The sequence below is a fragment of the Providencia sp. UF-183 genome (assembly GCF_058246155.1).
The window spans coordinates 1-57671 of the sequence record NZ_JBSICD010000006.1 but is presented as its reverse complement, the minus strand read 5'-3'; the positions used below and the strand labels follow the sequence as shown (position 1 = coordinate 57671).

Below are 57671 nucleotides of genomic sequence, written 5' to 3'. Positions count from 1 at the left end.
CGATAGGTTCTTCACCATAAATCGGGCTTTCGATTGGGATCACGGCGACTTCATTCACACCCGGGTAATTAGAAATTAGATCTTCCACTTCAATGGAATAAATTTTTTCACCGCCTCGGTTGATCATATCTTTAATTCTATCTTGAATATAAAGAAAACCATCGTCGTCTAGATAACCGATATCGCCGGTAAAAAACCATCCATCCTGAAATGAGGTGGTATTCGCTGGGCTATCAGGCCAATAACGTTGGATCACAACATCTCCTTTAACCCAGATATTTCCCGTTTTATTGGCTGGTTTTTCTTCACCTTTTTCGCTTCTAATCGCTACTTTTAACCCCGGAACAGGTGTCCCTGAACTGGCTTTTTTCGGACTATTTCGGATATCGTCTAAATATACCGTTGCAGGGGATGACGTTTCTGTTAAACCATATATCGAATGAATTGATGTTTTCGAAAAAATATATGAAAGCTCTTTAATAGTCCCTTCATTTAAATGACCTGCACCACAGGCAATCATTTTTAATGAATTAAATCTCTCTAAATTAATACTCTTATTTTCTTTTATTTTTTGAATTAATAAAATAAAGACTGTAGGTGAACCATGTAAAAAAGTAATTTTTTCTTTTGCGATAGTAGAAATCATCTCTTTAGCATTAAATTTTTTATGCAGGAAAATCGTTCCACCAATATGAATAAATAAAGCCAAAATAGCAGACAGCCCAGTAATATGGTAAATCGGAACCGCTAATATTGTTTTATCATTTTCAGTTAGTTTTAACGTTTGTTGGTAAGCGCTAATGGCTGACAATATATTTTTATGCGTAATGACCGCGCCTTTTGGTGCACCCGTTGTGCCTGATGTGAAAATAATGACGGCGGGGTCTTCTTCATTCACCTGATTAACAAACGTCATTTCGTCTGCCAGTGTTAATGTTTTCCACTGGGAAAGGCTCACCCCTTTTGTACTTAATGCGCCCAACCACGGCTGATAGCTATCATCCCAAAAAATAGCATCCGCATTAATTCGTGCAAGGTGTTCTTTGCCCTCAAACTCCTTCATTTTGGTGCTTAATGGAATAACCTGAATTCCCAGCCCTACCGCTGCATAAAATAACTGGCAGAACTCAATGGTGTTTCCCCACCCCAAAATAATACGGTCGCCTTTTTGTAATTGCAGGGTCGATGTTAGCCAAAACATCGTTTGGTTGACCTTCACCAATAACTGGCGATAACTCCAATTTTGCTCTTCAAAAACAATGGCTACAGCATCAGGCTGTGTATTTGCCCTGTTTAGTAGGCTTTGATAAATATTTGAATTTGACGCAAGCATGGGCACACTCCAACCAACGGATATCTCTTATTGGTATTCAATGTATAAAATGCCCCTTATGAAATTAGTGCCAATGTTCACATATTGTTCACATCCTTTTTTGAATTGGGTTAGTTATTTGCACAATCTATTTGTTAAATATTTTTTGCTTAAGTGCCATATAAATGTGCCAATTTAATTGCCACGATAAATATTTACCTTTAGTTACCAGCCTAACGTTTAAGATATAAATACTTAAGGGCAATTCTTTACTTAACGATTGTGCGCATTAACAATCCCCCTAACCACTTCAATCGGATTTTATGCAAAGAGAAAATTTCACGCTGTTTAAGTGTAGGTTTCATGCACTCTGTGCGGTTCACATCCTGAACACAGCAAAAGTCGATAAAAAAGGTGGCGAATTGATGGCAGATTGCTACAGTGGAAGCGTTAATAATGGGATTATTGAAGCAAATCCTTCGACACGATTAAGGAGATAATCAATGGCAGATACACCGTATATTCCACCCAAAGTATGGCAATGGCAGCAAGGTAATGGCGGCAAGTTTGCCAATATCAACCGCCCTGTTTCTGGTGCAACACACGAAAAAGAACTCCCGATTGGTAAGCACCCACTACAGCTCTATTCACTCGGCACGCCTAACGGCCAAAAAGTGACGATTATGCTTGAGGAGCTGTTAGCACTGGGCATTCAAGAAGCGGAATATGATGCTTGGTTGATTAATATTGGCGAAGGTGACCAGTTTGGGTCTGGCTTTGTGGATATCAACCCGAACTCGAAAATCCCGGCATTGGTCGACAGAAGCGGTAAAGACCCCATTCGCGTATTCGAGTCAGGTTCGATTCTCACTTATTTAGCCGAAAAATTTTCTGTCTTTTTACCGACGGCTCAACCTGAACGCGCCGAAACATTATCGTGGTTATTTTGGCAGATGGGCTCAGCCCCTTTTGCAGGCGGCGGCTTCGGGCATTTTTACGCCTACGCCCCTGAAAAATACGAATACCCAATCAATCGGTTTGCCATGGAAACTAAGCGCCAGCTTGATGTGTTGGACAAACGCTTAGCAGACAATAAATACGTAGCAGGTGATAATTACACTATCGCCGATATCGCCATTTGGCCGTGGTATGGCGCCTTAGTTAAAGGCTGGCTGTATGACGCCGCTGAGTTTTTATCGGTGCATGAGTACAAAAATGTCATTCGCTGGGCAGATGAAGTGTATGCACGCCCTGCGGTACAACGCGGTCGCCGCGTCAATCGCCTACAAGGCGACCCCGCACAACAAGTGCGCGAACGCCACGATGCAAGTGATATAAGCTAGTCAATATCATCAAGGTGGCATATTGCCACCTTGAGTTCTTCCGCATTATTCTCTGCTATAACGCCCCTGCACCCATTGTGCGCACAGCATCAAGCTTAAACTGATCAATACGGCAATGCAGGCCATCGCCATGCCACTGCCGATGGAGCCTTGCTCAAACTGCCGCCAGACAAAGATAGATACCGTCTGCATCCCTGCGGGGGCGAGTAACAGTGACGAAACAAGCTCCCTCGATGCCACCGCGAACACTAACATCATCGCTGCAAGTAAACTTGGTAAAACCAATGGGAACAGTATCAAACGTAATGTCGTTATTGCAGATGCGCCGTGTACTCGCGCGGCATCCGCTAAACTGCCACCAATTTGAGTGAGCGCTGCGCTGCAATAGCGAACAGGGTATGGCAATAACAAACAACTGTAAGCGAGCAGTAAAATGCCCCAAGTATGATATGGCGTAACAGGCCAGAAAGACTGGTTCCACGCTAAAATCATCCCTACAGCAATCACGATCCCCGGAATGGAAATAGGTAATAAAGACAAGGCATCAATGATAACGGCTCCACGGATACGTTGAGAAACCACCAGCCACGCAGATAAAAAACCTAACACGCCCGTCAATATTGCTGTTGCACCCGCTAAAGACACACTGGTGAATAACGCCCCTAGCGCTTCAGCTTGGGCGTCAACCAAGCCAGAAAAATGCCTTAGCGTTAAATTATCCCACGCTAAACCGCCTGAAACCGTCGACGAAAATGCCGTACCAAACATGGCCAGTAGCGGCATCCCGACAGCTAAAAAACTCACCACCGCAAATACCCCGACAACAGGCCAACGCCATACCCCTAGGGAACGCATCACCAACGCCGCGGCTTTCCCTGTCGTCGTTGCCACATTTTTCCCCGAAACAATCGAGCGTTGTAAGGTATAAGCAAAAATTGCCACACTCGCCAAAATCAGTGATAACGACGCTGCACCGGGCAAATCAATCGGCCAATCCGCTAAACGCTGTTCAATATCGGTTGTGAGTACGCGGATCCCATTCGGCGCACCGATGGCAGCAGGAATGCCATATTCTTCAATCGCTAAGGTAAACACGAGCAATAACCCAGCCGCTATTGAGGGCAATGATAACGGAAGGGTCACACGGAAAAAGGCCTGCCAAGGTGGCGCGCCATGTACCCGTGCCACGTCAGCAAGGCGGTTACCATTCGCTGCCATACTGCGTGAGACCGCAAAATACAGCACTGGAAATAAATTCAGCGCCATAATTCCCATCATTCCCCCTAAGGAAAATATTGCGCTTCCTGGGCTAACCCCAAATAGCTGTTGGGAATACCCATTTGGCTGTAATGTCAGCATCCATGATAAACCTGCAATATAAGGCGGGATCAAAAATGGGATCAGAAAAAGTAAGTCCCAAACCTTGGCAAATGGGAGGTTAAATAAGCCACGTAAAGCCCCCAAAGGGATCGCTATCACAGCACTGATGAGAGCAACGCCGACACCGAGCAATAACGTATTTTGTAATAGTTCAGGGAGTTCTGGCTCATTGAGCAGATGAATAATCGGTTCAAACGGTTGGGAAAACAGCCCTTGCCCTAATTGTGGAAACAGCGCCTGTAACACAATAAAACACAGTGGGATAACCACTAAAATAGTTAGCGCAATTACCACCATTAAAGGGAGAAAACGAATTTTTATCATTAGAAACAACACTCCTGCTGGGTAAGAGACCTACCCAGCGGTTTGCTAATTATTATCGAGAAAACTAACGGAACAAGGCGCTTAAACGCGAGAGAACATCGCTACGCTCAGCGCTGTCTGTTGTGGCTTCTGGCAATAATGTCAGTGTTGAGAAATCAGGGCGTTTCCCCGCAATATCTGCGCGGGCAGGCATCAGCCATGCATTGGCAACAATTTCCTGACCTTCAGGTGATAATACATAGTCAATAAACGCTTTCGCTTCATCAGGCTGTTTACTGCTTTTTAAAATCATCATTGGGCGCGGAGCTATTGCGGTGCCACTACTTGGGAAAATGACCTCAATGGATTCACCATTGGCGATGCTGCCATAAGCCACGTAATCCACCGCGCCAAATACGGCGGCTTTAGCCCCTTGTAAGACTGGGGTTAATGCTTGAGCATTTGGCCCCGATATCACCATACCGTTGGCTTTTAAATCAGCAAAAAGCGCCCACACCGCCTCTTTTTTGGCATTCTGTAATCCTAAAACTAAATCCAACGATGCCCCTGATAATGCAGGGTCTGGCATCGTCACCTTATCTTTAAATGCAGGCTGCGCTAAATCTTGCCAATCTGTTGGTTTTGGCGTGCCGCTTTTGCTGTTCCACACAATACCGAGGGCTGAAATCCCTTGGGCGACATAATAAGGCGTTTTAAAACGCGCAGGAACTTGTTGTGCATTTGGGCTTTCATAAGGCAACAACCAGCCTTTTTGTTGTAAATCAACCGCGGTATCCCATGAGGCGGAAATCAACACATCCGCTCGTGGATTAGCCTGTTCAGCCTCAAGCCTTGCCATCACTTTACCCGTTGTGGCTTGGAATACATCCACTTTCGTGCCCGTTTGTTTTTCAAACCCTGCGGCCAGTTGCTTAGCCATCGCGCCAGGCCCTGCGGTATATACCGTAATGGCTTGAGTTGAAACAGAAAACAATGCACAGGAAAGGCCTAGGCTCATGGTAATACCCTTTAATGAAAAAACGTGTTTTGCGGTTAACTTTTGCATGGAATTTTCTCTCTTCATAAGGTCGTCAAACGGTCAATTTTGCCATTTCGCATATGGGCGATTTGGTGTGCTAACGTATTGGCTTCAGCGGGATCGTGAGTGACATACACCGCAGTAATTTCCAGTGTTCTCAGTAATTGCGCCATTTCCTCACAAAGGGATTGGCGCAGTGCGATATCGAGGTTGGAAAGGGGTTCATCGAATAACAAAATTTCAGGTTCAGCGATAATGGCCCGAGCGAGTGCGACCCGCTGTTGCTGCCCACCGGATAAGTCCGCAGGTTTTCGTTTGGCAAAATCTATTAACCCAACACGCTCAAGTGCTTGAATCACGCGAGCTTCAATCTGTTGCCCTGCAACGCCCCGCATTCTCAAGGGAAACGCGACATTCTGCGCAACAGTCATGTGCGGCCATAAAGCATAATCTTGGAATACCATGCCGAGGTTGCGTTTCTCTGGAGGAACGAGGTGGTGAGGACTTGCGACGATATTGCCCGCCAATTGGATAGTGCCATCAGTGGGTTGCAATAAGCCCGCTAACAGTTTGAGCAAGGTACTTTTACCGCAGCCAGATGGCCCCAGCAGCGCTAAAACCGTGCCTTTTTCTACCGTTAAGTCGATGCCATTAAGGACATACTGTTGTGAAAAAGCCTGTGATAAATTTTGTATTTCGATCATGGGTAAGTCACCCGCCGTTTGCCTGAAAGGCAAAATAGCCGAGCACTCACTCGATGAAGAGAGAGCATGTTGCATCATCTTGGTATCCTCTTTGGGACTTAATCGTTGCCGATGATGCTACGGGGGTAATACGTCAGTTTGATGAAGATTTTATTACTAAATAATTTCAATTAAAATATTTATTATAAATAACTATTCAATGAAAAACATATCCATATGTAATATTAAGCTGAGTTTAATATACTGAAATAGTGTTTTTTCTCATCAACCAATATGTTAATTTAAATTAAACCTTTATGAAAAATGAGAGAGCCCATGTTAAGAATAAAACAAATCATTAAATTACTATCTGAAATGTCATCATTTAAACCTTATAACTACAAAACCAAATCAGATAGAAAAATAAATAAAATCAACACATTACTCATAAAATCATTAATTACTCTGTTTATATTTCTCATTGCATCCATTATTTTATATAAAAACTTTAATATTTTTAATTCTAAATCAGTATTATACTTCATCTATAGTACATACGTAATATTCAATATATTTGGTATCATTATTTTATTTATACCAACAATACAGCTTTATTTATTTTTACGCAGCTGGAAAAAAGAAACGGCCAATGAGTTCATTTGTGAAATTGACCATGATGAAGAAAATGCAAAAAAACTTATGATTTATCAGAAAGAAGAACTCCTATATACAACTTATTGGCTTCAACAAAAAATTGATAGGTTGAACTCAAGAGTTAGCCAATTTTTTGGTGAAAAAACCGCTATTTTGTCCTTTTTAGCGCTATGTTATTCTGCTGTAAATGCATCAATTGGTTTTGGTAAGCTCAGCGAAATAATGACGAACGGCCAACTTACTACTGATAAATCCAATATTGTTATCTTATTTGGTCTAGCTTTTTTATTGGGTCTCTCACTAGGGGCTATTATGTTAAAAAAAGTCGCGGATCATCACTTATACCTAAAAGAGGTTGTTGAACTAGCAATTCGTCTAAAAAAAGAAAGTAGTAACCTCGCGTCAAAATAAGCTCAATACCTCGCTACCCAGAGTATGAAATAGGCTTTATTTATTCGGTTTATTTCATACTAGCCCCTATCCTTTATTTACTTCCTTGACTAAAAATAAAATAAGTCATTAATAATCAATGCATTAAATAAAATTTAATCCGTTAGTTTTTTTTCATCTAACTCATCCCTATCTTTTATTTGACATTCATCACATTTCTAATTACTTTGGCGGTATAGACGTCTAGATATCCATTTTTGGATCTATGATATAACCAATTCATCCAAGGGGATCAGCGTGATAACACTCAAGAATGTCAGCAAGATCTACAGCCGCAATAAAAAGCAGACCGTGGCGGTTGATAACATCAACCTCAATATTGCCGCTGGGGACATTTTTGGCATCATCGGTTATAGCGGTGCGGGCAAAAGTAGCCTCATCCGTTTGCTAAATCGGTTAGAAGACACCACCAGTGGTGAAGTGATTGTTGGGCAACATAATATTACTCACAGTGACGAGAAAGCAGTTTTAAAAATACGCCAATCTATTGGCATGATTTTTCAACACTTTAATTTACTGTGGTCTCGAACAGTGCGGGAAAACATTGAATTTCCATTACAAATTTCAGGGTTCGATAAAAAGAAACGCAAGGCACGCGTTGATGAGTTAATGGCATTGGTTGAGCTAACCGATAAAGCTGATGAATACCCATCCATGCTCAGTGGTGGGCAAAAACAACGGGTGGGTATTGCACGCGCCCTTGCCAACAACCCTGATGTTTTATTGTGTGACGAAGCAACGTCTGCGTTAGACCCAAAAACGACGCAAACTATTTTGCAATTACTAGCGCGTATTAACCGCGAGTTGAACATCACCATCGTGTTAATTACTCACGAAATGCAGGTCGTCAAGAGTATCTGCAATAAAGTGGCGGTCATTGATAAAGGCCGTATTGTTGAAGAAGGATTGGTTAGCCAAGTATTTCATAACCCACAACATGCAATTACACGGCAGTTTTTATCACAAAGTGAGATTGCCACGGATAACCAAGAAGACTTAAAGGCAATATTGGCTGATGGCCCGATTATTCGCGTCGTTTTAGATGAAGAAAAGCAAAGTCACTATTTACTGTATGACTTAATTTCGCAATTTAATGAGCCGATAAAATTGGTAAAAGGCGCATTTAACCAAGGAGCTGGCTTTTTATATCTGCAATTTCTGCCTGAAACTGAAAAATTAACGGATGCCGTTGCGTATCTTAAAAATAAAAGAAATATCGTTGTTGAGGTGATTTAGTCATGGATGAAATACAGCGTTGGGTTAGTGGCTATTTACCCTATTTAAAATTACATGTTTTGGGCATTGAAACCCTCAATACGTTATATATGACATTAGTCTCTGGTGCGTTATCTGGCATCTTTGGGATTTTAATTGGTACCTTTTTATTTTTAACTGCGCAAGAGGGTAAAAAAGAAAATATCGCGGTTTACCGTACGCTTTCTTTTATTGTGAATATCTTCCGTGCTGTGCCGTTTATTATTTTAATCATTTTATTATTCCCTGTGACCAAATGGATCGTCGGCACTATTTTAGGGGTTAATGCTGCGCTTCCCGCCTTGGTGATTTCAGCAAGCGCTTTCTATGCAAGGTTAGTGGAAATTGCCTTACGAGAGGTAGATAAAGGAGTTATCGAAGCCAGCCAATCCATGGGGGCAAAACTACACACTTTGATTTTTAATGTGTTGATACCCGAATCGTCCCCTGCCTTGATTTCCGGTCTAACCGTTACGCTGATTTCATTAGTGGGTGGTACTGCTGTTGCTGGCGCGATTGGTGCAGGTGGGTTAGGAAATCTGGCCTATTTAGAAGGTTTCCAACGCAGCCATATGGATGTCGTTTGGGTCGCTACATTAGTGATTTTAGCCATTGTTTTATGTATTCAAGTTATAGGAGACACCCTAGTTCGGTGGATTGATAAACGTTAATAACATCAACCTAGGCCAACAAATTATTAATTTTATCTACACTCAGCTAATTAGGAATAACAATATGAAATTATCATTACTAACGCGTTTCGGGGCATTATTAATTACCAGTTTAGCACTCACTGCTTGCCAACCAGACCAACAAGAAAAAAGTAATAAACTAACGATTGGCGCGTCTTCAACACCCCATGCGGAAATATTAGAATTCGTCAAACCACAGCTCGAAAAAGACGGGATTAATTTAGATATCCGTGTGTTTAATGATTACATTATTCCGAACCAAGCACTGGCAGACAAAGAACTGGATGCAAACTTTTTCCAGCATGTGCCATATTTAAATAAAACATTAGCAGACCACCCGGATTGGAAACTCGTGTCTGTTGGGGCTGTGCATATGCACCCGTACCGCTTTTTCTCGCAAAAACACAAAAGCCTGCAAGATTTACCCAATGGAGCAAAAGTACTGAGCAGTAATAATATTTCCCAACATGGTCACATACTAAAACTGTACCAAGATGAAGGTTTAATTAAATTACGCAGTGGTATTGACCCTGATGATGCAACCATTGACGATATTGTTGAAAACCCACGTAATTTACAGTTTTTATTTACCTATGATGCGCCATTAATGCCGCAAATTTATAAAAATGGCGAGGCTGATGTCGCCTCAATTGATAGCCATTTTGCGATTAATGCAGGTTTGGATTTAACGAAAGACGTCATTTACAGTGAACCTGCGGCTAACAGCAAATTTGCTAACGTGGTGGTGACACGTGAAGAGAACCAAAATGACCCGCGAATTACAAAACTGATGGCTGCACTGAAAAGTGATGAAACGAAGAAATTTATTTTAGATAATTATAAGGGTGAGGCAGTACCCGTTCCTTAAGCCATTTATCAAATAACTGCTTGAATTTAGGTGTTGAATGGAAATATCGATTCAACACCTTTTTTGTTCTGACTAAGTTCGGTAGTGGTGCTTATCCAAGCCGTATTTTTTCATGCGCAAATACAATTTTTTCCGTGGCATTTGCAGGTATTCCGACACGTCATTAATTCGCCCCTGATGAATGTTGAGCGCTTCGGTAATAATTTGTCGTTCATAATTTTCAATTTGCTGATCTAATGCAGTAGGTACAACGGATGCCAAAAGTGGATTCGCAGTTTCCCCCATTGGCATAATACCAACCGCATATAGTTCAGCGGCATTTGCCAACTCACCCACATTACCAGGCCAATGACGGCGCGTTAGTTTTTTAATAAAGGCGTCATCAAGTACAGGGAAATGTAAATTCAACCGAGTACACGCCAGTTCAAGGTAATGCTCAAATAGCGGCGCAATATCGGCTTTTCTTTGTAATAATGGTAGGCAATTAATTTGTGTCATTGAAAAACAATAATAGAGCTCAGCTATCAGTTTTTGCTGTTTGGTTAACTGGATTAATGGCGTTTCTGAAATACCAATTAAGCGAAATTGACGATGCTCTTGCTGAAGATGCTGAGCTAAAAAACGTTGTTGAGTCAATGGCATCAATTCAATGTTTTTAATAACCAAAGTGCCATCTGCAACTTCACCCAACCACATATCTAAAGGTGTTTCTTGCTCATTCAATAAGGTTTTGATCACCAAAGGTGAGCTTCGATTAGTACTTATCTGGTGCAGATAACGGGACAAATAAACCCGTCCAGTTCCTAATTCCCCATGAAAGAACACCGCGGCGTGCGTTTCGGCTAACCCTTGTAATTGTTGATGAGTTTGCTGCGTCCACTCACTTTGTCCCACAAAATTGAGAGTCAGTTGTTTTTGCCCCCAACGCCGTTGAGTAACCCGTTGTTTACGTGCCATCAGGGCATTTTCGACTTCCAACAACAAATATTCAGGGTTAATCGGCTTTTGAATGAAATCCCATGCGCCTAATTTAACCGCTTCAACCGCCATCGGTACATCACCGTGGCCTGTGATCAGTAAAACAGGTAAATGTTTATCTTTTTCAAGGAATAGGCTCATTAGCTCAATCCCTGAACAATTGGGCATACAGACATCGCTCAAAACGATGCCACACCAGTCTCGATGAACAAGGTCTTTTGCCGCTAATGGATCATCACAACTGAATACGCGATAACCAGCCTGCTCAAGCAACAGGCAATAAGCTTCAAGCACATCTTTGTCGTCATCTATGAGTAAAATATCGTTATTATCATCAAGCATGTTCTTGTACCTTCTTAAAACTTAAAATGACACACCCATTACGGCTAAGCGTCGAAGCAATTCGCATTTCTCCGCCTAATTGCTGCATAATCGAATAACTGATGGATAACCCCATTCCTAGGCCAATTTCTTTGCTGGTGGTAAATGGCTTCATTAATGAATCGGCCAACGCGAGAGGCCATCCCTCACCGTTATCACTGATATACAAGACTAAATCATCATCCAATTCGCTGTAATCAATCGTAATTGCAGCATGATTTGGACTGGCATCCAATGCATTCACTAACAAGTTCACTAAAACTTGTGAAATACCAATTTCATCCCCCAGCACCAATGGAATTTTTTCAGGGAGATATAATGCCGCCTCACGGGTTTTGCGCTGCAATAATAAAATATCCCACGCACTTTTTAGGCTTATAATTAAATCAATAGGTTGTAAGACCTCTTGCCGATCTCGTTTACGAGCAAATTGACGCAATGAACGAATAATCCCGTCCATTCTCGTAATTAATGACTCCGACTTATTAAGCGAAGCAATAACACCGGCATTATCTTCCCGTTGCAGCGCTTTTTTCGCCATATACACATGCATGGATAGTGCATTTAACGGTTGATTAATTTCGTGTGCCAATGAGGTCATGGTCTGCCCAACGACGGCTAATTTTGCAGTTTGGATCAGCTCATCTTGCGTGGTTCTTAAGTTCTGCTCAATGACTTTTCTATCGCTAATCTCTTGCTCTAGTTGGTATTTTTGCTGATTGATTTGATCGAGCGTCCGTTGCAGCAACATCGCAATACGCCCTAATTCATCACGCCCTTCCACTGGAATTTGCGTGGTTAGATCCCCAAGGCTAATTTTCACAACAGCTTGGTTTAGCAAATTAAAACGTTTAACGAGGCGCGAACGGATCACAAAGTAGTTAAATAATACCGCCAGTAATAAAGCTAATGAGGCGGTAATAATAATCACCGTCCCACTAAGTGACATAATGTCCGATAAATGATGGTTTAAAGTCTGTAGCTGCGAATGGCTGTTACCTAATTGCAAATCAAGTTGGCTACGAAAGCGCCCCAGAATTCGGTCTTTTTCTGTTGTCATCTCGGCTAACGCAGCTTTTGCACTTTGGTAATTTTGCAACGCTGACGCCATTTTGCTTTCAGATAAGCCAATATCGAGAAGTTCATCGATAGTTTGGTAGAGTGTTACAGTGCTTGGATACTGGTTTAATGCTCCTTCACTCCCTGCAATATTGCTTTTTAAGTAGTGTAAATACCTAATATAGCTATCATTTTCTTCTTTTGTACCTTGCGGAGTATTATCTTGTGTGCTTTTGAGTCGGTTGACCAATACGTTGACAATCTGATCTTCTAAGCGTGCCAAGGTATAAATTAATTGCAGCTCGCTTTGTACACTACGCAACCGGCTCTGCAAGGCTTTCGCTTGGTTTGGTTCTTGCTCAAACTTATCTAATAAAGACCCTTGCTGTAAGCTAATATCTTGCGATAACGATGTCAGTTCCGTATTGAAGTCATCATGCAGCCAACTAATACGCGCTGATAACGTATTCACTTTTTCATTGGCTAAAAATAGCGTGTAGAGCGCTTTATCAAGTTGAGAAAGTAAGTTTTGGCTTTCAGAAATGATTTCTGCAATCTGCTGATGATCACGCCCAGTTAAATTTTGATTGATTCCATCAATTTTACTCAAATGGTCGGTAATTTGATTGCGCAGTTGCAGCCGAGTGCCAGTATTGGGCGCTTTTAGAAATTCATTGAGTTCTTCAACTAACGTATTTAATTGCCCATCAATTAAAAATGAAGATTGAATACGTGGAAAATAATCACCCAAAGCATAACGAATTTGCTGGTTTTGCTCGTGCCATGCATACAAACTTGCTCCGCTGACAACTAATGTCATAAAGGTAACCGCAATAAATGCACTGCGCAAAATTCCGCTTAAGCTAAATAGGCCTAAATAATGAATAATCCAGCGCTTCATTTGACCGTTTCCAAATAGGCAATTGCACGACGTTGCTGTTCCTGAAAGAAGCGCTGCCAGCGCATATACTCCACTTCAGCCTTGCTGCTATCCTCAAAGCGAGAGTAATATTCTGGATCACGGCTTTCTGCCTCAGAGACTGGCACCGCAGTCAATAACGCACGCGCTTCAGGTAATGGCTTTTTCAACTGAGATTCCGCCATATACACCGCACGCCATGCATCTTTAGATTCCATCAAACGATAAGTAATCGCATAATCAAATAATTGCTGAACTAAGCGTTGACGTTTTAAGACTAAATGTTCATCTAACAGTTTTGGTTGATTTAACAGCTGACTCTGCTGCGCCTTACGTGGGTCACTGTCTGGCAATGGTGTTACTGGGTATTTTCCTGTATTGCTATCCGCCAAGATTTTTTGCCCCTGCTCACTGAGCAAAAAGTTGATAAATTGCTGGGCTTTTTCCTGATGCAAACTATAGCGAGTGATGGCAATAAAAGTCGGTAATGTCACTGAGTCAGGCAAATAATGAAACTCAAGGTCAGGTTCCCCGAGCAGTAAGTTAGCATAGTTATCGATAATAGGTGCCGCTCCCCCTAATCCCGTTTTAATTTTATCTGCTACGCCAAAACTGCGCGATGACACGGTCGCTAAATTCCCCGAGACATTGAGTAAGATCCGCCACCCTTCATCCCATCCCCGCTGTTGTAACAACGATTCAATCATAAGGTGGTAAGTATCTGAGCGCGATGGGCTACTTATCAATAACATGCCTTGATAACGGCTATCGGTTAGCTCATTCCATGTTTTCGGGATCGGTAATTGGTTTTCTGCCATCCAATGGCGGTTAGCAAAAATGCCATAGCCAGAAAATGCCACCGCAGCCACGGTGCCTTTTAATGATGCGGGTACTAGGCTCTGTGAAATATTTGGAGGATCTTGCAATGTCGCTAGACGGTCATGTTGTTGTAAATGCTGCATTAACATTGGGGAAGAGGTCAAAACCAAATCCACATTTTCCATTACCTGAGTATCAAGTAAGCGTTCTAAAGAGGCACTTGTTCGGTTAATGGTGCGAATGGGTATTGAATCTGGTAAGGCATTCCAGCTCTCCATAATATGGATAGTGGCTTCAGGGGAGAGCGTTGTAGCAATCACCAGTTCGTCATTTTGCAGAGCAGCTAAACGACTCGAGAAAGTTAACCCTATGATAGGTATTAGCAATATTAAAAACATCACCTTAAGTCGAATTATTTTTTTCTGCATACGATGATCCTAAGCCCTGTGAGTAGATGTGATTTACATCAAGAAAGTAACAATCTTTTTATTTTGGCGAAAAAAGTGTTTGAGGCATTTTTCACTCTTTTATCTTTATTTTTTATTTCTTTGAAATAATTAAAAAAAATCAAATATCATTTATGTGAATTATTGGGATGCTTAAATATCCTGAAATACGACTGAAAGAGGAATAGAAACCAATAATTAAATAAAACAATAGTGATAAGTTTATCGCGTTTTCTTTCATTGTCCCCCTAATTAGCTCATTAATGTAACCGCCACCACATTCTGAATAAAAATAAAGTAAGTCAATTATATTCATGGGTCAAATTGACCCTTACCTTTCTAAAATTGAGTCAAATTTGACTCAAATACATGATATTGAGATATTTTTTAAAGAAGAACATGATGAGCAGGTCAACAATAAAAAACGACAAAAATTCAAAAAAATAATTTTTTAATATTATTAACACAGGTGAATTTATGCTGTCATTTTTAAAACCCGCTACGGCAAAAAATAGTGTTGCATCCAAAGACGTGTCCGCAACATATAAACGTTATCGTGTTCAAGCACTACTCAGTGTATTTCTAGGTTATTTAGCTTATTATATTGTTCGTAATAATTTCACTCTATCCACCCCCTATTTAAAAGAAAATTTAGATTTAACCACAACGCAAATTGGTATGTTAAGCAGCTGCATGTTAATTGCTTATGGTATCAGTAAAGGCGTTATGAGCAGTTTAGCTGATAAAGCTAGCCCAAAAGCCTTTATGGCATTTGGTTTGATCCTCTGTGCCATCGTTAACTTTGGCATGGGTTTTAGTAACGCTTTTTGGTTATTTGCTGGCTTTGTTGTTCTCAATGGTTTATTCCAAGGAATGGGAGTAGGCCCTTCATTCATTACCATTGCCAATTGGTTCCCGCGCAAAGAACGAGGTCGTATCGGTGCTTTTTGGAATATTTCCCATAATGTCGGTGGTGGTATCGTCGCACCGATAGTTGGTGCTGCCTTTGCTGTACTAGGTACAGAGCATTGGCAAAGTGCCAGTTATATGGTGCCTGCTGTTATCGCTATCCTATTTGCTGCCGTAGTCTTAATCTTAGGCAAAGGAACCCCAGTTCAAGAAGGTTTGCCTGCCCTTGATAAAATGATGCCTGAAGAGCAAGTCCTCCTCACCAGCGAACAGAAAGACAAATCACCAGAGAATATGAGTGCCTTCCAAATTTTCTGTACTTATGTACTGAAAAATAAAAATGCATGGTATATCTCGTTCGTGGATGTGTTCGTTTATATGGTGCGCTTTGGGGTGATCAGCTGGTTACCAATTTACTTGCTCACAGAGAAAAACTTCTCTAAAGACCAAATGAGTGTGGCTTTCTTATTCTTCGAATGGGCCGCAATTCCTTCCACCTTATTAGCGGGTTGGTTAACAGATAAACTGTTTAAAGGCCGCAGAATGCCATTAGCTATTATGTGTATGGTATTGATTTTCTTCTGCTTGATTGGTTATTGGCAAAGCCAATCCCTTGCGCTAGTGACTTTCTTCGCGGCAATTGTTGGTTGCTTAATTTACGTGCCTCAGTTCTTAGCTTCAGTACAAACGATGGAAATTGTACCGAGTTTTGCGGTTGGTTCAGCGGTAGGTTTACGCGGGTTCCTAAGCTATATTTTAGGCGCAACGTTAGGAACAAGTTTGTTCGGTTTCATTGTTGACCGTATGGGCTGGCACGCAGGCTTCTATTTACTGTTAGGTGGTATTGTTTGCTGCATCATCTTCTGTATCCTGTCCCACTTTGGTGCATTAGAATTAGAGCGCAATCGCCAAGATGCTCTACGTCCTACTCAGTTAGCAAATGCATAAACCTTAGCCTATTCATCGTGCGTCATAAATAAGTACGCACGATGAATGCCTCAAATTTACAGATGTACCCCAACATACCGTTGATAACGTGTTGGTTTTAGCTTGGTTAAATCCACCAGCACCAAACCATCGATACAATCATTGAATGATGGGTCTGTACCAAAATCCATAAATTGCACGCCACCGGGCTCACACAGCTCGGTGTATTGCTTATAAAGCGTCGGAATAGAACATCCAATGTTATTTAATAAACTTTTGAGTTTCACCAAGTCTTCTTGGTAATTATCACCGGCGAATTGCGCCAACACCTGCGGTAGAGAGGCTGGATAGGGTTTGTGGGATTGCACCATTGACTGTTCAGCAGAAAAATATAAGCGGTAAAACGTGATCAATAAATCACGCGCCGCAATCGGCATCGCGCCTGAAATGGAGACGGGGCCAAATAAATAACGGTATTGGGGGTATTTCGCTAAATAGGCCCCAATGCCTAACCACAGATAATCCAGCCCGCGTTTTCCCCAATATTTCGGTTGAATAAAACTGCGACCTAACTCAATACCTTGAGCAAGAATGGGAAGCATCCCTTCGTCATAGTGGAATAAACTCGCGCTGTAGATCCCCGCTAACCCTTTGGTTTCAATTTGCTTTTCTGTAGGAATAAAACGATAAGCACCAACGATATCGAGCTCATCTTCATCCCACAACACTAAGTGATAATAATCGTCATCATAGCTATCTAAATCACGGCGCTTGCCTGAACCTTCCCCTACCGCACGAAACGAAATCTCACGTAGCCGTCCTAATTCACGCAATATGGGCGAGCGGACTTCTTGATGGCGTTGATAAAGGTAAATGGCTTTGCCATCTGGTGATGTGCCCAAACGCTCACAAGCTGCCAAGGCTTTTTTCAGTTCAAGTCGGTCTTCAGGTAAAGCAATTGCCGCTTCACTGGTAAACAGCCCCTCTTTGCCCTTTCCTAATAAATAAACGTGGCGGCGAAAACGTTCTGCTAACTCGTGGGCTTTGGTGTGGCCATCATACCAATGACTAAAAGGAATGCGCCCCCCAATACAAATTTTGAGTTTTTTGCCCCGCTGTTTGAACATTTCCCTGACCAACATCAACGTGGACAATGGCTTGTAAATCAATGAGGCAAAATAGAATAAATGGCTATTTCGCCCCTGAATATGGATAGGCACAATCGCGGCGCGTGCTTTTGCTGCTAGGCGTAAAAAACCCGTGCGCCAGTGATTATCGCGAATGCCTTTACTACTGAGCCGCGAAACTTCCCCCGCAGGAAATACGATCAATGCCCCGCGGTTGTCCAAGTGCTGTTGCATGGCTTCCACTTGCTGGCGATTGGTGCGGTTGCTGATATTATCGACGGCAATAAACAGGCTTTTTAATGGTTCAATATAGTTAAGAAACTGGTTTGCAACGATTTTCACATCAGGGCGTACGGTTGCCACGGTGCGTAATAACGCTAGCCCATCTAACGAGCCTATTGGGTGATTTGCCACCAAAACAACAGGGCCTTCTGCGGGGATATTTTCTAAATCACCATCAATTAATTCACAGCGAATATTGAAATGCTCAATAACTTGTTCGATAAGATCCAACCCTTTCAAATGGGGGTAATCTTGGGCAAATTGGCTAAATTCTTTTTCGAAAAGAAGGCGTTTTAATACACTGCGCTTCCATGCAGGTGGGGCTTGATGTGGGTATATATCGTGGAGTAAGGCATCGACACTAAACATCATGTTATCTCCATCCGAACTGAGTTACTGCGAACTTAAGTCAGATGCGTGACAACATGATGGTAGTTTTGTGACAAAATGATGAAGCGATAGAAAACTAAGCCTGTTGGCGAGTCGCCGCTAAGACAATTTCACGGATACACACCGATTGTGGCTGTTGATAAGCGAAACGAATAGTATTGGCAACATCCTCCGCTGACAGCACAAGGCCCCCCATCTCTTTTTTCCACTCTTGGTAGCCTGATTTAATCCCTTCATCCGTCGTGTGACTAAGTAATTCTGTTTCAACTGCCCCTGGTGCAATGGTGATCACACGAACATTATGCGGGGCAAGCTCTTCGCGTAAATTTTCAGAAATGCCGTGAACAGCAAATTTAGTGCCCACATACGCCACATGGTTTGGAAAGGTTTTTCGCCCTGCGACTGAACTGATATTAATGATAGTGCCACTTTTACGTGCCACCATGCCATCTGCAACCGCATGAACGCCATTCAACACGCCTTTAATATTCACATCCACCATAGTATCCCATTGGTTAGGGTCTTGATTTGTGATGTCACCTAAAAGCATAACGCCCGCGTTATTTATTAGGCCATCAACCGGGCCAAACTGCGCCTCTGCTTCTTTAATGGCATTCACAAAGGCGGTTCTATCCGTAACATCTATAGACTTACATAACGTGTTAGGTAAATTTAATGCCAACATTGGTTCAATGCGCCGTGCCAGCAATAAAAGTGCATGCCCTTCATTAGACAGAATTTTTGCCGTGGCAAGGCCAATGCCTGAACTCGCACCAGTAATGACCACTAATGATTTTACGTTTTGCATATTGCATCCCATATAAATTTAATTGATATCTAAAACCATGGGCAGACTATATTTCATCCGAAAGTTACATTAAAATGGTTTATTCTTCTCACAGACATCAAAAAAATCTATGGATTATCGTCAGCTTCACGCCTTTATCGCCGTTTTCGAAGAACGCAATATCACCACGGCTGCGCGGCGGTTATTTCTCACACAACCTGCGCTCTCTGCGACGATCAAAACGCTGGAAGATAGCTTAGGCACCCAGCTGTTTAAGCGCCTACCAAGAGGTGTTGATGTCACTGAAGATGCACGAATTTTATACCCGCACGCACAACGCATGGTAGCTGAACTAGACACTCTAGCAAGCAGCTTTAAACGCGAAAAAAATCGCCAGCCTCTACAAATTGGCATTGAAGAGGATATCGCTAACCAGCATGTTTGTGCTTTCTTAAAACAGATTCAAGACCCTGATTTTCATTTATTAATTGCCTTGGAGTCGGGCTGTAAAGGAGATATCCGCCTTGCTTGCGAAGAAATGCGCTGTGAGGATGAGCTGTTTATTCCACTCGCGAGTGAGCCATTTGTTTTAGCGATGTCACCAGAGCACCCGCTCACCAGTAAAAAGACCATGACATCCGCTGATTTACACGGATTGTGTTGGGTTATGTGCCCTGAGCTTGCTTGGCACCAGCGTTTTTTACCGATTTACGGCGCGACAGCAAATTCCCCCTCCGCCCATGCCAGCACCTTTTCCCTCGCGCTTGGTCTGGTAGCGCTCAACTTAGGCGTGGCAATCGTGCCGCAATCCCTTGCCAGTGAACACGCAAACATCGTTTCCCGCCCTTTACCTGTCCATGCACTGTCACGGCGTATCGGCGTGTGTTATGCCATCCAATCATTGTCGTCCCCTGCGGTAGAGCAGCTTATCAACCATTTAACTCGTCAATAGCCGTCGACATTTTTGACGATCACGCTGTTTGCCAAACGGCACAACACAGCTTTGGTCACATCAAAAACAATAAATTCAATCAGTTAGATATCGATAAATTTACCTTAAAAATTGGCATAAACCCTGCATTAGCTTAAGTGTTAAGGCGGCAATGACCGCTACATAAAAACACAGGAGCAATGTTGATGGAAAAAGTCATCACCGTCTGCCCGTATTGCGCCTCAGGCTGTAAAATATACCTGAAGGTGGAGAACGGGAAGATCATCGGCGCAGAGGGCGCAAATGGTCACACCAATGAAGGGGAGCTCTGCCTAAAAGGTTATTATGGCTGGGACTTCATTCACGATACGAAAATATTAACGCCTCGCTTAAAAAATCCAATGATCCGTCGTGAGCGTGGTGGCAAACTCGAAGTGGTTTCATGGGAAGAAGCGATTGAATTTGCCAGTTCTCGGTTACTGGCAATTAAAGAAAAATATGGCCCTAAAGCCATCATGACGACCGGCTCATCCCGTGGCCCGGGTAATGAAGCCAACTTTGTGATGCAAAAATTTGTTCGTGCGGCAGTCGGTAGCAATAATATCGACTGCTGCGCGCGTGTCTGACACGGCCCTTCGGTTGCAGGTCTGCAGCGTTCGGTCGGTAATGGCGCCATGAGCAACTCAATTGTCGAAATTGAGGATACCAAATGCATTTTTGTCTTCGGTTACAATGCCGCAGACTCACACCCTATTGTCGCTCGCCGAATTTTAAAAGCGAAAGAAAAAGGGGCTCAAATTATTGTTTGCGATCCGCGTTATATTGAAACTGCGCGCATTGCAGATATTCACTTACCTTTGAAAAATGGGTCAAACATTGCGTTACTGAATGCATTTGCCCACGTGATCATCGAAGAAAACTTGTATGACAAAGCGTTTATTGATGCACATACTGAGAAATTCGAAGAGTATCGCACCTTAGTCGCGCCTTATACCCCTGAATCAGTGGAAGAAACCACGGGTATCAAAGCAGAAGACATTCGCAAAACGGCCCGCATGTATGCCAAAGCAGAAAGCGCGACGATTTTGTGGGGCATGGGTGTCACTCAGTTCTATCAAGGTGTTGAAACCGTTCAATCCCTCACTAGCCTTGCGCTACTCACAGGGAATTTAGGTAAGCCGCATGTTGGCGTTGGCCCTGTTCGGGGTCAAAACAACGTACAAGGCGCCTGCGATATGGGCGCACTGCCAAATACCCTGCCCGGCTACCAGTATGTGTCGGATACCGCTGCACTGGAAAAATTTGCTCAATTCTGGGGCATTGAAAGTATGCCAGCAGAGAACGGTATTCCCCTGAGCGAAGTACCACACTTTATTGATGAAGGTGTGTTAAAAGCTCACTATGTGATGGGGGAAGACCCGCTACAAACGGAGCCTGATCTTGCCACTATCCGCCGTACTTTCGATAAGCTCGAGTTGTTGATTGTCCAAGATATCTTTATGACCAAAACCGCGTCCATTGCCGACGTGATTTTCCCTGCCACGTCTTGGGGGGAACATGAAGGTGTGTACACCGCCGCTGACCGTGGTTTCCAACGCTTCTATAAAGCGGTCGAGCCTGTCGGTGACGTGAAAACAGACTGGGAAATCATTAGCTTAATGTCAACGGCCATGGGTTACCCAATGCACTACAATAACACCAAAGAAATTTGGGATGAGTTACGTGAATTGTGCCCGATTTACTATGGCGCGACCTATGAAAAAATGGCGGACTTAGCCTATATTCAATGGCCGTGTAAGACATTAGACAGCCCCGGTACAGAGTATTTGTACGAAGGTGGTCAATTCGACACGCCAAATGGCAAAGGGCAATTCTTTACCTGCGATTGGCGCCCACCGATTGACCAAGTTAGCGCGGATTATCCGATGGTGTTAGCAACAGTACGCGAAGTGGGTCACTACTCTTGCCGTTCAATGACGGGTAACTGCAAAGCCTTGGCAGCATTAGCGGATGAGCCTGGTTTTGTGCAAATCAATACCGCAGATGCAAAAGCGTTGGGGATTAAAGACCAAGAGCTGGTTTGGGTAGCATCACGGCAAGGTAAAGTCATTACCCGAGCCAATATCAGTGACAGACCGAATAAAGGCGCGGTATACATGACTTATCAGTGGTGGATTGGTGCCTGTAATGAGCTCGTGGCAGAAAACCTCAGCCCAATCACCAAAACCCCTGAATATAAGTACTGTGCAGTACGGGTTGAGCCTATTGCGGACCAACAAAAAGCCGAGTATTTCGTTGTTCAGGAATACACAGGGATTAAACGTCGGTTACGTGAGGCGGCAGAAGGCCTTTAATTTGCGTTAAATAACCAATTAAGCCAATGGTTTCAATCAAACCATTGGCTTTTTTATTTGATTAACTAATAATGTGTATATTAATAAAATATTGATAATTTGTTATTCAGTCTGATTTCAAAAAAATTAAATGATATTTGAATAAATTTAATCTTAGTCGTGTTCTTCAAATATAAATAATAATTAATTTCATTAAGGCAATTATTATTCATTTTTATCTGACTATCAATTATACGTAAATAACGATAATCAAACCGATAAATATAATCAAAAAATAAAGAATTAAAATAAATCCTGAACCGAGATCCCTAGCCGCTGCATACGTGATAATAATGTGGTGCGTTTTAACCCTAAGCGGGTTGCAGCCCCCCTCACCCCTGCCACCACGCCGTTTGTCGCCCGTAGCGCCGCAATAATGCGATCCCGTTCTTCATCATCACTTTCAGGGGCAGCGGTTTGCATACGTTTTTCTATGGCGCTGGGCTTTTCAAAGGCATTTTTAAGGCGTGAGGGCTTTGGAATATTGAGTTCATGCAGTTGTAAATTCAAGGTATTTCCACGGGTTAAAATCACCGCTCGCTCAATCACATTTTCCAACTCACGGACATTACCCGGCCATGGGTACAATGATAGCTGCGCCAGTGCCTCACGGGGAATACACTCAATTTTACGGTTCATACGCTGTGCAATTTTTTGCGTAAAATGGGTGGCAAGTAGCGGAATATCTTCAGGCCTTTCACGTAGCGGCGGGATAATAATCGGGAACACATTCAGCCGATAATACAGATCTTCGCGAAACTCACGCTCATCCGTCATACCCTTTAAGTCACGGTTCGTTGCCGCAATCAGCCGTACATCAACTGGAATAACTTTGTTGCCACCGATACGTTCTATTTCACGCTCTTGCAGCACACGGAGTAATTTTGGTTGCAATTCCAAAGGCATATCGCCGATTTCATCTAAAAACAGCGTGCTTTTATCCGCCATTTCAAAGCGGCCAATGTGCGTGGTGGTTGCTCCCGTAAACGCGCCTTTATCGTGACCAAATAAGTCACTCTCCAACAAACCAGACGGAATAGCCGCACAGTTCATCTTAATAATTGCGCGGCGATGTCTGTCACTTAACCGGTGAATAGCACGGGCGATTAACTCTTTACCTGTTCCCGTTTCCCCTAAAATCAATACGGTACTGTCGCTGCGCGCCACCAAATCCACTTGGTCGAGCACATTACGCATAGCTGCACTTTGAAAAATGATTTCGCTAAAACTTTCATTGCCGTGAATTTGCTCATTGAGCCAGAGGTTTTCATTTTTCAAACTGTCTTTTAAGCGAGTAATTTCACCGTACGCCGCCGCATTATCCACCGCAATAGCAAAACGCGCCGCAATCTGTTTGAGTAAATTGCAGTTATCATCGGTGAAAATGCGGGTATCTTCGTGGGATAAGACTAAAACGCCAAGGGGTTTGTGGTTAAATGCCAACGGTAATAAAAACGTCTCTGTCATTCCTTGGGCACATAGGTGCTGGTATAGCGGGTCTTGGGTTGATTGGTCAAGGGTCAAGCGCATAGACTGATTACTTTCAAGCACTTGCGTTAAATCAGGGTGTAATTCATTTAAGTGGTATTGGCTCTTTTCAACGGGTTTTCCGCGGCGGTGATGACTTGAATAACAAAGGTATACCGCCGAGCTATAATTATCACACAGGGCAATACTAATTTGGCTAATACCAAAAAAGCGGTAAATTTCTCGGGAAACTTCGGCAACTAATCCATCCATTTCTAAATGTGATAAAACGGAATTAGTAATATCTACCAGTATTCGATATTGGTCGCGTTCATGGCGTATACGTTCATTACTTTCAGTGATCCCCACAAATACCCCATTCTTTTTAATCATTTCCTTGAGATGTTATAAACACTCAAACTAATGGCCATTGATATAATTAAACATCAATACGACACCAAATAAGATTATTGTAATGACTCTAAAGAAAAATAATATCATTGTCTGATTTAACTTTGATCCAATCCCCTATTTTTACCCTGTAAATTAAATTGTAATATATATAATTATATAACGAATCAATATTAAGCTTCGTCATTATTGTCGAAAGCGTGTCGAATATATTTTCCGTCTATGAATAAAGCCCTCCACTATTTATTAATTTACTGATTTAACTGAATTTAATTATTCCATCAATTTGGCACGATCCATGCTTATACCTGAGTATCTAAATTGAAAACAAGTACATCGGAACGTTGAATGTATTGTCATCATCTATTATTCAGGAGAGTAGGATGAACCGTTTCATCATTGCAGATCCCAAAAAATGCATTGGCTGCCATACTTGCGAAGTCGCGTGTGTGGTATCCCACCAAGAACAAGAAACGGGGATCGCCACTGTCGTCAAAGATGAATTTTTCCCACGAATTCATGTATTAAAAGGTTATACCGTCAGTACGGCCGTAGTGTGCCGCCAATGTGAAGATGCCCCGTGTGCCAATGTGTGCCCGAATGGTGCGATCAGCCGTAAAGATGATTTTGTCTATGTTGACCAATCAAAATGTATTGGTTGTAAAACCTGCGTTATCGCCTGCCCTTACGGCACCATGGAAGTCATCAGCCGACAAGTCGACCAGCAAGTCACTGCTCTCAATACCATCCCACAATATCGCGCTGAAGCCCATAAATGCGACTTATGCCATACCCGCGAAGGAGGCCCTGCTTGTGTGGAAGTGTGCCCAACGGAGGCGTTGATGGTTGTCGATAGAAACCGTATGGATGAAATCATTAAAGAGCGCCGACGCCGTGCTGCCTTTGAAATTCCGCCGGATATCCTGCTGTAAGGAGCGTGCTATGCATGAAGTTGCATTATGCCAAAATGCCTTTGAAATCATTGAGCAACACGCCAAGCAAAACCATGCCCAGCGTGTCACAGGGGTGTGGCTCGAATTAAGTGCGGTCTCCTGTGTCGAAGAGTCAGCGGTGCATTTTTGCTTCGACATTATTTGTCGCAATACCCTTGCGCAAGGCGCTACGCTCCATGTGTCTACCGTACCCGCTCAGGCACAATGCCGCGATTGCCAACGTACCGTGCAAATCACCCAATTTGAAGCGGGCTGCCCACACTGTGGCAGCCGAAATTTGCACGTGGATAGCAGCAGTAGCATGCAGGTCAAACAGATTGAAGTTGAATAATATTCTATGTAGGAGTTTGTTATGTGTTTAGGCATCCCCGGAAAAGTGGTCAGCGTAGGCGAGTCCCCGATGGATACCGCCCAAGTTGAAGTTTGTGGCGTCAAACGCGATGTGAATATTGCGCTAGTATGTGAAGGGGAAACCGCAGCAATGATTGGCAAATGGGTGCTTGTCCATGTGGGCTTTGCGATGAGCATCATTGATGAACAAGAAGCACACGATACCCTTGCCGCACTCATGGCGATGGAAGAAGTCGAGGAAGATGTTGGCTACTTTTTGCGAGGTAATGCTTAAGTCGAGGACAAATCGCAGCGCCTCACCGCACTGCGATCTTCCCCCTAGGCGTTTATTCCCCCTCAAATAGGGTAAAGCCGCCTAACCCTTGCCACTGAGGTAATGCAGCATACACTTGTTGCACTGCCGAAATCACCTTCTCATTCATTGGCATATAAAAACCCACTAAGTCTGGCTGAATACCTAAGAAAATAATCTCTTCAATATCCTCTTTTAATTGGTCGATTAAAAAATTTAACGGCAAATTATGGGTGCTCATGATAAACATTTCAGCGATATCATCGGGATCAATAATTCGTATTTCACCCGGCGCTAAACCAATATCGGCGGCATCCACAATCAATAAGCGCTGGGGTTTTAATGCACGCACTTGGTGAGATACACTTTCAGGGCTGCTCCCGCCGTTAATCGCCAGCCAGCCATCAATCGGGTTGGCTTCCATTAAATCGAATAACATCGGCCCGGCACCGTCATCCCCCATCATGCTGTTTCCGACGGCCAACATCAGGTTTTGCACAGAGGGTTGGTTTGGTTCGGCTAATACCTTGTTTTCAGCAAATTCATCATCTAATAATAGAGAGCCTTGTCGGGTTGTATGCCCCACGCCCTGCCGCTTCACAATCAAATAAATCGCGGGTTCCCGCTCAATTTCGCCGAGAAGCTGGATCAGCGTTTCGCTCCACGCTTGATAAGGGGACTGCGGGTCTTTAGCAAAACCATCTAATGCCAGCGCCAACATATTGGTGTGGGTCGAGTCGATATTAATTTCACCAAAGGTGATTAAGCCTTGTAACTTACGACGAGCCTCCCCCTCAGGTAAGGCTTGAACCCAAGACTGATAGCCCGCTAGCGGGCAGACTAGCTCGGTTTTTAGGCAATCAATCATCCCAACGTGGTGACCTATCGCCAACGAGTAATACATCACTTGCTGGGCATCTTCTGGAATGTCATCGTCACTGTCGACAAACTTTTGGCGCAAAGACCAAAAAAAGACTTCGCCTTCCGTTGGCGAAGGGCTAGCCGAAGCTGGACTAGTCATGAATGCCTCCTTGCTTCAACACAGCGACTAAACGGTTAACAATGTCACGCAAACGAGGGTCTTGCTCTTCGTTGAGCCACGTTTGTAATGTGCTTTGAACTTGGACTGGGCTCGCGCCATCTAATAAGGATAAAAACCGGTCGCTAATTTCGCGGCCTTGGTAATAACCCGCTTGGCGGCGCGCTTCACGTTCGATCATCACCCGAGTGGCAAGCGGAATAGATGGCAATATAAGCTCAACACGCTCGTCATCGGCTTCATGATGGTCTTGCGCTGACAATTTTTGTTTCAGTAAACCCAGTGCCACGGCAAAGCCATAAATGGTCGCCGCAGGGGTTGGCGGGCAACCTGGGATCCACACATCGATAGGCACGATGTGCTCGCTACCACCCCACACGCAATACAGATCATGGAAAATACCGCCACCACAACCACAAGCCCCATAGGAGATACAAATTTTGGGATCAGGTGCGGACTCATAAGCCCGTAATGCAGGCATGCGCATAGCGCGAGTGACCGCTCCAGTGAACAGCAAAATATCTGCGTGGCGAGGGGAGGCAACCACTTTGATCCCGAAGCGTTCTGCGTCAAAAACGGGGGTAATTGCTGAGAAAATTTCGATTTCGCAGCCATTACAGCCACCGCAGTCAACACGGTACACATAGGCGGAGCGCTTGATGTCTTTGAGCAGCGTGCTTTTCAGCTTAGCCACTTGCTCATCCAATTGAATAGGCTGGCTAACGTGATGATTAATAGGAATATCTGGCAGACTCATTATTTATCTCCCTCAATGTGCAAGCGGAAATTTTGGCGGCCATTGTTCAGCAAATTGTTTTTTTGTTTACAGGATGGGCAGGTTTCATACATCGGGCGTAGCGCTTCAATACCGCTTTCTTCAATACCTGACGCCACCATTAACGCCATCGCGTAATCCACCGATTTTTTAGGGGCGAATGCTTCGCCACATTGGCGGCAATGTTGTAAGCGGAAGGTGCCTTTCATGTACAAGTCAGCCTTATTCATGACCGCCGTTTCGAATTCTTCCGTTAAATGAATGGCGCGAGTTGGGCACACTTCTTCACAACGAGCACAATAGATGCAGCGCCCGAGGAATAACTGCCAACGACGCTCACCGCTTGCCAAGTCAGTTTCCATGGTTAACGCATTGGCAGGGCACGCGGAAATACAGGCGCCGCAGGCAATGCATTGTTGCGGGTCATATTCAGGTTTACCACGAAATCCGTGAGCCACTTCAAGGGGCTTGAACGGGTATTTCACCGTCGCCGTTCCTGCATTTTGAAGGGTTTTAAACAGTTTAAACATAATATGCCCTCCGCCTATTTCATTATCGACGTTTTACGGTCGATACTGTGCTGCTCAAGTTCTTTGTATGCCACGGTTTTGGCTTTGCGTTTTTTCACGTCCACCAGCGTCACACGGTCAGTACAAGAGTAACAAGGGTCAAGGCTACCAATGATCAGCGGCGCATCGGAAACCGTATTGCCTTGCAGCATATAGCGCAACACTGGCCAGTTGGCATAGGTCGCCGCACGGCAACGCCAGCGGTACAGTTTTTGGTTATCCCCTAACATGCTCCAGTGAACATCCTCCCCGCGCGGCGCTTCCGTATAACCCAGCGCAAATTTATGTGGCTGATAAGTAAAGCCTTCCGTGAGGATTGGCCCTTCTGGCATGTTATCTAGCGCGTATTCAATCATCGACAAGGAATCCAGCGTTTCTTTAATACGCACCATCACCCTTGAATACACATCGCAGCCATCAAGGCTGAATAAGGTTTTTGGTAAGTTGCCATAATCGGCAAATGGGTGGTCAAAGCGCACATCGCGTTTAAAGCCGCTCGCGCGGATCATCGGCCCCACAGGGCTGTAATCACGGGCAATTTGTGGTTCTAAACGCCCTACGCCAACAGTACGTTGTTCCATATTTGGCGTGCTCAGTAACATGTCCACCAATTGGGTTACATCACGGCGCATCTCCTGCACCAACTGAATGGTTTTCACACGCTGTTCTTTGAGGAAATCACGGCGAACGCCGCCAATCAGGTTCGTGCCGTACGTTTTACGTGCGCCTGTTAGCAATTCCGCCATGGTCATGGATTTTTCACGCACGCGGAAAAACTGCATAAACCCCGTGTCGAACCCGGTAAAGTGGCTTGCGAGGCCAATATTCAGTAAGTGGCTGTGAAGACGCTCGACTTCTAAAAGCACACTGCGAATGGTGTGTGCACGTTGAGGTACATAAATACCAAGGGCATTTTCCACCGAAGAGGTATACGCCACGCTATGGGTAAAACCACAAATTCCGCAAACACGGTCAGATAAAAACGTGACTTCGTTATAGCCCATGCGGGTTTCTGCCAGTTTTTCCATCCCACGGTGGACATAAAACATACGGTAATCCGCATCGACAATACGCTCGCCATCAACGAATAAGCGAAAATGCCCAGGTTCATCGGAGGTGATATGCAGCGGGCCAATAGGTACAACGCGGCTTTGGGTTTTGCTGTCGTTAATAAACTCGTAGGTTTCGGTGTCGGTGGTTGGCGCAGGGCGCTGGCGATAATCCATGGTGTCTTTACGCAGCGGGTATAAATCTTCTGGCCAATCATCAGGCAGTACTAAGCGGCGTTCATCGGGCAAGCCAACGGGGCGCAGGCCGTACATATCGCGGATTTCTCGCTCCCCCCAAACGGCAGCAGGAACACGCGGCGTCACAGACGGGAACTCTTGGGTGATTGGGCTAACAAAGGCTTTCACTGTCACCCAACATTTTTCCCCTTCTTCCATGGAAAGCGCGTAATACACGGCAAATTGGCCATTGAGTGGGCGTTCATCATTGCCCCATAAAACAGGTAACCAACCGCCACAGCCGTAGTAAAGAAACTCCACCACCTCAGGTAGCATATCCGTTTTCACGGTAATGGTGAGCTGATTAGCGGTCTGCCACTCTTCATCCAGCACCGCATGGGGAAATTTCTCGCGCACTTGAGTCAGATAGCCAACGCCTTTGCGAACGCCTTGAAGGGTATCTGTATAGTTCTGATAGCTCACGTTATTTCTCCTGCACTGATGCGGTAGAGGCGCTAACACCCCACGGCCATTGGTAATGTAATTGAGTTGATTCTGTTGAAGTTGCCGCGCTATCGGTTAATACAATAGTGGCGGCATTTTCGAGTAAGCGGCTAACCGGTTGTGGAATGTGGGTTCCCATCACTAACATCAATACGATGAGAATTGCCATTGGCAACGTCGTTAAAATACCCAGTTCACCACGAGACACACAGTCGGGTTGCTCACCAAATAAGGTTTTCGAGATCATGCGCACCAACCCGCCTAACACGATAGTGATCAACACCAAAACCAGCAGGGTTAACCAGAAATGGTTAGCGGCGATCCCCGCGACCACAATCATGAATTCGCTGAGGAAAATATTGAATGGCGGCATGCCGCCCAGAGCCAATGCGCCGCCGGCAAACACCACTGCCGTAAATGGCATAGTACGCAGTAAGCCTTTCACCACGGTGATATCTCGCGTGCCGTATTTCAGTAAAACGTTCCCTGAACCGCAGAACAGCAAGGTTTTACCCAAGCTATGGTTCAAGGTGTGCAGCAAGGCCGCTAACACCCCTAATGGGCCACCAATACCCAATGCCACTGCAATCAGCCCCATGTTTTCCACACTGGAATAGGCCAGCAGGCGTTTCATGTCTTTTTGCACTAAGATGAAAAATGCGGCAACGGCCACTGAGAGCAAGCCGAATACCAGCAATAGCGTTTGAGTGAATTCACCGCCAATCGCGGAGGTCACGATAATGTAGTAGCGAATGATGATCAGCAGCGCGCAGTTAAGCAGTACTGCGGAAAGTAACGCAGAGGTTGGGCTTGGTGCTTCACTGTGTGCATCGGGTAACCAAGCGTGCATTGGGAACAGACCCGTTTTGGTACCAAAACCAATCAGCACGAAGACAAACGCTAAATGCATCAAGGTTGGGTCAAGTAACTCGGTGTATTTCAGCACTTCGGTCCAGAAAATGGCGAGCTCAGGGTTTGGCATCACATTGACCGCATTGGCGTACACCAAAATTGTCCCAAACAGGCCAAATGCCACGCCCACGCTACAAATAATGATGTATTTCCACGCCGCTTCCAGTGACGAACGCTGCCCATAAATCCCCACTAAGAACGCCGAGCTCAGTGTGGTCGCTTCCACCGCTGCCCACATTAAAATTAGGTTATTACTGGTGATCACCAACAGCATGGTAAATAAGAACAGGTGGAAGAAACCATAGTAATTACATAAGGTTCCTACACTGATCTCGCCATCTGCCACTTCGTGATTCATGTAGCCGATGGAATATAACCCCGTTAAGAAGCCGACAATACCTAAAATAGCGAGAAATAACCCTGCGAGGCTATCGAGGTGGATCCAGTTCCCCGCCATCAGCAAATCACCGACCTCACTGATGGTATTGACCATCCACAGTGACAAAACCAACAACGCCACAATGCCGATGGTATGCACCAGTGTAACCGCGGGTTTTGCGCCGCTACCGAGTAATCGGCACGCAAAGGCCAGCAGTGAAATCACCAGCGGCGTTGCCATTAATAACGTTAACAACATACTTTGACTCATCTCATCACCCCTTCAGCGCGGTCAGTTGATCCACGTTCAGTGTGTTGAGCGTGCGATAAATTTTACGCGCCAGTACCGCCATGATAATCACGGCGAAAATCGCATCGGTGGCGATACCAATTTCCACCAGCTCAGGCGCTTTATAAGCCAGTAAAGCCAAGGTCAAGTGAGAGCCGTTTTCCATCAAGCAGTAACCAAACGCCTGTTTGAGGATATTGCGCTGCGTGACAATGCACAGCAGGCCTAACATAAAGTGACCGAGGGAAACCGCCAGCGCAGGTTTTAGCTCCGTGGCAATCGGCAATTTGATAGGCTCGACCACAAACCAGCACAGCACCACTATCACTGCCGCAGCTAGCATCAACCATGCAGGGCTGATCACCCCGCCATTGGCTGACGGGTCTGACAGCTTGCGAAATGCATAACCTAAAATCACAGGGACTAAAATCACCTTGGTGATAAATGCCGAACCCGCCCACATCGCGAGTTCAGGGGCATGGAGGGTCTGGGACAAGGTGCCAAAAATCGCCACTAACACCAGCGATTGCAAGGCATAGAACCAGCACGAGGTCACAGGACGCTTCGCCCCGATAACCAACAGCGAGGTGATCATCATCAATCCCGCTAAATTATTCACAATCATGGAACCAGTCATACTTTCTCTCCCTTAATTGAGCCAGATGACGGCTATCACGCTCGAACCGAAGGACATCACGATCAGCAAACCAATCACCCACTGCATTGCCCATGGCACAGCACTGCCGTTTGCCACGTCTTCACTTGGCTCACCGGGCACCACTTTGCCGAACCAGTACAGTAGCCACGCAAAGCTAGCGACCGATTCAATCAACACCAGCACCATAATTGGTGTGAGGATCCAGAAGTGTTCAGAAAGGGCGAAGCCTGCCGCGAAGATAGGGAATTTGCTGAAGAAGCCGTTAAGCGGTGGTACCCCTGCAATTGCCAGTGCGGCAACGCAGAAACCAACACCCAACAGCGGGTAACGTTTTGCTAAGCCGCGTAAACGTGGCAGCATCCGTGTTCCACAGCTATAACTCAGCGCACCCGCAACAAGGAAGAACAAGCTTTTGGCAAATGCGTGGTTGAAGATATAGGCGATACCGCCTTGGAACGCTTCTTTCGACCCAAAGACAGATAACGACAGGGCAAGGAAGATGTAAGCCAGCTGAGTGATAGTTGACCATGCCAGCAGACGTTTCATGTCTTTTTGTGGCAGGTACATCATAAAACCATACACCAGAGTGATAACTGCCATCACCACACCGACCCAACCAATGATTTCAGGCACATGATCCGAGGACATCAAGCTACGGGCGAAGATATATACCCCGACTTTCACCATTGATGCCGCATGTAAGTAAGCACTCACTGGGGTAGGTGCTTCCATGGCATCAGGCAACCACGCTTGCAGAGGCAGTTGAGCTGATTTCCCCCACGCAGCGAATAAAATCCCACCAAACACAATCAAACTTGCAGACTCATTGAGCTGGCCAATGGCGCTCAGCGCGAATGTCCCTGTGTTGATAAATAAAGTGGCAGCAGCTAAATACAGCCCTAACGAACCAATGTGAGTGATAAGCAGCGCTTTCATCGCACTGCGTTGGGATTTTTCAGTTTGGTAATAACCAATCAATGCCCAAGAACATCCCCCCGTAATTTCGAAGAAGACTAACTGGCCTAAAATGGTGGAAGATAACACCACACCAGCCATTGCCCCGATAAATATCAGCAAGAATGCATAATAACGACGAGTTGGCCCATGGGCGTGCTCGCGGTTCCCCTCAGTTAAATAACCCGTTGAATATAAACAGATTAAGAAACCTAAGAACACGACTGCAAATGCAATCAATGTGCTAACGCCGTCAATAGTGAAGCCGAATAGCTCGACATCCCCTGCTTGGATCAGGGTCAGCGTCGTGGCCACTTTGCCACCGGATAAATACAGCCAGCCGAGTATCCCCGTACCGATTGAAGCAATCAGTGCAACAACGGTGCTCAGCCACGGTGCCATACGAGTGGGCAAGCTACTCACCAGTAATGCGCCAATAAAGGGAATAAGTAGCGTGGCGAGTGCAATATTTTCTAACATGCTGTGTCGCTCCTTATAGGCCAGTGAGGTAAAAAACGAATCCGAGTGCCGCAACACCGAACCCTAACCACGTCACATGGTGCGTCAGTAAAAAACGCCCACGCGCCAGACTGTTTTCCACCAGCGACGCCAGCACAAAAATCACCAGTAATTTCACCAGCAACAGCACTAACGCAATCAGCAAGCTACCCACCGTCAACACACTGGCATTACCAAATGGGAAGAAGATGGATAAAAACAGTACCGCCACAATCACTTGTTTGAGACCAATGCCCCATTTTACCAACGCTAAGCCTGAACCTGAGTACTCCGTTAATGGCCCTTCTTGAAGCTCTTGCTCTGCTTCTGCCACGTCAAACGGGATTTTCCCCATTTCAATAAAGGTGGCAAAACCACACGCTAACAAGGCTAAAAAAGTGGCGGTGGGCGAAATCCAGCCTTCACTCATCACCGAGCTAATGGTCCCGATATTGGTTGAGCCGGCAATCAGCGCCACCACCAATAGGCCAAGGAATAAAATCGGTTCGACTAATACCCCAAGCGTGAGCTCACGGCTTGCGCCAATTCCTGCGAATGGGCTACCCGTGTCCAAACCTGAGAGTGAAAAGAAAAAACGGAACAGCGCAAAAATGTACAGCACGATAATTAAGTCGCCCGCCCCGCTAAACAGCGAGTTCAACGTGAAAACGGGCAAAGCTATCGCCAACAGCAGCATGCTGCCAAGCAGCACATACGGCATGATGCGAAAGATAGCACCTGAGTCACGAGGTGCAACGGATTGGCGTTTTAGCAGTTTGGTAATATCGCGATAATCCTGCCAAATACCGGGGCCTTGGCGCGAGTGCATTTTGGCGCGAATTTGCCGTGAAATACCGGTGAATAACGGGGTTAACAGCAGCAAAATAACGGCTTGAATTACGGCAAAGAGCCCCATCATCAATGTCGGTGTTTCTTGAATTGTCATGGTTTCTCCCCTTACGCCGCGATCACGACGAGCAGCACCACTAACGCAGCAACGACATACAGGCAATACAACCTGAAGTCCCCACCTTGTAAGCACTGCATGCGCTTCGCAATTCGATTAATACAACGGACGAACGGGTAAATAATTTTTTCATCCCAGAAAGGCTCAACTTTCCCCGCTCCTACTTTCGTGACTTCTAAGGTTTGCGCCAACCGCGCCGATGGGTCGAGTTGCTCACGCATACGGTATAGTGGTGCAAACATTGAACGCAGCGGTTGAGTAAAGCCCCCCGCAGATACTGACATGTCTTTTTCCCACGCGTAGCCACATGCCCACGCATCGCCTTTACGGCGAAAGCCCATTTGTTTGCCTTTGAATGCCAAGTAAATAATGAACGGAATAAGCGGTAAGGCGAGCAACAGAACGAAGGTCATCGCTGGGGAGATCATCGCTTGTGCCGCGCTATCTGGCATGAGCATCGCCCCTTGGGCAACGGTAATATCCGTGGCGCTGGTTAATGACATCGCCACATTCGCCAATACGGGGGCAATCACGCTGGCACCCACACCTAGAACCACACAGATAGCTGCTAAAATCAGCATCGCCGCGGTCATTGTCCAAGGCACTTCCCGCGCTTTGGTGGCTTGTTCGCTACGCGCTCCGCCACAGAAACTGACCCCGTACACTTTCACAAAGCACATCGCCGCCAATGCCCCTGTGATGGCTAACATCACAATAGCGATAGGGCCACTGATACGCATGATGAATGTGCCTTCGTGGCTCATTGAGAAAAGGGATTGATAGGTGTACCACTCACTGACAAAACCGTTTAAAGGCGGTAATGCTGAAATCGCCATACAGCCGATTAAAAAGGCGGTTGCCGTCAATGGCATCAGTTTCGCTAACCCGCCCATTTTCTCCATATCGCGGGTATGAATACGGTAAATCACCGCTCCAGCTCCAAGGAATAACAACCCTTTAAATACCGCGTGGTTGAGCAAGTGGTAAACCGCACCGAGCAAGCCAATAGTCGCCAGTACTGGCATGTTATTTGCCATACCGACCATGCCAACACCGACGCCCATCAAGATGATCCCGATGTTTTCGACGGTATGCCAAGCGAGTAAGCGCTTAATATCGTGCTCTGCCAGTGCGTACATCACCCCAAGGACAGAAGACACCGCGCCGAAGGCCAACACCACAATGCCCCACCAGCCTTGGGTAGCACCTAACAGGTCGATACCCACTTTGATGATCCCAAAGATACCGATTTTCACCATCACCCCTGACATCAAGGCAGAAGCATGTGACGGTGCGGCGGGGTGAGCTTGCGGTAACCAGCTGTGCAATGGGAGCATCCCTGCCTTGGCGCCAAAGCCAAAAAATCCCAATAAGAACACAACCGATGCCATGGTTGGCGAAAGAGTGAGTTGACGGAAGGAATCGAAATCTAAGCTGCCACTTTGCCGCCACATTAAGAAGAAGGCTATCATGATAAGAATCGACCCTGCGTGGGCGATAAAGAAATACAGCAGGCCAGCGCGAATCGATTTGTCGTCTTGGTCCGCAATAACCAGGAACCAAGATGCGAGTGACATCATTTCGAATAAGATAATGAAATAGAACGCATTATCCATCACCACCAAGGCCACCATCGAGGCGATAAACAGATTAAGGAAAAAACCCATGCTCCACGCCCCGCGTCCGTAATATTCTTGAACGTAGTTTAGTGAATACAGGGCGCTGACGGTGACCAACAACGAAATCACCATCACCATAAAGGCGGCTAAGCTATCCATTCGCACCACAAAATGGGCGAAGGGGAATGGCCCTTGTGCCATATACGTCAGTACTTCGCCGTTCATTAAAACGGGAATGGCGCTGCATAACCCCAATAAGCCACCGATAATCGCCGAAATTCCCGCCACATAAATGGCGATTTTTTCTTGGCGCTTAAACAGCAGCGAGGCAAACCCGCCGACGGTATATAAGGCAATTGACCACAAAAGTAATTGAAGCGCTGTCATGTTAGAGGTTCTCCTGCCGTGAGACAAAAATGTCGAACTCTGGCGGCATCGCATCGACAGAGGCATTGCGGCGTTTCGCACTTTCGTTTTCCAATTGGTTTTCCTCAACCAGATGGAGGGCATCGGTTGGGCAAACCTTCACACATGCAGGGCCATCTTCGCTAAAATCACATAAATCACATTTCACGGCGATATTGCGAATACCCGCATTCCACGCTAAGAATGGGTTCATGGTCGGCAAGCTGTCTGGCACATCGAGTAGCATTTCTTTTGGCACATATTGCTCAAAGAAATCAGGCATATCGACAGGTTTACTGCCCGATGGCGTAATCGCCCCAAACGGGCACACTAGGCCACAAAGCTTACAGCCAATGCACAGGCTCTCATTCAACACGATCATGTCATTTTCATGTGTAATCGCATTCACTGGGCACACCCGCGCACACGGTGCATCGTCACACTGACGGCACAGCATCGGGGCGGTTAGCTCTCCTACTTTCACCACACTTAGTCTCGGATGTGATTGTAATCCCTGTGCTTTATGTGTTTCTGAGCATGCAGCCATACAGGTATTACATCCGATACAGAGTTGCGGGTCGGCAATCACAAAGCGATTCATTCGCCTTACCCTCCAATCAAATTGGTCGAATTATTCATATTGATGGAGTTGTATTAGCATATTTCATGCCATGATTATTTTTGTTATTTATCAATAGATTAAATAAAGACCATGGAAGGTTCGACACTAATGACGATGAAGTGAGGGCGGCAAATGGCCATTATCGACACGCATCTACATCAAAAAAGATTTTTGGAGGGAATGAATTTAGGTGAGAATTTACTGGCTGAATTATTTTTAACGATTTCACGGTAATAAAATAAAAATAATTCGCTATTTTTACATCATTATTTTTAATTTACGCTTTATTTATTTCTTTATTTGATTCATTTTAAATATGCATTTAATTTGCAATAAATATAAAACCTGACTTAACTTATATTAAAACTGGTTAAATTTACTTAATTTATTTGAATTAGCAACAAAGTCATCATTAATGACCAGTCAGCAATAAATGATAATTTCAAATAAAAACAAAATCACGAAATAAATATAATTCAATAAAATCATCAAGTTAAGATAAATAAAAAACGGTAAAAATATATTTTATTCTTATTGATAGGTAAATCTTATTTCAGCAATCGATTAAACCAATGGTTATCATTGATAAAAATCAAGAACCATTGCGCTTTATTTATCCATCATAGGCCGGCTGTAGAATTATATTAACTAAAAATATTTAATTATATTTGACCGCAATCTTCCAAGGATAGTGTAATGAAAAAACTTACTCGCATTACGGTCGCTGTCATATTTTTGCTTTTACTCGGTTATTTTGGGTTATCGGGATATGTGTGGTACCACGATGATCAACGAAGACAAAATAATGACATTCAGACATCTAAAATTGCAGAAAATAATCAAGTCCTCCAATTCTTTGCTGAAAAAGGATGCGATTACTGTCACACGCCGTCAACTGACTTACCTGCTTATGCCTCATTTCCAATTGCTAAACAACTGATGGAGTACGATATTCAGCTGGGTTATAAGTCCTTTAACCTTGAAGCTGCTCGCGCTGCACTAATTGCTGGAGAACCGGTTCCTCAGAGCGAATTGAATAAAATTGAGTGGGTGATGCAGAACCACACCATGCCACCAACACGCTATGTCGCACTGCACTGGGCCAGTAGCGTAAGTGACGAAGAACGCGATAAATTACTCGGTTGGATTGCGAAGCAACGCGCAGAGCATTATGCCACCGAGGACACCGCGGCAGAACACCGCAATGAGCCAATCCAACCCATTCCAAAATCACTGGAAGTGGATGATAAGAAAGTGGCATTAGGCTTCCGTCTGTACCATGACGCTCGCTTATCTGGGGATAGCACCATCTCTTGTGCTCACTGCCACGCGCTAAACGCGGGTGGTGTTGATGGTCGAAAAACCTCTATCGGTGTTGGCGGTGCCGTTGGCCCAATCAATGCACCCACTGTGTTCAACTCTGTGTTTAACGTCGAGCAATTCTGGGATGGTCGAGCTCCTGACTTACAAGCACAAGCCGGTGGCCCACCATTAAACCCAATCGAAATGGCGTCCAAATCATGGGATGAAATCATTGTAAAACTGGATAAAGACCCGGTATTAAAACAGGATTTCAACGCGGTTTACCCTGAAGGGTTTACGGGCGACAGCATCACGGATGCCATCGCGGAATTCGAAAAAACCTTAATTACCCCAGATTCACCCTTCGATAATTGGTTACGTGGCGATAGCACTGCACTGACAGCGCAACAGTTGCATGGTTACCAATTATTTAAAGAGAATAAATGTGCGACCTGCCACGGCGGCGTGATCCTCGGTGGTCGTTCTTTCGAACCGTTAGGTTTGAAGAAAGACTATGAATTTGGTGAAGTCACTGCACAAGACATTGGCCGCATGAATGTCACCTCTGAGGAGCGCGACAAACTGCGCCAGAAAGTGCCAACTCTGCGCAATGTTGAGTTAACCGCACCGTATTTCCACCGTGGTGATGTGGCAACCTTAGATGAAGCAGTCAAACTGATGCTGCGTTACCAAGTGGGCAAAGAGTTACCACAAAAAGATGTCGACGATATTGTCGCCTTCCTGAAGAGCTTAACGGGTGTTTACACACCGTATGTCTCACAAAGCGAAGCGCAACAATGATTGATTGAATAATCGTTGCATAGCACCGCTGGCTTAGGCTACGGTGCTATTTTATTTGCCTCCATCCGCGGAAAGAGCCCTGCTCAGGCTAACTCACTTATTCATTTATCTTACGGCCCTACCTGAATGCGGGACAAGCTTCAGAGCAACGTGTATCGCTTGAACAAACCAATCCTAACGCTGATATCACTTTAGCCTCTGCACAGTAGTTGGTTGCCAATGAACTTGGCTTTTCAAGTTGGTCAAAGCTAAAAGCCCATGTCAATAAAGTGCCCCATAAAGTTCGGGCCTAAGTGGAGTGCTACATTTCAAATTTCTTCACTGTCTTCGGGTCTTTGCTTCCATAAATATCTGTTTGGATGGTAATCAGTAGTTCATGAAGTGTTGCTTGTAAAAAGGCAAGAAAATCAGGTTGAAGGAAGGTTCTCTCTACCACAGATACAGGTAAGAATCGCTTCATCTCACCCTTAAATTTTTCACTCGCCACCAATGAGGGTAAGGTTTCAATTCTTGCTTGCAGCCACCCTTCGAACTGATCATTGAGCTTATAATCGGCGACCTTTTTCATTACCAATTCAGCGTCTGGTTTTACCCCTTGTTGGTGCAGCCATACTAAATCCCACATATCTCTGTATCGAATATGACTGGTCGTGGCTGGGAATGAAACCAATTTATCAGCCATGATCTCAGTGAGCTCTTCCACTCGAATAATCAGGTCAGAATAGCCACTAGGAAGCTGCTCATAGTTCTTGGTGAGCATTCTTGGAGTGTGGGTATATGCAGGAATGTTGGCAATTTCCACTTTTATCCGCTGTTTGGGCAGGTCGCTTTTGCCTGGATTAGTGGTTACAGATATTTGCCATTTATCGACTTTAACATCCACATAGTCAGGTTCTTTTCTTAGATCTTTTGGTTCTTTAACCACAACATCCAGACCATAACGATCACCAACATACTTCTCAATACAAGCTTTGATCTCAAGCATTTGTTTTGAACAGAAGTCATGGCCACCAGCAAAATCCAGATCTTCACTAAACCTGTTGGACCCATAGCAAAGCCTGAGTGACGTACCGCCCTGAAATGTGATGTGCTTTAAAAGCCCTGCGGCGAAAAGCGCATAAAGAATGTCATAATGCAGTAATTCCTTTTCTACGACAGGTCTATTCGCTGCGTAGTCATTTTCAGTAACGATGCTGTCAACCAATTCATTAAAATCAACAAAATCAGGCATAGTTTAATTCCTCACGTTGGATGAGGTGTGTATTTCTGCCGACCTTCAATAGGTCCTTAATAGCAGCCTCCTTTGTTGCAATTCTTAATGGTCCCCTTCCCTTCGCCGTAGTATTGAGGATTTCAGACGGTTTCTTGGCTGTATGGGTAACTTCAATAACCCCCCAGGGTGTAACAAATTCTCCAGACCGGCCTGTGGACATAATCGTAAGTCTGTCGATAGGGATCTGTGAAATGACACCGTACTGAGATAAAGCGGATTCCAAACTGATGTAGTTGTAATGACCTCGTCGAATATTTTCGGCCAGACGTTCCAAAGGGTAAGGGCCCAATGAACCTTGGGAATAGGTATATACTCCTTTTGAAGCTCGGCGTAGCACACCACTTGCGATTAGCCGGTCAACCGATTTCTGCAATGTTTTCGAAGACTCATCAGGAAAAAGCATTTCTAAATCTTTGGTGAGGAAAATATTTTTACCTTTCTTACTGAACTTGTTAAAAACATTGGCCGCTGTCATTAATTCCATATTGCCCTCCACTAAATCACCCCATCAAAGGGGGTATTTTGTATACCTAAATATAATACACTGCATTTACTCTACAAAACAACCCCATGAAAGGGGGTGTTTTGTAGAGTAAATGTCTAATAAGTGAAGTGACACCGTAAAGTTGGGTTCTTTTAGTGAATCAGCTTGTAAGGCTTGATGCCGGTACTCAACCGGAGTCAGCCCTTTTAATCAGACTGTGATCCGCTTGGTATGTTTGGCGATTGGTTTAACGGTACAAAAGAGAGAAAGCCAAAAACTTGGCTTTCTTTTCAGGTATTACTCAGGCGCATTCCCTTTGTAATACACCGTTTTTTGCATAACGGGTAAAGATAATTGTTTTTGAATTCCCGCTAGCGTTTCTTGCGTTAGCATGGCGAGCCCACGGTAAAAATTGCTATTGGCTTACGTGGCGAAAACATCAAGAAAATGTGCCGACCAAGGTAGCAAGTGCCACGCTAGCAATTCCTCAAAGTCATTGCGCCTATCTTGCTCTGCCAGCCATGCGGCTAACATCAAAATCAAACCGATATGGTCTTCTGGCTCTTTTTGCGTTGTGGCAGGTTCAATACCTTTTGAACGCATCCATTGGCGCAACTCAACAGTAGAATCCCCAAAAATAATATTTTCTTTATCTAACCACACTGAACCCCAAGGTGGTGCAGGTAAGGCATAGGGGCCGATAAATAACCGCTGCCACGCTTCATCAAGTGGCTCATTTTGTTTTGTTGAATCTGCAAATAACGTGTTAATTTCATTGAGTGATGCCAACGAAAATGGCCACTCTTCATGCCATGTTGGCTCTCGCAAAATCGCGATAAGCTCCGCGTTATTTTCACTGTCTGGAGCAAAATAAAATAAAGAACCCAAAACCCGCCCCGTTACAGCAACGTGTTCAAGAAATTGCGCATCATGCATATTAGTTGTCTCTGCGTTTTCAACGTAGGGAAACTGGCTCCCTACGTTGAGATGTTTTACTGATTAGGCGACTGCCATTCCTACTGTCATATGTAGACCATAGAACAGCCCGCGTCCAATTAATTCACCGAACAACACCAATAATGTGCCGATGAACAAACTGATAACGGATGGCTGGTTTTGCTTCATTAGCGGTATAATCCATAACATCAAACCAAGGCTTGTTGCTACTAAACGAACCATTTGCAGCGTACCAAAATCGGGAACTAACGCACTCGCGCTTTGTACTGATGTTGCTATCAGCGCAATTTCACCACTTTGTACCAACACAGACGCAATCGTAACCACATACGCCACGATGCTAATCAGTGCGAGTCGCCCACTGTGACACGGGAACTTGGCAATACGTAATAACAGCGTGCCGAGTATCGGCCCCACCACAAAGGCCGTCATAAAGAAGCCAATCGTAGTGTGTGGCGTGTTCCATGTCGGTACGGTGCTTATCATATAAACACGAGTCATTGCCCAGACAAATAGCAGCCCCATCGCCATCGTAACCAGCAACCAAATTTTGCCGAGCCCTTCAGGCATTTTTTTCAGCGCCGCCAGCAGCCACCATAAGCCCCCTAATGCAAAAAAGAGGGAGCCAAATAGCACTTCATTACTGAGTGACGATGAAAAAACACGGTTCATTGAGTTGAACGCACGTAGCGGCGAGCCCATATGCATCATGGAAGCCAAGAATCCTAAGCCCATCAGCACCCACAAAGCCAGCATCGCATTCACAATACGTTGCTTTTGTGTTTTATCATCTGTCGATAACCACGCAAGTCCTGTGACAATCAGTGCACCCGCAATACTTTGTCCTAATACCGTAAACAGGATCAGCGGCCATTCGTGTAATCCGTTGCCCATCTTATACCTCCCTTGGGTTAGCTAAGTGGCCCGTGGTATCGTTCACTGGGCGGCTATTAGCATTCGGCTTAATGACAATATTCGGTTTGGTGTAATGCGCTTCTGGCAATGGCGCGATTTCTGCCAATGTGCCATAGGTTTTACGCAGCTCTTCGATTGGGCCAAAATCCAACGCACGCAGCGGGCAAGATTCGGCACAAATCGGTTTTTTTCCTTCCGCGACACGCTCATAACAGCCATCACATTTTGTCATGTGCCCTTTTTCGGCATTAAACTGCGGCGCACCATATGGGCATGCCATGTGGCAGTAACGGCAACCGATGCAAACACTTTCATCCACCACCACAAAGCCGTCTTCGCGCTTATGCATTGCGCCACTTGGGCACACTTTGACGCACGCAGGGTCTTCACAGTGGTTGCACGAAATTGACAGATAATAACTGAACACATTTTGGTGCCAGACGCCGTTATCTTCTTGCCAGTCACCGCCCGTGTACTCGTAAATACGCCTAAAATTCACTTCAGGAGATAAATTTTTGTAGTCTTTGCACGCTAATTCGCACGTTTTACACCCCGTACAACGGGCTGAATCAATATAAAAACCATATTGTGTTGTCATGATTTATCCCCTCCCTATACCCGAGCTACTTCAACAAGATTACTGTGCTGCGGGTTACCTTTTGCCAGCGGCGACGGGCGCTGCGTGGTCAGAACGTTAAGGCTTCCCCCATGGTCTATCTTGTTTTCATCTGGCGCATACCACGCCCCTTCCCCCATTGCGACAACACCTGGAATGATCCGCGGCGTCACTTTGGCATTGATGTGCACTTCACCACGGTCATTGAAAATACGCACCATATCGCCATTTTTGATATTGCGACGCGCAGCATCAATCGGGTTGATCCACATTTCTTGCAAACAAGCAGCTTTGATCACGTCGACATTGCCATATGTAGAGTGAACGCGGGATTTATAATGGAAGCCACTCAATTGCAGTGGGTATTGCTCGGTCAGTTTGTCCTCATGGCTTTCAAAGCCCGGGGAATACATCGGGATTGCCGAAATCAAGTCACCTTCTTCAAGGGTCCACGTTTTGGCGATATCCGCTAAGCGGTCAGAGTAAATCTCAATTTTACCGGACGGGGTATTTAATGGGTTCGCTATTGGGTCTTCGCGGAACGCTTTGTGTGCCACGACGTGCCCTTGCGGGTTCATTTTTTTGTAAATCCCTTGCTGCTGGAAAGTTTCAAAATCAGGCAGCTCAGGTAATTTTTCTCTTGAAATTTCATATAGATGACGTAACCATTCTTCTTGTGTACGCCCTTCAGTAAACTTATCTTCAACCCCCATACGGCGGGCGATTTGCGTACACATCTCATACACGGTTTTGCTTTCAAAACGTGGTTCAATGGCTTGGCTGGCAAAAATCACATAACCCATGTTACTGGCAGCACCATCAAGGCAAAAATCCATTTGTTCCGATGCAGTGCAATCTGGCAGAAGAATATCCGCATATTTTGCCGATGCAGTCATGTGGTTATCAATCACCACAATCATTTCGCATTTTTTATCGTCCTGAAGAATGTCATGGGTCTTATTGATATCAGAGTGCTGGTTAATCAAGCTGTTACTGGCGTAGTTCCAAATAAACTTAATTGGCACATCCAGTTTGTCTTTACCACGAACACCATCGTGGGTTGCTGTCATTTCAGGGCCGCGTTCAATGGCATCAGTCCATAAGAATACGGAAATGCTGGTTTTTACTGGGTTCTCAAGGGTTGGCATACGCTCAAAGGGAATATCGTAATTTCCTTCACGCGCTCCTGTGTTACCTCCGCTAATCCCCACGTTTCCTGTTAAAATCGGTAACATGGCAATCGCACGAGCAGTTTGCTCGCCGTTTGAATGGCGCTGTGGCCCCCAGCCTTGGCTAATATAAGCTGGCTTCGCACTACCGATTTCTCGCGCGAGTTTGATAATTTTATCAGCTGGAATACCGGTAATTTTTGCTGCCCATTGAGGCGTTTTTTCAATGCCATCATCCCCTTGCCCTAAAATATAGGCTTTGTAATGGCTATTTTTTGGTGCATTCGCAGGGAGCGTTTTTTCGTCATATCCAACGCAATATTTGTCTAAGAACGGTTGATCAACCAAATCCTCCGTGATCAACACATGGGCAAGCCCCGCCACTAATGCGGCATCAGTCCCCGGACGAATTGGGATCCACTCATCCTCGCGCCCCGCGGCGGTGTCAGTATAACGAGGGTCGATAACAATCATTCGTGCATTGGAACGCTCACGCGCTTGCTCTAATTGGAAAGTGATCCCCCCGCCGCTCATTCGAGTCTCCGCAGGGTTATTTCCGAACAAGACTACCAATTTAGAATTTTCGATATCAGAAACGCTGTTACCCGCGCCACTGCCGTAGGTATACGGCATTGCGCAGCTAATTTGTGCTGTGCTGTATGTACCATAATGGTTTAAATAACCACCGGTGCAGTTCATTAAACGTGCAATTGGCGAGTTCGCAGGCGGCCATGAACGCGCAACTGTACCGCCCAATGTCCCTGTCCCATAATTTAAATAGACCGCTTCATTGCCGTAATCTTTAATAATACGTTTAAGGTTACCGCTAATGAGGTCGTAAGCTTCTTCCCAGCTGATTTGCTTAAATTTCCCTTCACCACGCGCACCAACACGCAGCATTGGGTATTTCAAACGGTCAGGGTTGTACACGCGACGGCGCATGGAACGACCACGCAAGCAGGCTTTGACTTGGTGCTTATCACCATACACGTCATCCCCCGTATTATCGGTTTCAACGTATTTGATTTCGCCATCCACCACATGCATACGCAGCGGGCAACGGCTTCCGCAGTTAACGGTACACGCGCTCCAGACAATTTTTTCTTCGGGGGTTGGCGCCGCTACAGTGGCATTGGCGACATTGCTAAAAGGTAAACTTAATGCACCGCTAGCAAGCGCAAGCCCGCCCACAGTACTGGTTTGCATTAGTTTTCGACGGCTGATCTCCGATTGGAGTAACCCATCAGATAATGCTTTATCCATATCTGCCTCACTTAACATTGCTTCTTAAAGTTATAAAATAATTTTTGAAATTTATTTTTGGTATTTTCACTTCTCTGATTTCAATCGTTATTTTATAGCGGGCATATAGATGGGTATTGTGCGTGATCAATAATGTACGACAAAAGTAAGAAAGATAAACTTGAATTAAAAATTAACATTAATTTGTTGTTTTTCAAAACGTTAAATATAAACTGAATTTTTTAAATTTAGTGCATTACAAATCAGAGTTTATCACTAGATAAACAATCACATTATTCCAATATAGCCAATTTATTCGATATATTATTCCTGTGCCTTAAAATTAAAATAACTACCAAGAGTTGTTTTTCTAATATAGTTTTTTATTGAGAGAATGGTCTTAAGCTATTTAATCTAGCTAACTTAGAAGGGCAAAAAAAGAAAAAATTGTAAATTAAAATTTATACTCCGCATGTTAGAATTTAAAAAAATCGGAACGTTAATTCAATTACCTTTTTAAATAAATCATCATAATACTCTATTTATTTTAGATATTAATATTATATAAAAATAATTTCTAGCCCCCCTTATTTTTGTAACCGTCAAAAAATGGTTAAAAATAATTTATTAATTCTAATCAGTACACTAGTGTTGGTTCAACGACTGGATTTGTTAATTTTATGGGCATCACCTATGCGAGTTTAGCAAGCAAATAGTCTATTTCCCCTCACATTTAAAGGCAGGCTAAAAAATCATTTTACAGAGACAAAATTTTAGTTAATTAGGCTTTGATTGTTGAGTTAGTAGACAATAAATGAACTTTTATTCTAACCATAGAATAAAGTCATTATATTTATCTAAAAACTAATGTGTTAGGTTGTGTAATTTAGATATGATTGGCTTTTTCTGACTAAAATGGGAAACGCTCATGTCCACTCGTAAGTATTTAACTCCCCAAGAAATATCTCGACTTTTAGCTGCTTGCCGTTTGTCTCGACACCCCGAACGTAATTCTTGCTTAATTTATATGAGCTTTATACATGGCTTGAGAGCAAGCGAAGCCCTATCGCTAAAACTATCTGATCTTAACTTAGAAAGTAAAGAGCTATATGTACATCGTTTAAAGAATGGCTTTTCAGTGAATCATCCACTCATTGATGAAGAAATCCCACTTATTAAAGCTTGGTTAAATGTAAGACGTACATGGAAAGGAGAAGAAAGTCAGTGGCTATTTTTATCAGAAAGAGGAACAGCCATGACTCGTCAGCGCTTTTACCAACTGTTTTCACGACTCGGCGAGTTAGCTAAGCTGACTTTAGGTATTCATCCTCATATGTTAAGGCATGCATGCGGTTATGCATTAGCGGATAAAGGTGCAGATACGCGTTTAATTCAGGATTATTTAGGACATACCAATATACAACACACTGTGCGATATACGGCGAGTAATCCAGCAAGATTCCGAGGGGTATGGTGAACAAAAACCGACTAAAAGAGTTGTCAAAATGCACCAAATTGACAAACGTAATGAATTAGGTGCATCTTAAGTTAAATGAAAATACTCGTCAAATACGTAGCGTGTAAATAACGCTATGTATATATTACTAAAAGCAAGTACACCTCATTATGAAAAATCATTGAATTCATTAATTTTTTCATCTATTCAAACTCTTCGTAACACTCCAAGCTTACACGCCGTAATATTTTGAAATGATTTTTATGAATTATTCAACCAATAATTCATAAAATAAAAAATTAAATACAAAATAATAATCAGTATTGAAAATATTACTCTAGTAAAGCATTACTATTGTCAATTTGGTGCATTTTGACAATAGTTAAACAACCGTTAATAGATAACCTATTTATTTCACGGAGAGAATTTTATGCCATCTAACTTATCTCCTAAGGAAATTGTTGGGAGCAATATACTTAGAGCCCGTAGAGCAAAAGGCTTAAGTGGTTCTGATCTAGCTGATTTACTTTTATGCTCACAACAACATGTGTCACGTATTGAGCGTGGAGTTATTCGGCTGCATTTAGAACAAATTCAGCAAATTGCTAGCTCGCTTGATGTCGATATCAATTATTTATTAGATGGCGTTGGATTTCAAAATAGCTCAATAAATTATATCCATAATATGGAGTGTTATTTTAAATCTGAAGGATTATTTTCCCTATCTAGTCAATGTCTGAAATAGGATTGACATTATGTTAATAATCACAAAAACACAAAAATTTAATATTATTGTCGGAAGGAAAGTAAAAAAATACAGAAAGGAAATGAAATTAACCGCCGAGGAGTTAGGGCAATATATTGGCGTAAGCCAGCAACAAATTTCTCGTTATGAATCAGGCGCAAACCATATAAATATTGATTTTCTAGCTCAGTTTTCAGAGTTATTTAAGGTGCCAATTCAAGTTTTTTTAACAGACGACTAAATATATTTTTTGATTTTAATTTTTAATTAATAACTCAATTTTATTTTTTAGGATTTGATTTTTTGAATCAAGTCCTCGGGCTTTGCTTTTTCCAGTTCATTGCAAATAGAGTGTCTGCAATGAGCAATGAAAACTGACACTCATACTTTATTTAACTTAACAAAAACATAGGACTTTATATTCATGAAAATGAAATCTATTGCAATGGCAACTTTTATGGCTCTAGGATTAGCTTCTGCAGCAAATGCTGCTGATCAAGGCCACGGTAAAGTAACGTTTAAAGGCGCTATTATCGATGCTCCATGCTCAATCTCTCCTAGCTCAATCGACCAAACTGTTGAATTAGGCCAAATTTCTAACATGGCATTAGTTGATGGTGGTAAATCAACTCCACGTACGTTTGAAATCACTTTAGAAAACTGTGATATCACTAAACTGACTAAAGGCGTTCAATTAACCTTTAGTGGTGCAGCTGCATCTTTCGATAATACAAATAAAACATTAGGTATTGTTGGTACTGGTGCTGGTGCTGGTGTTCAGATCACTAATGGTAGCGGTAATGTGGTGACTTTAGGAACAGCTGCACCATTCCAACAAATTCAAAATGGTGATAACACCCTGAATTTCGCAGCTTACTTAAAAGGTAATGGCGGCGATATCAGCACGATCACTGCTGGTGACTTTAGCTCAGTAGCGGATTTCACTCTGTCTTACGAGTAATTCATCCTGAGCCAACAAAATTTATTTGTTGGCTCATTTCGACTGAATTGAGTGTAAGAGAGGAAGCAATGAATAATTCGATAACCTTTGGAATGTTTTCATTGATCTTAAGTTTAAGCCTGTTAACCGCGGCATCGACTGCAAAGGCTCAAGGCTCAGTGAATATGAATGGAAGCATTATTGAAACAGCATGTGCTATTGATGTCGGCAGCCGTGATCAAACTATTGATATGGGAAGTATTGCACTGACTCAAATTCGCCGTGATGGGCAAGGACCAGCTCGACCTTTTGTTATCCGATTAGTGAATTGTGTTCTTGAACGCCAAAATCCTGATAAGCCGAATTGGCAATACTTTCGTATAACATTTGATGGCTCCCATGATAGGGGATTATTTGGTGTTAGCGGACAAGCTCAAGGTGTTGGATTACAAATTCAACGTGAGGGGGATGGCGAAATTGCCATACCAGGCCAAGGAATGTCCGTAAATTCACTTACGGCCGGAGCAAAAGATCTCACCTATCGGCTGCGATTGGTGGCAAATAATCGCCCATTAGCATCAGGTCAATACCACAGTCAACTACGTTTCAAACTGGATTATGAATAGTCGGTTCCTCTCATGAATGAAGATCGCCTTTAACAGGTGAGCTTCATGAGCGAAATGACATTACGGATAAAAGAACGCAAAAGAAGGTCGAGATGATGACCCTGAATTTCATTCACACGCCTGTGTTACGGATAACTCGGCCTTGCAGATTAGGGCTTTTAGTCGCATTGGCTATTAGCTTTGGTGGTCACGCATCCGATATTAAATTTAATATGGATATGCTAGACGTCAATGATCGTAGCAATATTGATTTAAGCCAATTTTCGCGCCCAGGTTACCTCATGCCTGGTGAATACAGTTTTACGCTTTTCTTAAACAAACAAAGCATGCCGGAAGAAACTGTCTTTTATTATGCACCTAAAGATGAATCGGATGAGAGCCTCCCTTGCCTGAGTCCCACTTTAGTTGAAAAGTTCGGTATCAAGCCTGAACTGATGTCAACATTAAAGTGGTGGCATGATGGACAGTGTTTATCTCTTGAAAGCTTACCAGGAACTGAGGTTAAAGCCGATCTTGCGACTTCGGCTATGTATATCAGTCTGCCGCAAGCCTACCTCGAATACACCGCTGAGAATTGGGATCCTCCAGCTCGCTGGGAAGAAGGGTTACCTGGCGCACTATTTGATTACAACCTCAATGCCCAAGTCGGACAACAAACTCGTTCAGGACAACAAACCAACTACAGTACCAGCGGTAATGGTGTTGCTGGTGTTAACTTGGGAGCTTGGCGTGCTCGTGCAGACTGGCAAATGCGTATTGATAAGCAACAAGGACAAAGCACGACTACGTCCTTAGATTGGACTCGCTATTATGTCTACCGAGCCATCAAATCATTAGGTGCAAAACTCACCTTAGGTGAAGATTATCTAACCTCTGATATTTTTGATAGCTTCAGATTTACAGGGCTTAGCTTGGTTACGGACACCAATATGCTACCGCCTAATCTACGTGGGTATGCTCCAGAAATTACTGGGGTAGCAAAAAGCAATGCAACCGTCATCGTAAGCCAACAAGGACGAATTATTTATCAAACTCAAGTTGCTGCGGGTCCATTTCGTATCCAAGACCTGAACGATGCATTAGCTGGGCAAATCGATGTTGAAGTTAAAGAACAAGATGGCTCAACACAGCGCTTTACGGTAAATACTGCAAGTGTTCCGTATTTAACACGACCAGGACAACTGCGCTACAAATTAGCCGCTGGACGCCCAACAAATTGGCGTCACCATGTGAGCGGCGATACGTTTTCAAGCGGTGAGTTCTCTTGGGGAGTTAACAACGGCTGGTCACTCTATGGTGGTGGAATTGGCGCGAAAAACTATGCATCAGCGGCTATTGGGGTTGGTCGCGACTTAATGGTATTTGGCGCATTATCATTCGATATCACCCATGCTCGAGCGCATTTAGCTAATTTAAGTGATGTGGGAAATAAAACGTATCGCGGTAGTTCATACCGCTTAAGTTACTCAAAACGTTTTGATACTTATAACAGCCAAGTGACATTTGCGGGATATCGATTCTCAGAACAAGGCTTTATGAGTATGTCTGAGTATTTGGATGCTCAGGAAACGGGTGCTCGTCAATACAATAGCAAAGAAATGTATACCATTTCTTATAACCAGCAATTTTCAGAGTTAGGGCTCAGCGCATTTATCAACTATTACCACCAAACCTATTGGGATCAGCCCGATAATGACCGCTACAGCATTTCATTAGCGCGTTATTTTGATATTGGTAAATGGAAAAACCTTAGCCTCAACTTGACTGCGTATCGAAATCGTTATCGTGAAAGTAATGATGATGGCGTATATGCCTCGCTCACAGTGCCTTGGGGAGAAAAAAGCTCTGTTAGTTACAACAGTAGCTGGGATAAAAATGATAACTCACAGCGTGTGAATTACTACAGCACTATCGATGAAAGAAATAATTACCAACTAAGTACGGGGTGGGCACGCTCAGGTGCACTCGTGAGTGGCTATTACACCCATCAAGGAGATTTAGCACAGCTCAATGCAAATGCAACTTACCAACAAGATCGTTATCGGTCAGCAGGATTCTCTTTACAAGGTGGCTTCACTGCAACGGAAAAAGGTGCCGTACTACATCGTAGCAGCCAAATTGGCGGTACTCGCATATTTGTTGATACCGATGGTGTACCTAATATCCCATTACGTGGTTATGGATCTATTGTACGTACCAACCGCTTTGGACAGGCAGTTATTAGTGATGTGAATAGCTATTACCGTAATCAAGTTAGTGTTGATTTGAATGCATTGCCAGATGAAGCGCAAGTCTCCCAATCGATAAAGCAAGGTACTTTAACCGAAGGAGCGATTGGCTACCGTCAATTTGATGTTGTCGCTGGAAGCAGTGCAATGGCGTTGTTAAGGCTGTCGGACAATAGCACACCGCCTTTCGGAGCAATTATCTTAAACGGTCGTGGCCAGCAGGTCGGTATGGTGGGTGATGATGGAAATGCCTATCTCACGGGTTTAAACGCAAAAGATACCTTGCAAGTCCGCTGGGATGACCAAGTGCAGTGTGAAATAACACTCCCTGATACCTTGCCAGAAGATGAATATTTGCAAGCAAACTGGTTATTACCGTGCCACAACCCAGGAACAAAAGCAGCATCGTCAGCAACCATAAAGACGCAATCAGCCAGCCGTGCATTAGAGGCTGTACCGAAGGCATCAGAACTCGTTGTGCCCGTTGTTGAAAAAACAGTTCCAAAGGAATCAAGTCGTTGGTTACAAAAATAATAAAAATGATGGTATGCAAAAACGGTGAGTTCTCCTTAACCCTAGAAGATAACAATATGATGAATAACATGATGAAAAATAAAATGATGAATAAAAAAAATGCCCATAGAGCAGCATTTGCATTGGTTGGAGTTGTATTAACTTCAGCAACGCTATCTTCTGCTCAAGCGGCGGTTGCATTAGACAGAACTCGAGCGATTATTACGGGAGATGAAAAATCGATCAGTTTAAATATTAGCAATGAAAACAAACAATTACCTTATCTCGCTCAAGGTTGGGTGGAGAATGAAAAAGGTGAAAAAATAAGTGACCCATTTACGGTGTTACCACCAGTACAGCGTATTGAGCCTGGTGCAAAAAGCCAAATAAAAATTCAAGCTCTGCCAAGTGCCGCTTCGCTGCCACAAGACAGAGAATCAGTGTATTACTTTAATTTGCGAGAGATCCCACCGAAAAGTGATAAGCCCAATACACTGCAATTGGCATTACAGACACGTATCAAATTGTTTTATCGGCCGAAATCAATTATTCCAACACGTGAACAAATGGATAACCCATGGCAAGAAAAAGTGACTCTTACGCGCCAAGGCAACCAATATACGATTAACAACCCAACCGCATATTACGTTTCTTTTGTCGATGCAGTACCAAGTAAAAATGGACAAACAGTCACCGGTTTTGAGCCTGTAATGGTGGAACCAAAGAGCAGTAAAGCACTAAACGTTAGTGCAGATGCATTAGGCAATAAACCTGTGCTGACCTATATCAATGATTATGGTGGTCGCCCAACGCTGTCGTTTACATGTCAGGGAAATAACTGCCATGTGGTACCTGAAAAAAAATAGACTGATTTGAAATGTGTGATGAAATAGCAGGAGAATATCATGGCAAACACAAGCAGGATGCTCCGTTATGTGGGCTTAGGAAGTTTAGCGCTGAGTTTATTCAGCAATGTGGCAGCGGGAACAGCCCTAAATAAAGTTGATAACTGGGATGTCGACGGTTCACATGGCACGCTATATGTTCATGGTGCCTTGACGGAGAGTGCTTGTCGCTTAGCAATGTCATCAGCATACCAAACGGTTAATTTGGGGACTGTAGGAACAGGGCAGCTTCAGCATATAGGGCAAACAGGTAACCCAGTTGCGATTGAACTACGTTTAGAAGATTGTCTAAGCGGTGAAAGTCGCAGCCGCACTATGCAGGGAAATCTTTTGTGGAGTCAGCAAATGCCAGCAATGAAGATTCGCTTTTTGGCTCCTATAGATATTCAAGACGCTCGCTTGGCTGCGGTTGCAGGTGTTCAAGGGATTGGTCTGCAATTCAGTGATGCTACGCGTTCACCAATTAACTTAGGTGAATACAGCACACCACAGTTGGTTTCACCTGGACAAAATCAATTAACTTACTATGTGACACCAGTTCGTACCTCTGCTCAACTAAATGCTGGGGCTTATCAGGCGTTAATTAGATTTCAGGTAAGTTATGAATAGGGGCATGGAGATGAGAGGAGCTTATTTTCTTACGATATGCTTTAAAACACTTGTCCTAGCAGGAGTGTTTTTCTTCGGCGCGCTGATTTTACTAAGTTTTTCTCACAAAGCTATCGCTGCTGATTTAACCTCGAATATTCAAATTCGTGTAACAGTATATGGTGAGCCAGAATGTACTCTTGGCGGTGCAACAACAACCTCTGTCGATTTTGGCGATATACATCAGGCAAAAATTGATGGCACCTATGGTCGCTCGCCTATCAATTACAATTTGGTATGTAATGGCTTACATAAGAATGCATTAAAGATGACGCTGAAGTGGACTGATAGGCAAATCAATGGCGAATCATCAGTAACAACGAATCTTACCAATTTAGGTATCGCTATTTACCGTGATGGGACTCGATTGAGTAATGGTGCAACACTCAATTTTAATTATGGGAATTCGCCTGCTTTATATGCCGTCCCCGTTAAACCTACAGGGGTAAATTTAACATCAGGTGGTGATTTTACTGGCAATCTTACGATGGTATTGGATTACCAATAGGATGATATCAATGAAATTATTCCGTTATCTTCTCTCGGTCTGCATGATGCTTAGCCTATTTAGCCAAAGCCAAGCAACAACACTTGGTATCCAACTAAAAGGTCGATTATTGGTGACACCGCCCGAGTGCATTTTGAATAACAACCAACAAGAAACTATACATTTTGGCGATATATTGCTCCCGCGTATCGATGGAGTTCAATACAAGCGCACTGTACCGATGGGACTCAGCTGCACAAATCTAGTGAAAAACACTATAAAACTCACGCTTGTCGGTGATGGAACATCATTTAATAGCAATGGCGCATTGAAAACGAGTAACCCAAAACTAGGGCTTTCTTTTTATGTGAACAATGCTAAGCAAGTTATTAACCAGCCTTTCAATGTGTTATATACAGCGCTGCCAACCTTAGAAGTTGCTCCGGTAAAAAATAGTGACGCCAATTTTACGAATACTGATGGCGGATTTTTTACAGCGCTGGCAACACTGAAAATTGAGTATCAGTGAGAATGATTATGTGGAATAACAATCAAATTAAGCATTGGATGGCAGGATTTATAATGGTGATGTCCATATCTTCAGCACAGGCGAATTGGGCATTTGATGGCACGTTAATTATTCCCCCTGTATGCCAATTAAGCCATGACGACCCTATCAAAGTTTCATTTGGTAAAGTTGGTGTACGAAAAGTCAATGGTACCGCTTTCAAGCAACCTATTCCCTTTCAACTAGATTGTGTTGGCGATATGGCTCAACCGTGGGATATCAGCTTAATATTCGGAGGAACACTCGCAGGGAATGGATTTGATAATGCGACATTAAGAACGGTGGCACCGTTAAATAATGGCAAATTAGGAATTCAAATTCAGAAAAATGGACAACCCCAACCATTGAATGAAGCTTTTTTGATTAATGCAGCTTCTCTGCCATCCCTTTCAGCGGTTCCGGTTATGCGTTCGGGAAGCGAACTCGTCGGGGATAATTTTACTGCATCAGGCACGTTAACCATTATTTTTGAATAGGAGGCAGCTGTCATCACTATGAATATTAAACGTAATATGAGCTTTGCCTTTGGCTTATGGTTTTTGGGTACCACCATGGCCTTTTCTGCAAATGTGGAATTTGATGGCACGTTGATTGAGGATGCTTGTGATGTTTACCCCGGCGACGAATCTATTGAATTAGATTTCGGTACAATAGTTGATAAATACCTGTATCTGAATACTCAAACAAATAGCCAACCTTTTACCATTCGATTAATTAATTGTGATTTAGCATTAGGCCATGAAGTAAAAGTCACATTTATTGGCGCAGAAAGTTCAGCTTTACCTGGTTTACTGGCGCTAGATGCCGGAAGTCAAGCATCCGGAGTGGCGGTTGGTATTGAAAGTATTTCTGGCGCAGCTATCAAAATTAATAGTGGTAGTTATACCCAAGGGTTGTATGCCGGAAATAATAATGACCTAAGATTTCAAGCATATGTAAAGGCCGAACCAATCGCATTGCAAAATAAATCAATTGTGCTCGGTTCATGGGCTGCGAGCGCCACGTTCAAATTAGATTATGAGTAAACCATTATGTCTGCTAAAAAAATAAAAATACATGGAATATTAAATACAGGCCGTTTAAGTATTTTATTATTAATCATCGCGCTAACGTCTCTATTTCCATCTCGTCCTGCCAATGCAATCGCATATGTAATGCCTGTGAGCATGACCTCTGGGGCTTGGCCTCGTGTTGTGATGGACATTCTCTCTTGGAGTGAAACAAGCGGTGTTACTAACCCTTGTTATGGGCCAAATGAATGCTGGATAGGCCCTGATGTTCTGTATGCAACTGGTGCACCGTCATTGAGCGGCTCTTGCATAGATTATGGTAACTGCATTCGAATTAACCAATATCAAACACGAGAACAAGTTGCGGCTGCTTTTCGTAGTGCAAAAGGTATTCCTTATCGTGCATCGTTTGTCATTGATAGCCCAAATGCAACTTGTATTGGATTATTCTATGTTAACAATAGACCAACTGCGGGTCTTAGGAATGCGATCCAATGGCCTGGTAGTGTCTGTGGTAAAATTCCACCTACAAATCAAACATGCAGTATTTCTTTACCTGCCTTTATTGATCACAAGGAAATTAGTAACACAAGCTTAAATGGCAAGACAAGTTCAGTTTCTGGCAATATCACCTGCACACAAGCTACAAATATCAACCTATTTGCTCGTTCAACGACAGGTGAGAGTTATATATATTTAAATTCGACATCTAACTTTTATTCAAATCCATTAATTAACAATCAAAGTGGTTGGAGTGGTGCCAATATGAATATTTCTGGAAATAATGCGCCGAATCCATTTACATTTACGTCTGAATTACATGCATCTGGAACGGTAACCCCTGGATATTACACTGGTAATGCTGTAGTCATCATTGCATTTAATTAGTTAATCAAAACCTTAAAACGCAACCATTCACCAACTTAATATATGAACAGCGTATTCCACTTCAAATACGCTGTTTTTATCAAAAAAATTTTAGTCATCTTCATTTCAGAAATATATTTATAGATTTAGCTTTTCAAGACTAATAAAAAATGCCAAAACTGTAATCAAATTATTATTCTCTACAAATTTCATTCTTCATTTTTATGATTGAATTATATATTTTCATTAGTTGCTTTTATGGCATCTAAAGTAATAGAACCTGATATATCTGATGTCGATTTAGTCAGATTGACATCCACTAAATTTAAAATAATAATAAAAAACCAATTAAAACATAAAAACACACTCAGTAGCTTGATGTTTGAAAATTGAGTTACTTAATTCCATTACTGCCTTAAATAAGCCGTTACCATAATACTCTATTTATTTTAGATATTAATAGTATATAAAAAAAATCGCCAGCCACTCTTATTTATTGTAATTAGCCAAAATTATTAAAAATAACTTGTCAATCCTTTATTGCTAATTAACAATACAATCAAACTTAAGCTAAATAAAGGGATGTTCATGGCAATAGGCTACTTTTTACGCGTTGGTGATAAAACCACCTGTGGCGGTCAAATTTTAACGGGTGATAACACAATGCAATGGAATGGTGTTGCGGGTGCACGTGAAGGCGACCT

At 43.7% G+C, this 57671-nt stretch carries 51 protein-coding genes and 2 pseudogenes (1 of these 53 running past the window's edge); 26 read left to right on the top strand and 27 right to left on the bottom strand.

Annotated elements, in window-relative coordinates; all coding sequences use genetic code 11:
• On the bottom strand, positions 1-1333 hold the 5' portion of the coding sequence (locus AC4IFT_RS07265) for a class I adenylate-forming enzyme family protein (protein ID WP_490750974.1). It extends 185 nt beyond the left edge of the window; the window shows 1333 of its 1518 coding nt (coding positions 1-1333); the start codon lies at positions 1331-1333; its stop codon lies off the left edge, out of view.
• Between the two features lie 482 nt (positions 1334-1815).
• Here AC4IFT_RS07265 and yghU point away from each other — a divergent pair, with 482 nt between their 5' ends.
• Positions 1816-2655 carry a glutathione-dependent disulfide-bond oxidoreductase gene (gene yghU / locus AC4IFT_RS07260; protein WP_490750973.1) on the top strand — a complete coding sequence of 280 codons (840 nt, stop codon included), beginning with the start codon at positions 1816-1818 and terminating at the stop codon, positions 2653-2655.
• Positions 2656-2700: 45 nt separating this feature from the next.
• On the opposite strand, the gene AC4IFT_RS07255 is transcribed toward yghU, so the two are convergent.
• The 3 genes from AC4IFT_RS07255 to AC4IFT_RS07245 all read right to left on the bottom strand — a co-directional run bounded on the left by AC4IFT_RS07255 (position 2701) and on the right by AC4IFT_RS07245 (position 6156).
• Entirely contained in the window at positions 2701-4359 is a 1659-nt protein-coding gene (locus AC4IFT_RS07255; RefSeq protein ID WP_490750972.1) for an ABC transporter permease, read from the bottom strand.
• 64 nt (positions 4360-4423) lie between these two features.
• Positions 4424-5356, bottom strand: a complete 933-nt coding sequence (locus AC4IFT_RS07250) for an ABC transporter substrate-binding protein (protein ID WP_490751060.1) — start codon at positions 5354-5356, stop codon at positions 4424-4426.
• A 62-nt stretch (positions 5357-5418) separates the two neighbouring features.
• On the bottom strand, positions 5419-6156 hold the full coding sequence (locus AC4IFT_RS07245) for an ABC transporter ATP-binding protein (RefSeq protein ID WP_490751059.1): 738 nt from the start codon (positions 6154-6156) through the stop codon (positions 5419-5421).
• A gap of 240 nt (positions 6157-6396) precedes the next feature.
• Between AC4IFT_RS07245 and AC4IFT_RS07240 the strand changes: the two genes are divergently transcribed.
• The 4 genes from AC4IFT_RS07240 (at position 6397) to AC4IFT_RS07225 (ending at position 9978) form a co-directional block, all read left to right on the top strand.
• On the top strand, positions 6397-7125 hold the full coding sequence (locus AC4IFT_RS07240; RefSeq protein ID WP_490750971.1) for a hypothetical protein: 729 nt from the start codon (positions 6397-6399) through the stop codon (positions 7123-7125).
• A gap of 276 nt (positions 7126-7401) precedes the next feature.
• A complete protein-coding gene (locus AC4IFT_RS07235) occupies positions 7402-8400 on the top strand; it encodes a methionine ABC transporter ATP-binding protein (RefSeq protein ID WP_490750970.1) in 999 nt (332 codons plus the stop codon).
• 2 nt (positions 8401-8402) lie between these two features.
• Complete coding sequence (locus tag AC4IFT_RS07230; RefSeq protein WP_219244780.1) at positions 8403-9089, top strand: methionine ABC transporter permease; 687 nt, start codon at positions 8403-8405, stop codon at positions 9087-9089.
• A gap of 64 nt (positions 9090-9153) precedes the next feature.
• Complete coding sequence (locus tag AC4IFT_RS07225) at positions 9154-9978, top strand: MetQ/NlpA family ABC transporter substrate-binding protein (protein WP_490750969.1); 825 nt, start codon at positions 9154-9156, stop codon at positions 9976-9978.
• Between the two features lie 72 nt (positions 9979-10050).
• Here the strand turns inward: AC4IFT_RS07225 and pgtA are convergent, their stop codons facing one another.
• The 3 genes from pgtA to AC4IFT_RS07210 are packed head-to-tail and all read right to left on the bottom strand — an operon-like array spanning position 10051 to position 14532.
• Positions 10051-11298, bottom strand: coding sequence for a two-component system response regulator PgtA (gene pgtA / locus AC4IFT_RS07220; RefSeq protein WP_490734213.1), 1248 nt, complete (start codon positions 11296-11298; stop codon positions 10051-10053).
• Positions 11291-13297: a two-component system sensor histidine kinase PgtB gene (gene pgtB / locus AC4IFT_RS07215; protein ID WP_490734211.1), complete on the bottom strand. Its 2007-nt coding sequence runs from the start codon at positions 13295-13297 to the stop codon at positions 11291-11293. The genes pgtA and pgtB overlap by 8 nt, the downstream gene beginning before the upstream one ends.
• Positions 13294-14532 carry an ABC transporter substrate-binding protein gene (locus AC4IFT_RS07210; RefSeq protein WP_490734388.1) on the bottom strand — a complete coding sequence of 413 codons (1239 nt, stop codon included), beginning with the start codon at positions 14530-14532 and terminating at the stop codon, positions 13294-13296. Before AC4IFT_RS07210 ends, pgtB begins: the two co-directional genes overlap by 4 nt.
• Positions 14533-15057: 525 nt before the next feature.
• Between AC4IFT_RS07210 and pgtP the strand changes: the two genes are divergently transcribed.
• Positions 15058-16437 (top strand): phosphoglycerate transporter PgtP, encoded by a 1380-nt coding sequence (pgtP, locus tag AC4IFT_RS07205; protein ID WP_490734209.1) that lies wholly within the window; start codon positions 15058-15060, stop codon positions 16435-16437.
• Positions 16438-16493: 56 nt separating this feature from the next.
• Here pgtP and olsF read toward each other — a convergent pair whose 3' ends face one another.
• Both olsF and AC4IFT_RS07195 read right to left on the bottom strand, forming a co-directional pair.
• Positions 16494-18194 carry a bifunctional ornithine lipid synthase OlsF gene (gene olsF / locus AC4IFT_RS07200; RefSeq protein ID WP_490734386.1) on the bottom strand — a complete coding sequence of 567 codons (1701 nt, stop codon included), beginning with the start codon at positions 18192-18194 and terminating at the stop codon, positions 16494-16496.
• Between the two features lie 97 nt (positions 18195-18291).
• Entirely contained in the window at positions 18292-19023 is a 732-nt protein-coding gene (locus AC4IFT_RS07195; protein ID WP_490734207.1) for an SDR family oxidoreductase, read from the bottom strand.
• 109 nt (positions 19024-19132) lie between these two features.
• Between AC4IFT_RS07195 and AC4IFT_RS07190 the strand changes: the two genes are divergently transcribed.
• Both AC4IFT_RS07190 and fdhF read left to right on the top strand, forming a co-directional pair.
• Complete coding sequence (locus AC4IFT_RS07190) at positions 19133-19954, top strand: LysR family transcriptional regulator (protein WP_273803486.1); 822 nt, start codon at positions 19133-19135, stop codon at positions 19952-19954.
• 185 nt (positions 19955-20139) lie between these two features.
• A complete protein-coding gene (gene fdhF, locus AC4IFT_RS07185; protein ID WP_273803485.1) occupies positions 20140-22287 on the top strand; it encodes a formate dehydrogenase subunit alpha in 2148 nt (715 codons plus the stop codon).
• A 282-nt stretch (positions 22288-22569) separates the two neighbouring features.
• Here fdhF and AC4IFT_RS07180 read toward each other — a convergent pair whose 3' ends face one another.
• Positions 22570-24186 (bottom strand): sigma 54-interacting transcriptional regulator, encoded by a 1617-nt coding sequence (locus tag AC4IFT_RS07180; RefSeq protein ID WP_490750968.1) that lies wholly within the window; start codon positions 24184-24186, stop codon positions 22570-22572.
• Between the two features lie 401 nt (positions 24187-24587).
• On the opposite strand from AC4IFT_RS07180, the gene hydN reads away from it, so the two are divergent.
• From hydN to hybG, 3 genes are read left to right on the top strand one after another with little or no spacing between them, the layout of a single operon-like run.
• Complete coding sequence (hydN, locus tag AC4IFT_RS07175; protein ID WP_490734202.1) at positions 24588-25136, top strand: electron transport protein HydN; 549 nt, start codon at positions 24588-24590, stop codon at positions 25134-25136.
• A gap of 10 nt (positions 25137-25146) precedes the next feature.
• Positions 25147-25488 (top strand): hydrogenase maturation nickel metallochaperone HypA, encoded by a 342-nt coding sequence (gene hypA / locus AC4IFT_RS07170; protein ID WP_219244791.1) that lies wholly within the window; start codon positions 25147-25149, stop codon positions 25486-25488.
• Positions 25489-25509: 21 nt separating this feature from the next.
• Positions 25510-25782 carry a hydrogenase maturation factor HybG gene (gene hybG, locus AC4IFT_RS07165; RefSeq protein WP_219244792.1) on the top strand — a complete coding sequence of 91 codons (273 nt, stop codon included), beginning with the start codon at positions 25510-25512 and terminating at the stop codon, positions 25780-25782.
• Between the two features lie 52 nt (positions 25783-25834).
• Here hybG and hycI read toward each other — a convergent pair whose 3' ends face one another.
• The 11 genes and pseudogenes from hycI to AC4IFT_RS07110 form a co-directional block, all read right to left on the bottom strand.
• Positions 25835-26287, bottom strand: a complete 453-nt coding sequence (gene hycI / locus AC4IFT_RS07160; protein ID WP_490751058.1) for a hydrogenase maturation peptidase HycI — start codon at positions 26285-26287, stop codon at positions 25835-25837.
• A 162-nt stretch (positions 26288-26449) separates the two neighbouring features.
• A pseudogene (locus AC4IFT_RS07155) lies at positions 26450-26821 on the bottom strand (formate hydrogenlyase maturation HycH family protein); the annotation flags it as partial.
• Complete coding sequence (locus AC4IFT_RS07150) at positions 26814-27596, bottom strand: NADH-quinone oxidoreductase subunit B family protein (RefSeq protein ID WP_273838393.1); 783 nt, start codon at positions 27594-27596, stop codon at positions 26814-26816. The pseudogene AC4IFT_RS07155 and the gene AC4IFT_RS07150, both read right to left, overlap by 8 nt.
• Positions 27596-28144: a hydrogenase 4 subunit H gene (gene hyfH, locus AC4IFT_RS07145; RefSeq protein WP_219244795.1), complete on the bottom strand. Its 549-nt coding sequence runs from the start codon at positions 28142-28144 to the stop codon at positions 27596-27598. The genes AC4IFT_RS07150 and hyfH overlap by 1 nt, the downstream gene beginning before the upstream one ends.
• Positions 28145-28158: 14 nt before the next feature.
• Positions 28159-29892, bottom strand: a complete 1734-nt coding sequence (locus tag AC4IFT_RS07140; RefSeq protein ID WP_490734199.1) for a hydrogenase large subunit — start codon at positions 29890-29892, stop codon at positions 28159-28161.
• Between the two features lies 1 nt (position 29893).
• Positions 29894-31474, bottom strand: coding sequence for a hydrogenase 4 subunit F (locus AC4IFT_RS07135; RefSeq protein ID WP_490750967.1), 1581 nt, complete (start codon positions 31472-31474; stop codon positions 29894-29896).
• Between the two features lie 4 nt (positions 31475-31478).
• Positions 31479-32129: a hydrogenase 4 membrane subunit gene (hyfE, locus tag AC4IFT_RS07130; protein ID WP_273803478.1), complete on the bottom strand. Its 651-nt coding sequence runs from the start codon at positions 32127-32129 to the stop codon at positions 31479-31481.
• 12 nt (positions 32130-32141) lie between these two features.
• Positions 32142-33584 carry a hydrogenase 4 subunit D gene (locus AC4IFT_RS07125; protein ID WP_490734194.1) on the bottom strand — a complete coding sequence of 481 codons (1443 nt, stop codon included), beginning with the start codon at positions 33582-33584 and terminating at the stop codon, positions 32142-32144.
• A 13-nt stretch (positions 33585-33597) separates the two neighbouring features.
• The gene (locus tag AC4IFT_RS07120) at positions 33598-34548 is read right to left on the bottom strand and encodes a respiratory chain complex I subunit 1 family protein (RefSeq protein ID WP_490750966.1); all 951 of its coding nucleotides are present in this window, start codon (positions 34546-34548) and stop codon (positions 33598-33600) included.
• An 11-nt stretch (positions 34549-34559) separates the two neighbouring features.
• On the bottom strand, positions 34560-36575 hold the full coding sequence (hyfB, locus tag AC4IFT_RS07115; protein ID WP_490750965.1) for a hydrogenase 4 subunit B: 2016 nt from the start codon (positions 36573-36575) through the stop codon (positions 34560-34562).
• Between the two features lies 1 nt (position 36576).
• The gene (locus AC4IFT_RS07110; RefSeq protein WP_219244801.1) at positions 36577-37194 is read right to left on the bottom strand and encodes a 4Fe-4S dicluster domain-containing protein; all 618 of its coding nucleotides are present in this window, start codon (positions 37192-37194) and stop codon (positions 36577-36579) included.
• Between the two features lie 717 nt (positions 37195-37911).
• Between AC4IFT_RS07110 and AC4IFT_RS07105 the strand changes: the two genes are divergently transcribed.
• Positions 37912-39318: a cytochrome c peroxidase gene (locus AC4IFT_RS07105; protein WP_490750964.1), complete on the top strand. Its 1407-nt coding sequence runs from the start codon at positions 37912-37914 to the stop codon at positions 39316-39318.
• Between the two features lie 301 nt (positions 39319-39619).
• On the opposite strand, the gene AC4IFT_RS07100 is transcribed toward AC4IFT_RS07105, so the two are convergent.
• The 6 genes and pseudogenes from AC4IFT_RS07100 to AC4IFT_RS07075 all read right to left on the bottom strand — a co-directional run bounded on the left by AC4IFT_RS07100 (position 39620) and on the right by AC4IFT_RS07075 (position 45995).
• Positions 39620-40549 carry a nucleotidyl transferase AbiEii/AbiGii toxin family protein gene (locus tag AC4IFT_RS07100; RefSeq protein ID WP_490750963.1) on the bottom strand — a complete coding sequence of 310 codons (930 nt, stop codon included), beginning with the start codon at positions 40547-40549 and terminating at the stop codon, positions 39620-39622.
• On the bottom strand, positions 40542-41075 hold the full coding sequence (gene abiEi / locus AC4IFT_RS07095) for a type IV toxin-antitoxin system AbiEi family antitoxin (RefSeq protein WP_490750962.1): 534 nt from the start codon (positions 41073-41075) through the stop codon (positions 40542-40544). The genes AC4IFT_RS07100 and abiEi overlap by 8 nt, the downstream gene beginning before the upstream one ends.
• Positions 41076-41372: 297 nt before the next feature.
• Positions 41373-42011: pseudogene (dmsD, locus tag AC4IFT_RS07090) on the bottom strand (Tat proofreading chaperone DmsD).
• A gap of 63 nt (positions 42012-42074) precedes the next feature.
• A complete protein-coding gene (locus tag AC4IFT_RS07085; protein ID WP_490734180.1) occupies positions 42075-42926 on the bottom strand; it encodes a DmsC/YnfH family molybdoenzyme membrane anchor subunit in 852 nt (283 codons plus the stop codon).
• 1 nt (position 42927) lies between these two features.
• Entirely contained in the window at positions 42928-43545 is a 618-nt protein-coding gene (locus AC4IFT_RS07080) for a DMSO/selenate family reductase complex B subunit (RefSeq protein WP_206083314.1), read from the bottom strand.
• 14 nt (positions 43546-43559) lie between these two features.
• Entirely contained in the window at positions 43560-45995 is a 2436-nt protein-coding gene (locus AC4IFT_RS07075) for a DMSO/selenate family reductase complex A subunit (RefSeq protein WP_490734178.1), read from the bottom strand.
• Positions 45996-46902: 907 nt separating this feature from the next.
• On the opposite strand from AC4IFT_RS07075, the gene AC4IFT_RS07070 reads away from it, so the two are divergent.
• The 14 genes from AC4IFT_RS07070 to AC4IFT_RS07005 form a co-directional block, all read left to right on the top strand.
• Positions 46903-47451, top strand: a complete 549-nt coding sequence (locus AC4IFT_RS07070) for a tyrosine-type DNA invertase (RefSeq protein WP_154627310.1) — start codon at positions 46903-46905, stop codon at positions 47449-47451.
• Between the two features lie 409 nt (positions 47452-47860).
• The gene (locus AC4IFT_RS07065; RefSeq protein ID WP_206083310.1) at positions 47861-48175 is read left to right on the top strand and encodes a helix-turn-helix domain-containing protein; all 315 of its coding nucleotides are present in this window, start codon (positions 47861-47863) and stop codon (positions 48173-48175) included.
• A 10-nt stretch (positions 48176-48185) separates the two neighbouring features.
• On the top strand, positions 48186-48416 hold the full coding sequence (locus AC4IFT_RS07060) for a helix-turn-helix domain-containing protein (RefSeq protein WP_490734175.1): 231 nt from the start codon (positions 48186-48188) through the stop codon (positions 48414-48416).
• 183 nt (positions 48417-48599) lie between these two features.
• Positions 48600-49136, top strand: a complete 537-nt coding sequence (locus AC4IFT_RS07055; protein ID WP_490734174.1) for a fimbrial protein — start codon at positions 48600-48602, stop codon at positions 49134-49136.
• Between the two features lie 68 nt (positions 49137-49204).
• Positions 49205-49741: a fimbrial protein gene (locus tag AC4IFT_RS07050; RefSeq protein ID WP_490734172.1), complete on the top strand. Its 537-nt coding sequence runs from the start codon at positions 49205-49207 to the stop codon at positions 49739-49741.
• 92 nt (positions 49742-49833) lie between these two features.
• Positions 49834-52503, top strand: a complete 2670-nt coding sequence (locus tag AC4IFT_RS07045) for an outer membrane usher protein (protein WP_490750961.1) — start codon at positions 49834-49836, stop codon at positions 52501-52503.
• A gap of 56 nt (positions 52504-52559) precedes the next feature.
• Positions 52560-53348, top strand: a complete 789-nt coding sequence (locus tag AC4IFT_RS07040; protein WP_068439047.1) for a fimbria/pilus periplasmic chaperone — start codon at positions 52560-52562, stop codon at positions 53346-53348.
• Positions 53349-53387: 39 nt separating this feature from the next.
• Positions 53388-53996: a fimbrial protein gene (locus AC4IFT_RS07035; protein ID WP_154627303.1), complete on the top strand. Its 609-nt coding sequence runs from the start codon at positions 53388-53390 to the stop codon at positions 53994-53996.
• A 10-nt stretch (positions 53997-54006) separates the two neighbouring features.
• The gene (locus AC4IFT_RS07030; protein WP_490734164.1) at positions 54007-54543 is read left to right on the top strand and encodes a fimbrial protein; all 537 of its coding nucleotides are present in this window, start codon (positions 54007-54009) and stop codon (positions 54541-54543) included.
• Between the two features lie 10 nt (positions 54544-54553).
• Positions 54554-55051, top strand: coding sequence for a fimbrial protein (locus AC4IFT_RS07025; protein ID WP_434721022.1), 498 nt, complete (start codon positions 54554-54556; stop codon positions 55049-55051).
• Between the two features lie 2 nt (positions 55052-55053).
• Positions 55054-55566, top strand: a complete 513-nt coding sequence (locus AC4IFT_RS07020; RefSeq protein WP_490734161.1) for a fimbrial protein — start codon at positions 55054-55056, stop codon at positions 55564-55566.
• Positions 55567-55584: 18 nt separating this feature from the next.
• Positions 55585-56115 (top strand): fimbrial protein, encoded by a 531-nt coding sequence (locus AC4IFT_RS07015; protein WP_490734159.1) that lies wholly within the window; start codon positions 55585-55587, stop codon positions 56113-56115.
• Between the two features lie 6 nt (positions 56116-56121).
• The gene (locus AC4IFT_RS07010) at positions 56122-56988 is read left to right on the top strand and encodes an MrpH family fimbial adhesin (RefSeq protein ID WP_490734157.1); all 867 of its coding nucleotides are present in this window, start codon (positions 56122-56124) and stop codon (positions 56986-56988) included.
• 567 nt (positions 56989-57555) lie between these two features.
• A partial coding sequence (locus AC4IFT_RS07005) for a PAAR domain-containing protein (RefSeq protein WP_490751057.1) occupies positions 57556-57671 on the top strand: 116 nt, incomplete at its 3' end.

Coding starts and splice junctions, on each gene's coding strand:
- hyfB (WP_490750965.1), bottom strand. CDS start 36,575: ATGACAGCGCTTCAATTACTTTTGTGGTCAATTGCCTTATATACCGTC.
- pgtA (WP_490734213.1), bottom strand. CDS start 11,298: ATGCTTGATGATAATAACGATATTTTACTCATAGATGACGACAAAGAT.
- AC4IFT_RS07015 (WP_490734159.1), top strand. CDS start 55,585: ATGAATATTAAACGTAATATGAGCTTTGCCTTTGGCTTATGGTTTTTG.
- AC4IFT_RS07255 (WP_490750972.1), bottom strand. CDS start 4,359: ATGATAAAAATTCGTTTTCTCCCTTTAATGGTGGTAATTGCGCTAACT.
- AC4IFT_RS07080 (WP_206083314.1), bottom strand. CDS start 43,545: ATGACAACACAATATGGTTTTTATATTGATTCAGCCCGTTGTACGGGG.
- AC4IFT_RS07085 (WP_490734180.1), bottom strand. CDS start 42,926: ATGGGCAACGGATTACACGAATGGCCGCTGATCCTGTTTACGGTATTA.
- AC4IFT_RS07245 (WP_490751059.1), bottom strand. CDS start 6,156: ATGCAACATGCTCTCTCTTCATCGAGTGAGTGCTCGGCTATTTTGCCT.
- AC4IFT_RS07105 (WP_490750964.1), top strand. CDS start 37,912: ATGAAAAAACTTACTCGCATTACGGTCGCTGTCATATTTTTGCTTTTA.
- AC4IFT_RS07045 (WP_490750961.1), top strand. CDS start 49,834: ATGATGACCCTGAATTTCATTCACACGCCTGTGTTACGGATAACTCGG.
- AC4IFT_RS07020 (WP_490734161.1), top strand. CDS start 55,054: ATGATTATGTGGAATAACAATCAAATTAAGCATTGGATGGCAGGATTT.
- AC4IFT_RS07120 (WP_490750966.1), bottom strand. CDS start 34,548: ATGACAATTCAAGAAACACCGACATTGATGATGGGGCTCTTTGCCGTA.
- AC4IFT_RS07250 (WP_490751060.1), bottom strand. CDS start 5,356: ATGAGCCTAGGCCTTTCCTGTGCATTGTTTTCTGTTTCAACTCAAGCC.
- hypA (WP_219244791.1), top strand. CDS start 25,147: ATGCATGAAGTTGCATTATGCCAAAATGCCTTTGAAATCATTGAGCAA.
- AC4IFT_RS07210 (WP_490734388.1), bottom strand. CDS start 14,532: ATGTTTTTAATATTGCTAATACCTATCATAGGGTTAACTTTCTCGAGT.
- AC4IFT_RS07125 (WP_490734194.1), bottom strand. CDS start 33,584: ATGTTAGAAAATATTGCACTCGCCACGCTACTTATTCCCTTTATTGGC.
- olsF (WP_490734386.1), bottom strand. CDS start 18,194: ATGTTTAGTGTCGATGCCTTACTCCACGATATATACCCACATCAAGCC.
- AC4IFT_RS07010 (WP_490734157.1), top strand. CDS start 56,122: ATGTCTGCTAAAAAAATAAAAATACATGGAATATTAAATACAGGCCGT.
- yghU (WP_490750973.1), top strand. CDS start 1,816: ATGGCAGATACACCGTATATTCCACCCAAAGTATGGCAATGGCAGCAA.
- AC4IFT_RS07195 (WP_490734207.1), bottom strand. CDS start 19,023: ATGCAAAACGTAAAATCATTAGTGGTCATTACTGGTGCGAGTTCAGGC.
- AC4IFT_RS07055 (WP_490734174.1), top strand. CDS start 48,600: ATGAAAATGAAATCTATTGCAATGGCAACTTTTATGGCTCTAGGATTA.
- hycI (WP_490751058.1), bottom strand. CDS start 26,287: ATGTTGGCCGTCGGAAACAGCATGATGGGGGATGACGGTGCCGGGCCG.
- AC4IFT_RS07040 (WP_068439047.1), top strand. CDS start 52,560: ATGATGAATAACATGATGAAAAATAAAATGATGAATAAAAAAAATGCC.
- AC4IFT_RS07190 (WP_273803486.1), top strand. CDS start 19,133: ATGGATTATCGTCAGCTTCACGCCTTTATCGCCGTTTTCGAAGAACGC.
- AC4IFT_RS07180 (WP_490750968.1), bottom strand. CDS start 24,186: ATGATTAAAAAGAATGGGGTATTTGTGGGGATCACTGAAAGTAATGAA.
- pgtB (WP_490734211.1), bottom strand. CDS start 13,297: ATGAAGCGCTGGATTATTCATTATTTAGGCCTATTTAGCTTAAGCGGA.
- hydN (WP_490734202.1), top strand. CDS start 24,588: ATGAACCGTTTCATCATTGCAGATCCCAAAAAATGCATTGGCTGCCAT.
- AC4IFT_RS07060 (WP_490734175.1), top strand. CDS start 48,186: ATGTTAATAATCACAAAAACACAAAAATTTAATATTATTGTCGGAAGG.
- AC4IFT_RS07230 (WP_219244780.1), top strand. CDS start 8,403: ATGGATGAAATACAGCGTTGGGTTAGTGGCTATTTACCCTATTTAAAA.
- hyfE (WP_273803478.1), bottom strand. CDS start 32,129: ATGACTGGTTCCATGATTGTGAATAATTTAGCGGGATTGATGATGATC.
- AC4IFT_RS07100 (WP_490750963.1), bottom strand. CDS start 40,549: ATGCCTGATTTTGTTGATTTTAATGAATTGGTTGACAGCATCGTTACT.
- pgtP (WP_490734209.1), top strand. CDS start 15,058: ATGCTGTCATTTTTAAAACCCGCTACGGCAAAAAATAGTGTTGCATCC.
- AC4IFT_RS07240 (WP_490750971.1), top strand. CDS start 6,397: ATGTTAAGAATAAAACAAATCATTAAATTACTATCTGAAATGTCATCA.
- AC4IFT_RS07050 (WP_490734172.1), top strand. CDS start 49,205: ATGAATAATTCGATAACCTTTGGAATGTTTTCATTGATCTTAAGTTTA.
- hyfH (WP_219244795.1), bottom strand. CDS start 28,144: ATGTTTAAACTGTTTAAAACCCTTCAAAATGCAGGAACGGCGACGGTG.
- AC4IFT_RS07070 (WP_154627310.1), top strand. CDS start 46,903: ATGTCCACTCGTAAGTATTTAACTCCCCAAGAAATATCTCGACTTTTA.
- AC4IFT_RS07225 (WP_490750969.1), top strand. CDS start 9,154: ATGAAATTATCATTACTAACGCGTTTCGGGGCATTATTAATTACCAGT.
- AC4IFT_RS07075 (WP_490734178.1), bottom strand. CDS start 45,995: ATGGATAAAGCATTATCTGATGGGTTACTCCAATCGGAGATCAGCCGT.
- hybG (WP_219244792.1), top strand. CDS start 25,510: ATGTGTTTAGGCATCCCCGGAAAAGTGGTCAGCGTAGGCGAGTCCCCG.
- AC4IFT_RS07025 (WP_434721022.1), top strand. CDS start 54,554: ATGAAATTATTCCGTTATCTTCTCTCGGTCTGCATGATGCTTAGCCTA.
- AC4IFT_RS07150 (WP_273838393.1), bottom strand. CDS start 27,596: ATGAGTCTGCCAGATATTCCTATTAATCATCACGTTAGCCAGCCTATT.
- abiEi (WP_490750962.1), bottom strand. CDS start 41,075: ATGGAATTAATGACAGCGGCCAATGTTTTTAACAAGTTCAGTAAGAAA.
- AC4IFT_RS07035 (WP_154627303.1), top strand. CDS start 53,388: ATGGCAAACACAAGCAGGATGCTCCGTTATGTGGGCTTAGGAAGTTTA.
- AC4IFT_RS07135 (WP_490750967.1), bottom strand. CDS start 31,474: ATGAGTCAAAGTATGTTGTTAACGTTATTAATGGCAACGCCGCTGGTG.
- AC4IFT_RS07110 (WP_219244801.1), bottom strand. CDS start 37,194: ATGAATCGCTTTGTGATTGCCGACCCGCAACTCTGTATCGGATGTAAT.
- AC4IFT_RS07065 (WP_206083310.1), top strand. CDS start 47,861: ATGCCATCTAACTTATCTCCTAAGGAAATTGTTGGGAGCAATATACTT.
- AC4IFT_RS07030 (WP_490734164.1), top strand. CDS start 54,007: ATGAGAGGAGCTTATTTTCTTACGATATGCTTTAAAACACTTGTCCTA.